General features: G+C 72.3%; 39 protein-coding genes. 20 read left to right on the plus strand and 19 right to left on the minus strand.

Annotated elements, in window-relative coordinates; translation table 11 throughout:
- Positions 1-258 precede the first annotated feature (258 nt).
- Positions 259-3,717: a ThuA domain-containing protein gene (locus C1J01_RS15385; RefSeq protein WP_111179647.1), complete on the plus strand. Its 3,459-nt coding sequence runs from the start codon at positions 259-261 to the stop codon at positions 3,715-3,717.
- A gap of 98 nt (positions 3,718-3,815) precedes the next feature.
- On the plus strand, positions 3,816-4,724 hold the full coding sequence (locus C1J01_RS15390; protein WP_111179648.1) for a sugar phosphate isomerase/epimerase family protein: 909 nt from the start codon (positions 3,816-3,818) through the stop codon (positions 4,722-4,724).
- Between the two features lie 67 nt (positions 4,725-4,791).
- Here the strand turns inward: C1J01_RS15390 and C1J01_RS15395 are convergent, their stop codons facing one another.
- A complete protein-coding gene (locus tag C1J01_RS15395) occupies positions 4,792-5,952 on the minus strand; it encodes a mandelate racemase/muconate lactonizing enzyme family protein (protein ID WP_111179649.1) in 1,161 nt (386 codons plus the stop codon).
- A 23-nt stretch (positions 5,953-5,975) separates the two neighbouring features.
- Positions 5,976-6,986 carry a LacI family DNA-binding transcriptional regulator gene (locus tag C1J01_RS15400; protein WP_111179650.1) on the minus strand — a complete coding sequence of 337 codons (1,011 nt, stop codon included), beginning with the start codon at positions 6,984-6,986 and terminating at the stop codon, positions 5,976-5,978.
- A 187-nt stretch (positions 6,987-7,173) separates the two neighbouring features.
- Here C1J01_RS15400 and C1J01_RS15405 point away from each other — a divergent pair, with 187 nt between their 5' ends.
- The 4 genes from C1J01_RS15405 to C1J01_RS15420 are packed head-to-tail and all read left to right on the plus strand — an operon-like array spanning position 7,174 to position 11,183.
- On the plus strand, positions 7,174-8,061 hold the full coding sequence (locus C1J01_RS15405) for an ABC transporter permease (protein ID WP_235854456.1): 888 nt from the start codon (positions 7,174-7,176) through the stop codon (positions 8,059-8,061).
- A 49-nt stretch (positions 8,062-8,110) separates the two neighbouring features.
- Positions 8,111-9,130: an ABC transporter substrate-binding protein gene (locus tag C1J01_RS15410; protein ID WP_111179652.1), complete on the plus strand. Its 1,020-nt coding sequence runs from the start codon at positions 8,111-8,113 to the stop codon at positions 9,128-9,130.
- A 2-nt stretch (positions 9,131-9,132) separates the two neighbouring features.
- Positions 9,133-9,954 (plus strand): ABC transporter ATP-binding protein, encoded by an 822-nt coding sequence (locus C1J01_RS15415; protein WP_111179653.1) that lies wholly within the window; start codon positions 9,133-9,135, stop codon positions 9,952-9,954.
- 23 nt (positions 9,955-9,977) lie between these two features.
- Positions 9,978-11,183 carry an SLC5/6 family protein gene (locus C1J01_RS15420; protein WP_111179654.1) on the plus strand — a complete coding sequence of 402 codons (1,206 nt, stop codon included), beginning with the start codon at positions 9,978-9,980 and terminating at the stop codon, positions 11,181-11,183.
- A gap of 375 nt (positions 11,184-11,558) precedes the next feature.
- Here the strand turns inward: C1J01_RS15420 and C1J01_RS15425 are convergent, their stop codons facing one another.
- A complete protein-coding gene (locus tag C1J01_RS15425) occupies positions 11,559-12,125 on the minus strand; it encodes a TetR/AcrR family transcriptional regulator (protein WP_111179655.1) in 567 nt (188 codons plus the stop codon).
- A 77-nt stretch (positions 12,126-12,202) separates the two neighbouring features.
- On the opposite strand from C1J01_RS15425, the gene C1J01_RS15430 reads away from it, so the two are divergent.
- Both C1J01_RS15430 and C1J01_RS15435 read left to right on the plus strand, forming a co-directional pair.
- Entirely contained in the window at positions 12,203-13,057 is an 855-nt protein-coding gene (locus C1J01_RS15430) for a haloalkane dehalogenase (RefSeq protein ID WP_111179656.1), read from the plus strand.
- Positions 13,058-13,185: 128 nt separating this feature from the next.
- Positions 13,186-15,231 (plus strand): SpoIIE family protein phosphatase, encoded by a 2,046-nt coding sequence (locus tag C1J01_RS15435; RefSeq protein ID WP_111179657.1) that lies wholly within the window; start codon positions 13,186-13,188, stop codon positions 15,229-15,231.
- Positions 15,232-15,241: 10 nt separating this feature from the next.
- On the opposite strand, the gene C1J01_RS15440 is transcribed toward C1J01_RS15435, so the two are convergent.
- From C1J01_RS15440 to C1J01_RS15455, 4 genes are all read right to left on the minus strand, one after another.
- Entirely contained in the window at positions 15,242-15,562 is a 321-nt protein-coding gene (locus C1J01_RS15440; protein ID WP_220039924.1) for a MarR family transcriptional regulator, read from the minus strand.
- Between the two features lie 67 nt (positions 15,563-15,629).
- Positions 15,630-16,448, minus strand: coding sequence for a cytochrome c oxidase assembly protein (locus C1J01_RS15445; protein ID WP_111179659.1), 819 nt, complete (start codon positions 16,446-16,448; stop codon positions 15,630-15,632).
- The gene (locus C1J01_RS15450; protein ID WP_111179660.1) at positions 16,445-16,963 is read right to left on the minus strand and encodes a DUF2243 domain-containing protein; all 519 of its coding nucleotides are present in this window, start codon (positions 16,961-16,963) and stop codon (positions 16,445-16,447) included. The genes C1J01_RS15445 and C1J01_RS15450 overlap by 4 nt, the downstream gene beginning before the upstream one ends.
- Before the next feature lies 1 nt (position 16,964).
- A complete protein-coding gene (locus C1J01_RS15455; protein WP_235854457.1) occupies positions 16,965-17,549 on the minus strand; it encodes a hemerythrin domain-containing protein in 585 nt (194 codons plus the stop codon).
- A 189-nt stretch (positions 17,550-17,738) separates the two neighbouring features.
- On the opposite strand from C1J01_RS15455, the gene C1J01_RS15460 reads away from it, so the two are divergent.
- Positions 17,739-18,941, plus strand: a complete 1,203-nt coding sequence (locus C1J01_RS15460; protein WP_111179661.1) for a hypothetical protein — start codon at positions 17,739-17,741, stop codon at positions 18,939-18,941.
- 57 nt (positions 18,942-18,998) lie between these two features.
- Here the strand turns inward: C1J01_RS15460 and C1J01_RS15465 are convergent, their stop codons facing one another.
- Entirely contained in the window at positions 18,999-19,271 is a 273-nt protein-coding gene (locus tag C1J01_RS15465; protein WP_111179662.1) for a hypothetical protein, read from the minus strand.
- A 109-nt stretch (positions 19,272-19,380) separates the two neighbouring features.
- On the opposite strand from C1J01_RS15465, the gene C1J01_RS15470 reads away from it, so the two are divergent.
- Genes C1J01_RS15470 through C1J01_RS15490 form a run of 5 tightly spaced genes read left to right on the plus strand, consistent with a single transcriptional unit; the run spans position 19,381 to position 24,741 of the window.
- Positions 19,381-20,073, plus strand: a complete 693-nt coding sequence (locus C1J01_RS15470; RefSeq protein WP_111179663.1) for a class I SAM-dependent methyltransferase — start codon at positions 19,381-19,383, stop codon at positions 20,071-20,073.
- Positions 20,074-20,131: 58 nt separating this feature from the next.
- Positions 20,132-20,902: a hypothetical protein gene (locus tag C1J01_RS15475; protein WP_111179664.1), complete on the plus strand. Its 771-nt coding sequence runs from the start codon at positions 20,132-20,134 to the stop codon at positions 20,900-20,902.
- The gene (locus C1J01_RS15480) at positions 20,899-22,029 is read left to right on the plus strand and encodes a hypothetical protein (protein WP_111179665.1); all 1,131 of its coding nucleotides are present in this window, start codon (positions 20,899-20,901) and stop codon (positions 22,027-22,029) included. Before C1J01_RS15475 ends, C1J01_RS15480 begins: the two co-directional genes overlap by 4 nt.
- 10 nt (positions 22,030-22,039) lie before the next feature.
- The gene (locus C1J01_RS15485; protein WP_111179666.1) at positions 22,040-23,467 is read left to right on the plus strand and encodes a hypothetical protein; all 1,428 of its coding nucleotides are present in this window, start codon (positions 22,040-22,042) and stop codon (positions 23,465-23,467) included.
- Entirely contained in the window at positions 23,464-24,741 is a 1,278-nt protein-coding gene (locus C1J01_RS15490; protein WP_111179683.1) for an AAA family ATPase, read from the plus strand. The genes C1J01_RS15485 and C1J01_RS15490 overlap by 4 nt, the downstream gene beginning before the upstream one ends.
- A gap of 79 nt (positions 24,742-24,820) precedes the next feature.
- Here the strand turns inward: C1J01_RS15490 and C1J01_RS15495 are convergent, their stop codons facing one another.
- Positions 24,821-25,750, minus strand: coding sequence for a GNAT family N-acetyltransferase (locus C1J01_RS15495; protein ID WP_111179667.1), 930 nt, complete (start codon positions 25,748-25,750; stop codon positions 24,821-24,823).
- Between the two features lie 135 nt (positions 25,751-25,885).
- Here C1J01_RS15495 and C1J01_RS15500 point away from each other — a divergent pair, with 135 nt between their 5' ends.
- Complete coding sequence (locus tag C1J01_RS15500; RefSeq protein ID WP_111179668.1) at positions 25,886-26,431, plus strand: TetR/AcrR family transcriptional regulator; 546 nt, start codon at positions 25,886-25,888, stop codon at positions 26,429-26,431.
- Between the two features lie 139 nt (positions 26,432-26,570).
- A complete protein-coding gene (locus C1J01_RS15505) occupies positions 26,571-27,002 on the plus strand; it encodes an ATP-binding protein (RefSeq protein WP_111179669.1) in 432 nt (143 codons plus the stop codon).
- A 30-nt stretch (positions 27,003-27,032) separates the two neighbouring features.
- On the opposite strand, the gene C1J01_RS15510 is transcribed toward C1J01_RS15505, so the two are convergent.
- Entirely contained in the window at positions 27,033-28,010 is a 978-nt protein-coding gene (locus C1J01_RS15510; RefSeq protein WP_111179670.1) for a GlxA family transcriptional regulator, read from the minus strand.
- A 229-nt stretch (positions 28,011-28,239) separates the two neighbouring features.
- Between C1J01_RS15510 and C1J01_RS15515 the strand changes: the two genes are divergently transcribed.
- Both C1J01_RS15515 and C1J01_RS15520 read left to right on the plus strand, forming a co-directional pair.
- Complete coding sequence (locus C1J01_RS15515) at positions 28,240-28,659, plus strand: HD domain-containing protein (protein ID WP_220039926.1); 420 nt, start codon at positions 28,240-28,242, stop codon at positions 28,657-28,659.
- 156 nt (positions 28,660-28,815) lie between these two features.
- Complete coding sequence (locus C1J01_RS15520; RefSeq protein WP_111179671.1) at positions 28,816-29,754, plus strand: NADP-dependent oxidoreductase; 939 nt, start codon at positions 28,816-28,818, stop codon at positions 29,752-29,754.
- Positions 29,755-29,764: 10 nt separating this feature from the next.
- On the opposite strand, the gene C1J01_RS15525 is transcribed toward C1J01_RS15520, so the two are convergent.
- From C1J01_RS15525 to C1J01_RS15535, 3 genes are all read right to left on the minus strand, one after another.
- Positions 29,765-30,112: a hypothetical protein gene (locus C1J01_RS15525; protein ID WP_146615601.1), complete on the minus strand. Its 348-nt coding sequence runs from the start codon at positions 30,110-30,112 to the stop codon at positions 29,765-29,767.
- A gap of 76 nt (positions 30,113-30,188) precedes the next feature.
- Positions 30,189-31,148 carry a Ppx/GppA family phosphatase gene (locus C1J01_RS15530; protein ID WP_111179673.1) on the minus strand — a complete coding sequence of 320 codons (960 nt, stop codon included), beginning with the start codon at positions 31,146-31,148 and terminating at the stop codon, positions 30,189-30,191.
- Positions 31,139-32,404, minus strand: coding sequence for a cytochrome P450 (locus tag C1J01_RS15535; protein ID WP_111179674.1), 1,266 nt, complete (start codon positions 32,402-32,404; stop codon positions 31,139-31,141). The genes C1J01_RS15530 and C1J01_RS15535 overlap by 10 nt, the downstream gene beginning before the upstream one ends.
- 141 nt (positions 32,405-32,545) lie before the next feature.
- Between C1J01_RS15535 and C1J01_RS15540 the strand changes: the two genes are divergently transcribed.
- Both C1J01_RS15540 and C1J01_RS15545 read left to right on the plus strand, forming a co-directional pair.
- Positions 32,546-33,361, plus strand: a complete 816-nt coding sequence (locus tag C1J01_RS15540; protein WP_111179684.1) for a formylglycine-generating enzyme family protein — start codon at positions 32,546-32,548, stop codon at positions 33,359-33,361.
- A gap of 4 nt (positions 33,362-33,365) precedes the next feature.
- Positions 33,366-34,511: a UDP-N-acetylglucosamine--N-acetylmuramyl-(pentapeptide) pyrophosphoryl-undecaprenol N-acetylglucosamine transferase gene (locus C1J01_RS15545; RefSeq protein ID WP_111179675.1), complete on the plus strand. Its 1,146-nt coding sequence runs from the start codon at positions 33,366-33,368 to the stop codon at positions 34,509-34,511.
- On the opposite strand, the gene C1J01_RS15550 is transcribed toward C1J01_RS15545, so the two are convergent.
- From C1J01_RS15550 to C1J01_RS52120, 6 genes are all read right to left on the minus strand, one after another.
- Complete coding sequence (locus C1J01_RS15550; RefSeq protein ID WP_111179676.1) at positions 34,487-35,377, minus strand: hypothetical protein; 891 nt, start codon at positions 35,375-35,377, stop codon at positions 34,487-34,489. The two genes, C1J01_RS15545 and C1J01_RS15550, sit on opposite strands and share 25 nt — an antisense overlap.
- Positions 35,378-35,397: 20 nt before the next feature.
- Positions 35,398-36,306: a hypothetical protein gene (locus tag C1J01_RS15555; protein ID WP_111179677.1), complete on the minus strand. Its 909-nt coding sequence runs from the start codon at positions 36,304-36,306 to the stop codon at positions 35,398-35,400.
- A 5-nt stretch (positions 36,307-36,311) separates the two neighbouring features.
- Positions 36,312-37,205 (minus strand): hypothetical protein, encoded by an 894-nt coding sequence (locus C1J01_RS15560; RefSeq protein WP_235854458.1) that lies wholly within the window; start codon positions 37,203-37,205, stop codon positions 36,312-36,314.
- Positions 37,206-37,253: 48 nt separating this feature from the next.
- A complete protein-coding gene (locus C1J01_RS15565; protein ID WP_111179679.1) occupies positions 37,254-39,338 on the minus strand; it encodes an MMPL family transporter in 2,085 nt (694 codons plus the stop codon).
- A 117-nt stretch (positions 39,339-39,455) separates the two neighbouring features.
- Entirely contained in the window at positions 39,456-40,022 is a 567-nt protein-coding gene (locus tag C1J01_RS15570; RefSeq protein ID WP_235854459.1) for a response regulator, read from the minus strand.
- Positions 39,937-40,927: sensor histidine kinase (locus tag C1J01_RS52120; RefSeq protein ID WP_111179681.1), on the minus strand; the 991-nt coding region annotated here is incomplete at its 5' end. The genes C1J01_RS52120 and C1J01_RS15570, both read right to left, overlap by 86 nt.

Raw genomic sequence — 40,927 nt, forward strand, 5'->3', positions numbered from 1 at the left:
CGCCGTCTGATCAACCTCGGACTCGCCCACACCAACGGCATCTGGACTGTCATCCCGATCACTGCATAGCAAAAGGGTGAGCCGACTCATGCCGACTCACCCAGCAAGATCTTCAGGACACTCCTAGAGCGGCCGGTCCCGCACATCCGGACGGTAAGGCGCCATTGACCGGTTTGCCGGAAAAGTTTACTTTGATGGCCTGGAAAGCGCTTTCTGATCAGATTCTCCTCCGAGAGCCCCCCATCCATCGGGAGCGCCATGAGACGCCCTGTCCGGAAATCCCCCTCCGTGTTCACCGCCGTCCTGCTCGTCCTCGCTCTCGTGCTGGGGCAGGTGACGCCCGCCCAGGCCGCGGCCGCGCGGTTCCGCGTGCTGGTCTTCTCCAAGGTCACGAACTTCCACCACGACTCGATCCCCGCCGGCATCGCCGCGATCGAGAAGCTCGGGGCCGAGCACGACTTCGAGGTCGAAGCCACCGACGACGCGGGCGCCTTCACCGGTGACAACCTCGCTCGCTTCCAGGCCATCGTGTTCAACAACACCAACTCCACCCCGGAGTCGGGCGACCTGCTGAACGCCGACCAGCGCGCCGCGCTGCAGAAGTTCGTGCGCGATGGCGGCGGCTGGGTCGGGCTGCACGCCGCGTCGGCCAGTGAACGCGACTGGCCATGGTACGAGGGTCTGGTCGGCGCGATCTTCGACCAGCACCCGGCGATCCAGGTCGGCCGGGTCAAGGTGCTCGACCATGCCCACCCTTCGACCAAGGACCTGCCGGACCTCTGGGAACGCACCGAGGAGTGGTACAACTGGCGGGCCAACCCCACAGGAAAGGTCCACACGCTCACTCAGATCAAGGTCCGTGACGGGATCAACGGCCTGGACGAGGGCGTCGACCACCCGAGTTCGTGGTGCCAGAACTACGAAGGCGGCCGTTCGTGGTACACCGCCCTGGGCCACGCATCCGACGCGTACTCCGAGCCGGCGTTCCTGAAGCACCTGCTCGGCGGCATCGAGTGGGCCGCGGGGGCGGCCCCCGGCGACTGCTCGGCGACCGAGACGGGCAACTTCCAGCGGGTGCCGCTCGTGACCGAGGACCTCGCCGACCCGTTCGAGCTCGCGGTCGCGCCGGACCGGCGCGTCTTCTACGCCCAGCGCACCGGCGAGCTGAAGGTGATCGACCAGGATTCCCTGCGGGTCACCACCGCGCTGAACTTCGACTACTCCCCGGAGATGACCAGTCAGTCGGACGGCCTGCTCGGGCTGGCCCTGGACCCGAAGTTCGCGGAGAACAACCGGCTGTACGTCCTGCATTCCGACAAGGCGGCGAACCGGCTCAACCTTTCCCGGTTCACCGTGTCCGGGAACACGGTCGACCCCGCGACGCAGAAGGTGCTGCTGACCATTCCGACGTGGCGTGGCGAAGGACGGGCCAACGTCCACATGGCCGGTTCGCTCGCCTTCGACACCAAGGGGAACCTCTACGTGGCGACCGGTGACAACACCGACCCCTTCGCCTCCGACGGCTTCGCCCCGATCGACGAACGCGAAGGACGCCGCGCCTGGGACGCCCAGGGCACCGCCGGCAACACCAACGACCTGCGCGGCAAGATCCTCCGCATCACCCCGCAGGACGACGGCACCTACGGCATCCCCGAAGGCAACCTCTTCGCGCCCGGCACCGACAGGACCCGGCCCGAGATCTACGCGATGGGCATGCGCAATCCGTTCCGAATCACCACCGATCCGCTCAGCGGCGCGCTGCTCGTCGCCGACTACGGCCCGGACGCCCGCCAGGCCGATCCGAACCGAGGCCCCGAGGGCACGGTCGAGTTCAACCGCATCACCAAGGCCGGCAACTTCGGCTGGCCCTACTGCATCGGGAACAACACGCCGTTCAACGACTACGACTTCGCAACGGGGACCTCCGGCGCGACGTTCGACTGCGCGGCCCCGGTCAACGACTCGCCCAACAACACGGGCCTACGTGAGCTGCCGCCCGTACAGCCCGCGCTCGTGTGGTACGCCTACTCCGCCTCGGCGGAGTTCCCCGAGGTCGGCACCGGGGGCGGCGGCCCGATGAGCGGGCCGGTGTACGACTACGACGAGGCCAACCCGAGCAAGACCAAGTTCCCCGAGTACTTCGAGGGCAAGTGGTTCACCTACGAACTCACCCGCGGGTGGTTCAAGACCCTCTCCATCCAGCGCGAGGACCAGACCTTCACCGACCCGCGCTTCGCTCCGGCGCGCGCGGGCGATCTGCAGTCGATCAACACGGTCTTCCCCGACATGTCGTGGATCCAGCCGTTCGAAGCCGATTTCGGGCCGGACGGCTCGCTCTACGTCATCGACTTCGGCGAGGGCAGCGGCACCGGGCGCGGCGGCAGCAACGAAGGCGCGGGCATCTATCGGATCGACTACGTGGCGGGCGGCCGTCCGCCGGTCGCGAAGCTCTCCGCCACCCCGGACTCGGGTCCCGCCCCGCTGACGGTGACGTTCTCCAGCGAAGGCTCGGAGTCTCCCGAGGGCGTGCCCCTCACGTACGCGTGGGACTTCGACGGCGACGGCACCACCGACTCCACGGAGGCCGAACCGACTCACACCTACACCGCGAAGGGCCGCTTCACCGCCCGGCTGACCGTCGAAGGGCCGGAGGGCCTCACCGGCGTCGCCGTGCACGACATCACGGTCGGCAACAGCCGGCCAGAGGTGCGGATCCAGGCGCCGCCGGACGGCGGCATGTTCGACTTCGGCGACACCATCACGTTCACCGTCAAGGTCAAGGACGCCGAGGACGGGCGCATCGACTGCGGCCGGGTGGTCGTGCAGTCGCAGCTCGGCCACGACAGCCACCTGCATCCGCTGGACAACTACACCGGCTGCGAGGGCGAGATCGTGACCGACCCGGGCGAGAGCCACGGCCCGGGACAGAACCTCTATTACGCGATAAGCGCGCAGTATGAGGACGAGGGCGCCGCGGAGGCGCCGAGCCTCATCGGGTCGGCGTCGCTGACGCTGCGGCCGAAGTTCCGGGAGGCCGAGCACTTCACCACGACTGGCGGCGCGAGCGACGGCGTCCAGGTCGCGGACCGTGCGGACGCCTCGGCGGGTAAGCGGCTCACTGAGATCGAGCACGGCGACTGGATCACCTTCGACCCCGTCCACCTCAAAGGGATCGACTCGGTGACCCTCGGCGTGGCGTCGGGCGGGATCGGCGGAGACGTCGAACTCCGGGCCGACGCCCCCGACGGGCCGCTGCTCGGCAAGGCGACGGTGCCGAACACCGGCGGCTGGGGCAACGTGATCTCGCCGACGATCGACCTCGCCGACACGGATCTTGCCGCAGGGGGGACCGTACGGCTCTACGCGGTGTTCACCAACCCCGGCTGGTCGGCGGACCAGCCCGACCTGCTCGCCCTCGACTGGCTGCACTTCAACGGCAAGGGCGTCGAGAAGCGCCCTGGCGGGGAGGTGGCCGTGACGGCCGCTCCGGACGACGGCCCGGCTCCGCTGGCCGTGTCCCTCCAGGGTCAGGCGAAGTTGCCGAGCGGAAGGACCGCCATGAGCTGGCACTGGAACTTCGGCGACAACACCGCGGCGGACGGGGCCGCCACCGCCTCCCACACCTATGCCAGGAAGGGGACCTACACCGCGCATCTGACCGTCACCGACGACAAGGGTGACACGACGACCGGCTCGGTCGAGATCACGGTCGGCTGAAACGCCCGGCGAGGACGGTGGCCGGGAGCGACGACGACCCGGCCACCCCGCCCTCACCCGCTCACGACTTCTCACACGCTCACACAGGAGTTGAAGCCATGAACGACCCGACTCGAACCGGCCGGCCCGGGAGCGGCATCAGCCGGCGTTCGTTTCTCGGCGGCGCGCTGGGCACCACAGCGGCGGTCGCCGTGGTCGGCGGCGCGGCGGCGCCGGCTCGTGCTGACGACCTCGCCGGTGGGGAACACGCCAAGCGGCGTATCCCGCCGAGCGGTATCGGCATGCACCTGTACACCATGCGAGGACCGCTCGCGCAGGATTTCGAGGGCACGCTCGAGCAACTGGCCGCCATCGGTTACGCCACCGTCGGGGTCAGCGGACGCCACGGATACGACGCCACCCAGATCCGCGGCATGCTCGACAGGACCGGCCTCAAGGCGGTGCTCGAGCACGTCGGCTACGACGCCATCACGAGCGGGCGCTGGGAGCAGGCCATCGACGACGTACGCACGCTCGGGGGCAAGTGGATCGTCATCCCGAGCCTGCCGTCATCGATGCACAACCCGGCCGGATACCGGGAGGCCGCACGGCGGTTCAACGAGGCAGGGCTGACCGCCCGCAGCGCCGGGCTCAAGCTGCTCTTCCACAACCACGAACCCGACCACAGGGTCGTGGAGGGAGAGTTGCTCTACGACATCCTGGTGGACGAGACCGATCCGGCGCTCGTCGGCTTCGAGTTCGACCTCTACTGGGCGGCCAAGGGCGGCGGTGACCCGGCGAGCTACTTCCGGGAGCACCCGCGCCGCTTCCCCGCTCTGCATGTCAAAGACATGGCGCCCAACGGCGACTTCGCCGACGTGGGCTCCGGCGTCCTCGACTTCGCGGGGATGTTCCGATACGCGCGCAGGGGCGGCGTCAAGCAGTGGCTGGTCGAGCACGACGCACCGGCCGACCCGTTCCTGACCGCCCGCAACAGCTACGCCCATCTGGCCGCCCTGCGGTACTGACGCCCAGGTCGTGGCGTGCCGGAAGCCTGGCACGCCACGAACCGGTCACGAGCCGATCACGAGCCGATCATTGGGGGCGGGCCTCCAGGACGTCGACGGCGAGTTCGCGCACGACCGTCTCGTCGACCTCGACGCCGAGCCCCGGGCCGTCGGGCACGTGGGCGATGCCGTCCTCGATCCGGACGGTAGGGCCGGCGTACGGGGACTCGATGAACTGCCGGCCGTTGAGGTCGACCGGCGTGTCGATCCCGAAGGCGGCGAACAGGTGGAGCGACGCGGCCAGCCCCAGGTCCGAGTCGGTGAGGCCGGAGCCCATGAGCTGCACCCCGGTGTCCTCGGCGAGCGCGCACAGTCGCCGCGACAGGGTCAGACCGCCGCTCCGCTGCACCTTGGCGATCGCGATGTCCACGGCCTCGAGGCGGACGAACGTGGCCAGGTCACTCGGGTGACGCAGGCTCTCGTCGAGCGCCACGGGAACGGGGGATGAGTCGCGCAGCCGGCGCAACCCGGCCACGTCGTTGGCGGGCAGCGGTTGCTCCAGCGCGGTGACGCCGAGCGGCTCCAGCCGGCGGGCCACCCGCAGCGCGGCCGGCGCCGTATAGCCCTGGTTGGCGTCGACCCAGAGCGGCGCGCCGGGCGCGTGCTCGCGTACCGCGGCGGCGACGGCGACGTCGGTGTCCTCGTCGTGCAGCCCGATCTTCACCTTGAACGCACGGTAGCCGTGCTCGCGGCCCTCGGCGACGCAGTCGCCCACCTCGGCCGGCGACTGGCCGGAGACGATCCAGCCCAGTTCGACCGTCTCGGTGCGGCGCCCGCCCCACAGCGCGCCGAGCGGCACGCCCGCGGCCCGGCCCAGCAGGTCGTGCAGCGCCGTGTCGACCGCGCTCTTCGCCAGGGGCGCGCCGATCGTGAAGCCCCGGTTGATCGCACGGTCGAAGGCGGCGTCGACGCCGTCGAGATCCCACACGGGCATGCCCAGCACCGCGGGGGCGAGATAACGGTCGATGGTGGTGACGATCGACTCGGCCGTCTCGTACGTCCACGCGGGGATCGGCGTCGCCTCGCCCCAACCGTGCACGCCGTCTGCGCTGACCTTCACCAGCACGCGGACGCTGGGCCGGCCCGCCACCGTGACCGCGCCGCCCGAGACGCCGAACGAACGGCGGGTGGGCAGCGCGACGGCGAAGGTCTCGACCCGGTCGATGGTCAGCTCGGTCAGCCGGAACATACGGTGCTCCAAACTCTCGGGAATCAGAGTGGGGCGGTGCTGGCGCGCAGCACCACCGCGCCGTCGAAACGCGCGACGCGCGAGCGCCGGCGCGGCGGTTCCCGCAGCGCGAGGGCCATGACCGCCTCCCCCATCTCGGCGAGGGGCAGCGCCACGGTCGTGAGCGGGGGGCTGAGGTCGCGCACGACAGGGATGTCGTCGAAGCCGGCGAGCGACACGTCCTCGGGGACGCGCAGCCCGTGGTCGCGCAGGGCCGCGAGGGCGCCGATCGCCATCACGTCGGTGATGGCGAAGACACAGGTCGCCCGGAGCCCGCGCTGGAGCAGGCCGGAGCACGCGTCATACCCGCCGTCCCGGGTGAAGGCCCCCTCGACGATCTGGTCGGGGGCGAGGTCGACGCCCGCCCGCGCCAGGGCGTCGCGGAAGCCGCGGAGCCGGTCGGACACGGTGGTGAGCGCCCGCGGCCCGGTCAGCACGGCGAAGTCGCGGTGCCCGAGGTCGAGCAGGGCGCGGGCGAGCGCCGCCCCGCCCGCGCGGTTCTCCGGCAGCACCGTGTCGACCCGCAGGGTGCGATGCCGGCTCACGACCGCCACCCGCCCGCCGCCGCGCAGGTACGGGTCCAGTTCGGCGCTCATCGCGCGCTCCCACGCCCGGTCCTGGAAACCGGAGCTGATCAGCAGGATGGCGCGGGCCCGCTGGGCCCGGAGCGTGGAGACGTAGGCGATCTCGCGGGCGGGGTCACGGAAGGTGCTGGCCAGCATCATCAGCAGTCCCCGCTCGGAGGCGGCCCGCATGACGCCGCTGGCGATCGCCGCGAAGTAGGGGTCGCTGACGTCGTGGCAGATGACCCCGACGACCCGGCTCGAGGCGCTGGCGAGCGCCTGCGCGTGGGCGTTCGGGATATAGCCCAGCAGGTCCGCGGCGGCCAGTACCCGCTCCCTCAGCTCGTCGCGGACCCTGGTGGTCCGATTGAGCACGCGCGAGGCCGTCGCGGGAGAGACGCCGGCGTGGCGGGCGACGACCTCGAGAGTCACGTGGGCCGGTGCTGCGCGCTCGCTCACGATGTACCCCCGATCAAGGCAGTGGCACGCTTCGAGACAACGGTGCGGCTATTGACCTCATTCGATGTGATCTTTACGTTATCAGAAAGCGCTTTCAGAAAACGCTTTCCAGCCGCCCCGGTGGCGAAGGGACGGTTTTCCGACGGCAGAGGAGGTCATCGTGGAGCACGGCAGGACACCTACGGTGCCGGCGGCCTCCGCGGCGGGCGCCGGCAACGGGGTCGCCGGCGTGGCCGAACGAGCCCGGCCGGGCATCGCCGACCGCGCCCTCGAGACGCTCGCGCGGTCGTGGCGGCCGCTCGCGCTGCTCGTGGCCTGTTTCGCCGTCTGGTGGGCGGTCTCGGCGGCTCGCCTGGTGGAGCCGTATCTCGTGCCGTCACCGGGCTCGACCTTGCAGGTGATGCGGGACAAGGCCGGTTACATCTGGCACCACGGCTGGGTGACCACCTACGAGACGCTCCTGGGATTCGCGATCGCCGTCGCCGTCGGCGTCCTCGCCGCGGTGATCATGGTGTACTCGTCCACCGTCGAGAAGACCCTCTACCCGGTGCTGCTGTTCGCTCAGGTGATCCCCAAGATCGCGATCGCTCCGCTGTTCATCGTCTGGCTGGGCTTCGGCATCGCGCCGAAGATCGTGGTGGCCGTGCTGATCGCCTTCTTCCCCGTGGTCATCTCGATGGTCACCGGCCTGAAGTCGGTCGACCCCGAAATGGTGCAACTCTCGGCGACCATGGGCGCCGGGCCGCTGCAGACCTTCGTGAAGATCCGCTTCCCGGCGTCTCTGCCGCACCTGTTCTCCGGCCTGAAGGTGGCGGTCACGCTGGCCGTCACCGGAGCCGTCGTCGGCGAGTTCGTCGGCGCGAACGAGGGTCTCGGATTCGTGATCCTGCAAGCGAACGGGAACCTCGACACCCCGATGCTGTTCGCCGGGCTGATCGTCATGTCGCTCATCGGCGTGGTCCTCTTCCTGCTCGTGGAGATCGCCGAAAAGCTCCTGCTCCCGTGGCACGCCAGCCGCCGGGGAGACGCCGTCACCACCACCTACTGACCCCACCTACTGATCATCGCCTCCTACCCCGACCGAGGAGCGCCCCACCATGAAACTCCGCACCCTCGCCGCCGGCCTCGTTCCCCTGCTCGTGCTCACCGCGGCATGCGGCGGAGGAGGCTCCGAGAAGACCACGAGCGCGTCGGGCAAGGAGCTCGACCGCGTCACGCTGACGCTCAACTGGTACCCGTACGGAGAACACGCGCCCTTCTACTACGGGAAGAAACAGGGCATCTACGAAAAGCACGGCATCGACCTGCAGATCCAGGCGGGTCAGGGCTCGCAGAAGACCGTGCAGGCCACCGGTGCGGGCCAGACCGACTTCGGCTGGGCCGACACCCCGGCCCTGCTCGCCGGCGTGGGCCAGGGCATCCCCGTCAAGAGCCTCGGGGTCTTCCTGCAGATCACACCGGCGTCCTTGCAGTTCTTCACGGAGAAGAACATCAAGACCCCGGCGGACCTCAAGGGCAAGCTGATCGCCGGCACCGCGGGCGACGCGCTCTCGAAGACCTTCCCGGCCTTCCTGCAGAAGAACGGGATGAAGGAGAGCGACGTCCGGATCCAGAACACCGACCCCGCCGGCAAGATCGCCGCGGTGATGTCCGGCCAGGCCGACGCGCTGCTCGGGTACGCCAGCGACCAGGGTCCGACCATGCAGGACAAATCCGGCAAGCCGGTGTCGTACCTGCGCTTCTCCGAGCTCGGCCTGAACTTCTACTCCAACGGTCTCATCGCCGGCGAGCGCATGTTGCAGAGCGACCCCGACCTGGCCAAGCGGATGGTGACGGCGACCAGTGAGGCATGGGCGGCGGCGGAGCGGAGCCCACAGCAGGCGGTCGACAGCATGCAGGGCGCCTCGGAGCAGTTGCCGCCGGCGAAGGTGCTCACCGACCAGTTCAGCACCACGCTGACGCTCCTGCGCACCGATGCCACCCAGGGCAAGGCGCCCGGCGTCAACACCGAGGCCGACTGGAAGGAGACCATCGACGTCTTCGCCCAGGCAGGCGTGATCCCCGACCCCAAGCCGCCCGCGGACTACTGGGACGCCGGCGCGGCGATGAAGGGCTGACGATGAACGAGGAGGTCGAGCAGACCGTCGCCCTTGCCGAAGGCGGCGGGGACGCGGCCGCCGTGGACGTCGACGACGTGGCCGTCCGCTTCCGTACCAGGAAGAAGGACGTCCTGGCGCTGCGGCAGGTCTCGCTGAGCGTCGCGACGGGCGAGTTCGTGGCGATCGTCGGGCCCTCCGGCTGTGGAAAGTCGACCCTGCTCAAGCTCGTGGCCGGGCTGCTCAAGCCCTCGTCCGGCGCCGTACGGCTGCACGGCGACGCGGTCACCGGCCCGCGCCGCGACATCGGCTATGTCTTCCAGCGCGCCGCGCTGCTGGAATGGCGCAGCGCCCGGCGCAATATCCTGCTCCAGGCGGAGATGCGGCATATGCCGAGCGCGGCGGCGCGCAAGCGCGCGGACGAGCTCATCGACATGACCGGCCTGCGCGGCTTCGAGGACGCCTACCCCCACGAGCTGTCGGGTGGCATGCAGCAGCGCGTGGCGCTGTGCCGCGCGCTGCTGCACCGGCCTCCCGTCCTGCTCATGGACGAGCCCTTCGGAGCGCTCGACGCGCTGACCCGCGAGCAGATGAACATCGAGCTGAACCGGATCTGGCGCGAGACCGGCACGACCGTGCTGCTGGTCACCCACTCGATCGCCGAGGCCGTCTACCTGGCGAACCGGGTGGTCGTGATGAGCGCCCGGCCCGGCACCGTCACCGAGATCATCGACGTCGCGCTGCCGGCCGAACGGGACTACGCCGAGACCATGGGACTGGAGGAGTTCTCCAGCGCCACGACGCGGATCCGCCGCCTGCTCGGCGCCGCGTCAGGCGCCGAGTGACCAGACCCGGGACGACCCCGGCCATGGGCACACCACCGCGGACATGGCGCGACTGGGCCGGCGCCTGGCTCGGCCTCGGCGCTGCCCCCGGCGCGCTCGTGCTCGGGGCGCAGATCGGTGGACGGCACGACGGGCACCTGCCGGTGCAGGTGCTCGCGGCCGGCGGGATGGTGATGGCCCTGCTGCTCGCCGTGCAGGGACGGCTGGGGCTGCGCGCGCCGCTCGGCGAGAACGCGACGCTGTCGGAGCTCACCCCGCGCTACCTGCCGCGCACGGCCGACCACGGCGTCACCGCGCTGCTCGCGATGGCGATGATCGGCTGGTTCGGCTTCAACGTCGGGCTCGGCGGCGGAGCGGTGGCCGCCTTGCTCGGGCTGCCCGACCCGCTGGGTGTCCTGCTGCTGGGCGTACCGGTCGCGAGCATCCTGCTTGCCGGCGCCGGCCGGTGGAACCCGGTGGCGGTGGCGGCCACGATCAGCGCGATCGCGCTGATCGCCATCGTGGCCGTCCGGCTGCCGCCGCCGGAGCCCGTGCTCACGACCGCTTACCAGGGTGGCGGCCGGTTCGCGGCGGACGTGGCCGTCTACCTCGGGTACGTGGCGGTGTTCGCCGTACGGGCGCCGGACTTCACCGTCGGCCTCGGCCGGCGGCGCGACCTCGCATGGTGCGTGGTCCTGCTGGTCGGTGCGGCGCTCGCCGCGAGTGCGGTGGGCGCCGGGCTCGCGGCGGCCAGCGGTTCCACCGACGTCGTCGCCGTGCTCGCCGGCCCGGGCGGGCTGCCCGCCGCCAACCTGTTCGTGGCGGCCTCCGTGGTGGCGCCCACGCTGACGACGCTGCACTCAGGTGCGCTCGCCGTGCGCCGGTTCGGCCGGGTGTCGCACCGGTGCGCGATCCTCGCGATCGCGCTGCCCGGCCTGGCGCTGGCGTTGCTGCGTGTGGACCGGCTGATGGTCGCCTGGCTCTCGCTGCTGGCCGCGGTGCTGCCCGCCCTCATCGTGCCGTTCGCGGCCGAGGCCGCCCGGCGGCGTCGTGGCCGCGCGCCGCGCCAGGTGCCCACGTGGACCTGGGCGCCCGCCTCGGCGCTCGCGCTCGGCCTGACCGTCGCCGCGAGCCCGGTGGCGGCGGTCGCCGGCGTGGGCGCGGCGGCCGCGGCGACCGCCGCCCACATGTTCTCGGTGTGGCGGGCGGGCCCGCCCGGGAGGAGGCGGGATACCGACCTCGGATCTTGATCAGTTCCGGGGAGACCTGCGCGAACATGCTCTTCCATGCCATCTTCTGGGCTCTCCATATCGCCTCCGGACTCGCGACAGCCGTTCTGCTGCTGTTGCCCTTCGGCTGGGCGAGCCGTGGTCGCCGATTCTGCTCTTGGCTGGGGATCCGGAGCCGGTAGGTGCAGCCATACTTGCTGTGGCGCAGGTCACGTCGGTGTGGTGTCACAAGGATCGGCCGGCCGGCAGCTCATTTACGACCGCTGACCACAGCAGGGAGTGCACGATGGAAGACGGCCCCCGGGGACCCGGCGATGCCGGTGCGCCGTTGTCCTGGGCCTTCGTGATCTCGCGTCAGCCCCGCGCCGTGTCCCGGCTCCACCGGTTTCCCGGGGCTCAGGCCAGGGTGTCGATCCAGCGTTCGAGGCGGCGTCCTTCCGTCTCCATGAGGGCGGGGTCGCGGAAGGTGTTGGTCAGCAGTGCCGCGCCCTGGTACGCGGCCAGCAGCGCGACCGCGAGCTCGCGGGCGTCGTCGCGCCCCATGGCCGCGAACTGGCCCGCCACCCAGTCGAGCAGCCGCGCCATGACCCCGGCGACGGCCCGGTCGAGGCCGTCGCCGCGTTTGTCGAGCTCGGAGGCGAGGCTGCCGGTGGGGCAGCCGTGCCGGGCGGTGAGATCGCGCTGCTCCACCCAGCCGCGCAGCAGCGCCTTGAGCCGCTCCTGCGGGGCCGGGAGGCGTTCCAGGGTGGCGACGAGCGACTCCAGCTCACGGGCGTGGGCGTCGATGGCGGCCTCGACGAGCTGGTCCTTGGTCTTGAAGTAGTAGTAGACGTTGCCCACGGGGACGTCGGCCGCGCGCGCGATGTCGGCGAGCGTCGTCTTCTCGACCCCCTGCTCGTGGAGCACCCGTACGGCGGCGCCGGCCAGCCGTTCCCGCTTCCCCGCCCGCTTTGAGTCAGTCACCTGACTAACTATAGACACGCCCTTCGCCCGCCCGCTATGGTCACCGTACTGAGTCAGCCGACTAACTAAGGACGTTCATGCACATCCAGCACGTGCTCGGCTCCACCATGGCCCACCGGGAGCTCGGCTCCGGCGCCCCCGTCGTCTTCCTGCACGGCAACCCCACCTCCTCCCACCTGTGGCGGAAGGTCATGCCCGCCGTCGCATACGGCCGCCGTCTGGCCCCCGACCTGATCGGCATGGGCGCGTCCGGCAAACCGGCGATCGAGTACACGTTCGCCGACCACGCGCGCTACCTGGACGCGTGGTTCGACGCCCTCGGCCTGGAGGACGTGGTGCTCGTCGGGCACGACTGGGGCGGCGCCCTGGCCTTCGACTGGGCCGCCCGCCACCCGGGCCGGGTGCGCGGGATCGCCTTCACCGAGGCCGTCGTCAAGCCGATGAGCTGGGCGGAGCTCCCCGAGGGCGGCCGGGAGACGTTCCGGGCGATCAAGACGGAGGGGGTGGGCGAGGCGATGATCCTCGACGGCGAGGACTACTTCCGGCGGGGGCTGCCCGCCACCATGGCGACGCCGCTCGCCGAGGAGGACGTCGCGGCCTACCTGCGGCCGTACCCGACGCGGGAGAGCCGGGCGCCGCTGCTGCGCTGGGCCCGGTCGCTGCCGCTGGGCGGGGAGCCCGCCGACGTCGTGGCCAGGATGGAGGCGTTCGGCCGGTGGGCGGCCGGCCCGGAGGTGCCCAAGCTGCTGATCGGCTTCCGTCCCGGGCCGGGGGCGATGTGGACGCAGGAGACGATCGCCTGGTGCGCGCGGACCATGGCGTCCCTGGAGATCGCGGAGCACGACGCCGTCGCCGGCCACCACACCCCCGAGGATCAGCCCCTCGCCATCGCCGCCGCCGTCTCGGACTGGATCGCGAAGCACGCCGGATGACCACCCGGATGACCACTCGGATGACCACGCTGACAACCCCGCTGTGACCTGCGGCGACTCTGCGTGCGAGACTCGTTGCACAGGGATTTCTCGTCCCGGCGAAAGGGTGCAATTCGGGGGAAGCCGCCATGCGCGACGTGCACGACGAGGGCATCAGCGGGCTGGCGTTCGAGGTGCTCGACCCGGCGCCGGTGGCCATCGCGGTGACCAAGGGCCCCGACCACCGGCTGGTGTACACGAACATGGCGTACCGGACGTTGTTCGGCCACTGCGTCATCGGATCGCCGCTCAAGCAGGCCTTCCCGGGGCTCGCCGAGCACGAGCACCACCTCCTGTTCGACGCCGTGTACAGCACGGGCTCGCCGGTGGTCCGCACGGGCGCGCCCGCCCCCGACACGCTGACCGGCCCCGCCGGCGGCGAGCGGTACTTCACCTTCAGCCTGTCGCGGATCACCTTCGGCGGCGGCGCGCAGGGCGTGCTGGCCGTGTTCATGGAGGTGACCGAGCAGGTCGAGGTGGCGCGCCGGCTGCAGGAGGTCGCCGACGAGCGGCGCCGCATCCTGCGCCGCTACCACAGCCTGATGCGCGTCAGCGCGGACGTGATCTGGGTGACCGACCCCGACGGCAAGGTGATCATGCCGAGCCCCGGCTGGGAACGGGTGACCGGCCAGACATGGGAGGAGTACCGCGGCAAGGGCTGGCTGGACGCCCTCCACCCCGACGACCGCCCGCTGACCATCAAGTCCTGGGCACGCGCGGTCCACGACCCCGGCTCGCCGTGGGAACGCGTCTACCGCCTGCGCACGGAGGACGGCGGCTACCGCCACTTCCTGGCGCACGGCGTCCCCGTGCGGGAGGACGGCCGGCTGGTGGAGTGGGTCGGCACGATCAGCGACATCGAGGACCAGTGGCAGGGGCAGCGCCGCAGGCGGCTGCTCGACGCCGCCGCCGCGGCGACGTCCGACCTGACGAGCGTGGAGGAGATGCTGAACGCGCTCGCGAACGTCATCGTGCCCGAGCTCGCCGACGGCTGCGGCTTCCACTGGGTGATCGACCTGTCCGAGGACCTCTCGCGCGGCGGCGACTTCCTGCTGGAGCGCGTGGCCACCGCCGTGGGCGACGGCCTGCCGCGGCTGCCGCCGTTCAGCGAGGAGCGCCACGCGCCGGACGGCAGGCTGGCCCGCGCGATCCGCCGCCGGCGGCCGTTCCGTAAGACGTTCCCTCCGGGAGAGCCGCCGGCGGACCTCGTGCCCAAGGGGACGCGGGTGTGGCTGGAGACCACCCGGGGCCACTGCGTCGCGGTCGTCCCGGTCGTGGTCGACGGGGCGGTCGCCGCCGTGGTGACCGCCTCCATATGCGGCGACCGGCCGCCGATCAGCCAGGGCGACCTGGCCCTGCTGCGCGAGATGATCGACCAGATGCACGACCGGCTGAACAGCGCGATGCGCTTCCAGCGCACCCACCGCATCGCGCTGGCGCTGCAGCACAGCCTGCTGGCCCAGCCGCCGCGCGTGCCGGGCCTGCAGATCACCGCCCGCTACCGGGCCAGCCCGACGGCCGCCGAGGTGGGCGGCGACTGGTACGACTCGTTCGTGCTGCCCGACGGCGCCACCGTGCTGGCGATCGGCGACGTGGCGGGCCACGACCTGCGGGCCGCCGTCGCGATGGGCCAGCTGCGCAACATGCTCAGGGCCCTGGTCGTGGACCGGCAGGAGCCGCCCGGCCACATCCTGGCCCGGCTGAACGCCGCGATGAAGACGCTCTACCCGGAGGAGACGGCCACGTGCGTGCTGGCCCGCGTCGAGCGCTGCGACGGCGGGCACCGGCTGAACTACGCCGTCAGCGGGCATCCGCCGCCGCTGCTGGTCACCGCCGGCGGCGAGACGCGTTTCCTGGAGGGCGCGGCCAACCCGCTGCTCGGCATCCCGTACGACAGGCCGTGCAGGTCGGCGCGGGAGCCGCTGCCCGCCGACAGCACGCTGCTGCTCTACACCGACGGCCTCGTCGAACGCCCGGGCGAGCACCTCGACCAGGGCTTCGACCGGCTGCGCGAGCGGGCCGCGGGGCTGTGCCGGGCGTCGCTGGACAGGTTCTGCGACGACCTGCTGAGCTTCCTGCCGCGCAAGGCCGACGACGACGTGGCCATGATCGCCCTGCGCCTGCCGACCGGCTGAGGCGGCGCGGTCACTCGCTCTGGCGGCGGCGCATGTCGTGCTGGGCGAAGATCTCGATCAGCACCCGGACCGGCAGCCCGGCCTCGGTCGGGTAGCGGAACGTGCGGTCGAGGTTGAGGCTGTAGCGGTTGCGCCGGCCGACCTTGTCGCGGTGCAGGTAGCCGGCCTCGTACAGGTCACGGACGATGCCCTGCACCGCGCGCTCGGTGATCCCGATGGTGGCGGCGATGTCGCGCAGGCGGATCTCCGGATCTCGGGCGATCTCCACCAGCACGCGGGCATGGTGGGTCAGGAAAGTCCACCGGGACGGACGGTCATCGGTCACACTCACGGCCTTCGCCTCCATCCCCGGTCGCGCGGCCCGTCGTTCGGGGCGCCGGGGAGCCTGCAAACTCTCGTTAACCGAAAATCCTATGACGAACCGGCTTTCCGGTAACCATCGCCCTGGCCGAACTGTGCGCGAGCCCCCTGCGGGGCCGCCATCCCACGACCAGAGCCACGGCGAGCAGCAGCTCAGCGAGGTCCCCACCGTAGTACATGATCTCGGCCGCGCCCCGGCGCTGCTCGTCCGGGACGGGCAGATCCACCAGGAGGCCGGCGTACATGAGTTGCGACAGACCGGCGTGCACGGCGACCGCCACGCCCAGCACCACCAGCCGCGCCGGCACCGATGGGCGGCGGGGGGCGGGGTCGGGGCCGGCGATCACCCACGCGAACAGACAGCCGGACAGCAGGAAGTGCGCGTGGACCGCCTCGTGCAGCCAGGGCTCGCCGGCCGTGTGCCGGTAGAGCGGCGTGCAGTACAGGACCACCATGCCGCCGACGCTCAGCACCAGGGCGGTGACGGGATGGGCGAGGACGTGCAGGGGGCGCCCGCGCAGCAGCGCGCCGAGGCGGCGGGCGCGGGCGGCGGGCAGCGAGCGCAGCAGCAGCGTCATCGGCGCGCCCAGCACCAGCAGCAGCGGCGCCAGCATGCCGACGAGCAGGTGCTGCAGCATGTGGGCGCGGAAGTCGTGCGCGGCGGCCCCGGCGACCGGCCCGGCCACGGCGGCGGCCACCAGCGCCGCGCCCGCCGCGAACGACGCCGTACGGCGGCCGCGCCACCCCCGCGGGTCCCGCCGCAGGCGGGCGGCCGACACGAGGTAGGCGGCCGCCGCCAGGAGCGTCACGAGCAGGACCGGTGACACGCCGGCGGCGGCGTGAACGTGGTGCGTCACGGCGCCGGTTCGCGGTCACGGCACAGGTCGACCGGCCCGGCCGAACGTTGCAGCGCCCAGCCGGCGGCCACCAGGACCGCGCCGAGCAGCAGGAACCCCAGGTCCCACCAGAGCTGGTGCGGCCCCGTGCGGACGTGGTGGATGCCCAGCAGGTGGTGGTCGATCACGCCCTCCACGAGGTTGAACAGCCCCCAGCCGACCAGCGCCCACCCCCACAGCGCGCGCGAGCGCCACACCCGGCCGCGCGAGCCGGTGACGCGGGAGTAGAGCAGGCCGAGCCCGGTGAGCACGGCCAGCCAGGTGACGGTGTGGAACAGGCCGTCCCACAACGTGTTCATCCGCAGGCCCGGCACGGTGTCGGGCGAGTAGAAGCGGATGCCGGCGTTGTCGGTGTCGGTGCTGCTCAGCATGTGGTGCCACTGCAGGACCTGATGGAGCAGGATGCCGTCGACGAAACCGCCGAGCCCGACGCCCAGGATCGTGCCGGGCAGCGCGATGCCGTTGCGGTCCGTCACGTCAGGGTTTCTTGCCCATGGTCTGGCGGATCACGTCGCGGACCCGGTCCATCATCGCGACCGGCGTGCCGACCAGCAGGTTCTTGGTGGCCGACTCGGTGCCGGGATGCGGGTGGGTGGGCGCCATCGCCTCGGCCGCCTTGACCCCGGCGGCCATCGAGCGCCGCTCGGCCTCGCTGGTGTGGGCGCGCAGCTGCAGGAACTCGTAACGCTCCTCGCTGCGGGCGTGCGCCTCCACGGCGGCGCGCAGCATCAGGAGGTTCTCCATGAAGTCGGGGGCTGCGGGACCGGCCTGGTCCATCCGGCTCAGCAGCTCCTTCGCCTCGTTCTCCTCGGCGAGACGGTCGTCGATCACCTCGTCGCCGCCGTCGATCTTGCGGCGGGCGTACGGGTGGACGATCTCCTCCTCGGCCGTCTCGTGCACGGCCAGCAGCCGGACGAGCCGGGTGAACGCGTCGGCGCGGTCCTTGGCGGACGCCTGCTCGACCTCGTCGAACAGGTCCCTGATCATGGCGTGCTGGGCCTGGAGCAGGTCGATGACGTCGGTCTCCCCCATCGTCTCCGGCGCCGTCCTCTGAGCGGTCATGTCAGCTCCCTCCATCGGGTACGGGCGGTGCCTACCCGAAAGAAGACGGCACACGCCCGCGCACCGGCGGGCCGCCAAGACCCTTACCAAGTCCGGACATTCGGGCGAGAGGGTCCAGAGATTGACCAGGGAAGCCTCGGGTAGGGCACGCCGTCGCAGTCATCTCAAGCAGCGCGAAGGAGCGCATTCATGACCTTCAACCCACTCCGCGAGCGGGGCATCCCGTTGGACAAGCAGCTGCGCAACTGGCGCGAGCTGAACGTCACGCCCACCGACCCGGACCACGCCGACCCGTACACCCGCTGCCGGATCATCACCATGAACGGCATCGAGGTCGAGGCGGTCATGTTCAGCCACCACCTCGCCCGGCACTGCCCCGACACCGAGCTGAAGCAGCAGCTCGCCCGGGTGCGCTACATCGAGGCCCAGCAGCAGAAGGCGGTCAACTGGCTGCTGCCCGGCCTGGCCTCGGTGCTGGAGACCACGATCGCCTACGAGCAGGTGGCCGTCGACCTGACCGCCTGGGTCGCCCGCATGGAGCCGGACCCGTACCTGCAGCAGGCCTACCAGTTCGGCGTGCTGGAGGACTTCGACCACCTCTACCGCTACGCCAACCTGTACGAGATGATCGAGCACCGCAAGGCGGAGAAGATCGTCGACCAGCTCACCGAGGTCATGCCGGGACGGCCGACGTACCTGCACCACCGCGACCCGGTCGACAACGTGCGCGAGCCGTACGACCGCAACAGCACCGCGCCGATCAGCAAGCTGCACGCGCTGACCATCATGTCCGCCGAGCAGCAGACCATGAACTTCTACATGAACGTCGGGCCCATGTACATGGAGCCCATCGCGCGCCAGCTCTACCAGGAGATCGGCCTGGTCGAGGAGGAGCACGTCACCCACTACGAGTCCCTCGTCGACCCGGGCGAGAGCTGGTGGGAGATGCTGCTCAACCACGAGTACAACGAGTGCTACCTGTACCACTCGTTCATGGAGACCGAGAGCGACCCCAAGGTGAAGAACATCTGGGAGCTCCACCTCAACATGGAGCTGGAGCACCTGCGCCTGGCCGCGGAGCTGTTCAAGAAGCACGACGGCCGCGACCCCGAGCAGGTGCTGGCTCCGGAACTGCCCGCGCCCGTGACGTTCGAGCCGAACAAGGGTTACATCCGCGAGCTCATCGCCACCCAGATCGACTACACGACGCTCGGCACCGGCTACGTGCAGGAGGCCCACGAGCGGTTCGAGAAGATGCAGGAAGCGATCATGGGCGGCGAGAAGGCGCCCTCGGAGCGGATCATCGACGAGAACCGCGAGCGGTCCGGCCGGGAGTACCGGCTGCAGACCGAGGGCGAGCACCCGGTGCACAGCCTGCAGATGCAGCGCTGACACCTTGCCCCGCCCCCAGCGTGGCGGCGCGCCCGAGCGCGCCGCCGACCCCCGGGTTCAGGTGGGGCGGCGGTGGATCCCGATCAGATGGCCGTTGTGCCGGACCTGCGCGGCGTCGTAGGGGCACATCGGGCGCGTCACGTACGACTCGGCGATGTCGTGGGCGTGCGCCCGGTCGACACCCCAGCCGATCGTGTGCCAGCGAGCCCGGCCGTCCTCGGCGGTTGTGTCCAGGACGGCGATCTCGAACAGTTCGGCGGCGGCAGGAGGCGTGCAGGGGACGCGGGCGGGCGCCCCGGCCCGGCCTGGCGCTGTCGCGTGCTCCTCCATGGGGATCTCCTTCCGATCTCGATCTCGACCCGCACATATGTGCCCGATCGTGCGCCGGCCACTCCTGTCCCGCCGGTCACCGGGTGATCCGGCGGGTTAGGTTCGAAGCATGCCTTCCTCTGGTACGGGCCCCGGGCCCATCACCCCCGACGGTTCCCCGGTCGACTTCTACAGCCTGCTGCGCGCCGGCGACGAGCCCGGCATCGTGGCGCAGGTGACCCCGCCGCGCGGCACGATCCTGGAGCTGGGCGCGGGTGTCGGCCGTGTCACCCACCCGCTCGTCGAGCTCGGCTTCGACGTGGTGGCCGTGGACGAGTCCCCCGAGATGCTCGCCCGCGTGCGCGGCGCCCGCACCGTCCTGAGCCGGGTGGAGGACCTGCGGCTGGAGCGCCGCTTCGACACCGTCATGCTGGCCTCCCAGCTAGTGAACACCGTGCACGATCCGACGCGCCGCGCCCTGCTGGCGACGTGCGCGCGGCACGTCAAGCCCGCCGGCTGCGTGCTCGTCCAGTGGATGCCGGCCGAGGCGCACGACCGGTGGCACGTGGGCATGGGCCGCACGGACGGCGGCGTCTCGATCGCGATGGCGGCCGTCGAGGAGGTCTCGCCGGGCGTCTTCCAGGCGACCATGCGCTACACGTACCAGGACGACAAGGGCGACGAGCGGGTCTGGACCCAGTCGTTCTCCTCCAGGCGGCTCACCGACGACGAGCTCGCCGCCGAACTGGAGGCCGCGGGCCTGCGGCTGGAGCGCTTCCTCACCGAGGACCGCACCTGGGTGGCCGCCTCCTTTACACCGTAGATCTGCGGTTTTTGCGAAAATACTGGAAAATACTGGGACTGTTGGTACGCTCGCCGCCATGGGTGACCGGCTGGACGAGCTGGAGCGGCGTATCGACGGGCTGCGAGCCGCCGTGCGCAGGGCGATGCGGGCGCGCGACGGCGCCACCGCCCGCGGCCTGCGCGCCGAGCTGCGCAGCGCCGAGCGCGCCTGGGACGCGCTCGTCAGCGGCGAGCAGCCGCCGGCGAAGCAGGAGCCGCCGCGCATGGTCACCGTGCGCGAGCAGGTGCACCAGGGGCTGCGGCTGCTCGGCGCGGCCGCCCAGCCGCGGCTGGTCGTGGCGGTCAGCGACGCGTTCTTCGGCGGCACGCTGCGCAGCGACCGGCTCACCAGCCTGCGCAGGGACGAGGAGCGCTCGTTCCGGTCCTCGCCGTTCGGGCGGCCGTACTACCTGTGCGCCGCCCTGACCGACCGGCTGTCGGCCGCGCGCGGCCTGCTCACGCTCAGCACCTGGCCGCTGGAGCGGCGCGTGGTCGGCCCGCTCAGTCCCCGCGTCGACTTCCTCACCTGCGCCATCGCGGTGGCCGGGCGACGGAGCGACGACGAGCGGGCGGTGCGGTTACTCATCCGGATGGCGCGGAACATCCCCGGCGCCACCGACGGCGGCCTGGGCCCGCCCGACCCCGAGCGAGTCATCGCCGCGGCCAGGGCCGAGCTGCGCGTGCACGCCGAGCGAGACACGCGCGACCGCGCCGAGCTGGCACGACGCGCCGCCGCGCAGCTCGATGACGCGGCCCGCCTGTTCGGCGCCGCTACGCTGAGCACGATCACGAAGGAGAAGGCGAAGTGACCGGCTTGATGCGCGAAGGCGACCCGGTGCGCCGGCTCGAGGTGCTGCGGGGCACGACGCCGCCGCGGCCGCACGACGCCCGCGCGATCGCGGCGCTGGCCGCCAACCCGGGCTGCGCCCGCCGGGCCCTCATGGACGGCGCCGGCATCGACAAGGACGCCGCCGCCCGCCACCTGGGCTTCCCCGCGCCGTTCGGGCAGTCGCCGTTCGCGATCACGCGCGGCAACGCGTTCGAGGCGCTGGTCAAGGCCGACGGGTGCGCGGAACTGCTGCGCATGCTGCGCGAGGTGCTCGGGCTGCCGATCGCGGAGGTGGCCTACCACGACGTCGAGAACGTCGGCGCCCACCTGCGCCACGCGCACACCAGGGCGCTGATCGACCGCGCCGCCCGCGACGGCCAGGACGCCGGCACGCTCTACGACCATCCGCTGCTCAGCCTGGGCATCGCCGGTCACACCGCCTACCTGGAGCCCGACGTGGTGGCCTTCCAGCTGGGCGGACGCTTCCACATCGTGGAGATCAAGTCGTTCGCGGTGATCGACGGGCAGGCCGACCCGTCGGCGGTGGCGGGGGCGGCGCGGCAGGCGGCGGTCTACGTGCTGGCGCTGCGCGCGATGCTGGAGGAGCTGGGGCACGACCCGCTGATGGTCTCGCACGACGTGGTGCTGGTCTGCCCGGAGAACTTCGCCAACCGCCCGGTCGCGACGCTGGTCGACGTCCGCAGGCAGCTGGCCGTGCTGCGCCGCCAGCTCGCCCGGATGACCACGCTCGACCGGCTGCTCGACGGGCTGCCCGACGACCTGACGTTCGACCTGCGGCCCGGCGAGGACGGCCGGCCCACCCGTCCGGTGGCCGAGCTGTCCGACGCGCTGCGCCGCACGACCGCCCGCTACGCGCCCGACTGCCTGTCGACGTGCGACCTGTGCTTCTTCTGCCGCGACGAGGCCCGCCAGGAGGGCGCCTCCGACCTGCTGGGCCGCCAGGTCCGCGACGAGCTGGGCGGGGTCGCCTCGGTGGACGAGGCGCTGGGCCTCGCCGACGGCACGCGCGACCCCGCGGAGGGGCAGGAGGAGATCGCCCGCCTGCTCCGCAACGCCGAGCGCCTGCGCAGGGAGTGCCTGACGTGAGGAGAACGGCATGAGCCTGCTCACCTCGCTGGCCCGGCTGCGCGCCCTCGACGAGAAGATCGCGCAGCCCGTCGCGACCGTGCGGCACTGCCATCTGGCGGAGCGGCCGATGGTGTTCATCCCGCTCAAGCTGTCCGGTGAGGCCGCCGCGCCGCTGGCCGCGATGCTCGGCACCGACCGCGGCGATCCGCGCCTGCTCGTGGTGCCCCAGCCACGCAACCGCGACCTGCGCTTCGCCTGGGCCGCCGAGCTGGCCGGGGTGCTGCTGCCGTACGTCGAGGGGTTCCTCGGCGCCACCGAGACGGTCGAGCGCAGGAACGCCGACCCCTACGAGCGCACGGTCGACGCGCCGCAGATCATCGTGCCGAACCAGGGCGGTGTGGCGTTCGCCCGGCTGCTGGGCCGTTCGACGCGGTTCCGGCGGCCGGACGGGCCCTATCCGGTGCCGGAGTCGGTGCCGCTGCTGGGGCGGTGGCTGACGTACTTCGCCGAGCGGGCGGCGTACCCGGGGTCGTCGCTGATGCTGGCGGCGACCGACGAGTTGGGCCGCCACTGGGCCAGCGGGCAGAGCTCGCTGGAGGACGCCAACCTGGCGGCGCTGATGTCCTGGATCACCACGGGGCCGAACGACGAGGCGGAGGACCCGCTCGTCTGGCCGCCCGCCGGGCCCGCGACCGATCCTGGGTTCGACGCGGAGGTGCTCGCGCCGGCGATCGACGCCGGGTCGCCCGAGCGCGTCGCCGAGGCGCTGCGCACCCAGCTGGAGCCCACCTGGCGGCTGATGTGGCAGGCGATCGACCTGCTGGCCGGGCTGCCGGAGGGGGCGAGCGTGGCGCAGCGGTGGGAGCAGGACCGCGGCTCGTTCAGCGGCATGGCGGCGCACATCGCCGAGGGCGCGCCGCCGCAGGCCCGCCGCGACGGCGCGGTGGCCGCCGCGGCCAAGCTGGCCCGCATGGAACGCGCCCAGGCCGCCTACGACGTGCAGCGCGCCTACGACGACCCGCTGGTGATGGCCGAGTACCGGCTGTCCGGGGAGGCGTTCGCGGGCGAGGTGATCGAGACGGTCCCTGACAACGTCGAGGGCGAGGGCCGCTCCCGCAAGCTCCGCCCGCTCGTGGTGATCAAAACCGACGATCCGGTACGCCTGGCGCCCGGCACCTCGCTCGGCACCCCGCAGCGCCGCGCGCAGGGCGCGGCGCTGGTGTCCGCGGACGACGGCCTGGTCACCGTCAAGATCACCAAGGGGATGGGCCGGGGCAGGACGGCCGCGCCCGGGGCCGTGCCGGAGATCGGCGAGCGGGTCTGCTACACCTCGCTGACCGACGACTTCCAGGGCTCCCCCGCCCTGCCCGAGGCCGAGGCCACCCCGTGGACGCACGGCGGGCCGCCGCAGGAGTACACCCCCGTCGACGAGGACGCGCAGGAGGAGTGGTCGTGACCGACAGTCCGGAGCAGGTCATCAGGAACGTCCTCGCGGACCTGCCCCGGCATCGCGGCGTGGTGGTCGACTCCCCGCCCGGCGCGGGCAAGTCCACCCTCGTCGTCCGCGCGGCCGCCCACATCGCGGCCACCGGCGAGCCCCTGATGATCGTGGCCCAGACGAACGAGCAGGTCGACGACCTGGTGGCGCGGATCTGCGACAAACACCCCCACCTGACCGTCGGCCGCCTGTCGGCCGGTGGGTACGTGCCGCCGCTGCGGATGCTGGAGCTGCCCGGCGTCCGCGTCGGCACGCGCATCCAGGACCTCGGCGATCCCGACATCGTCATCGCCACGGCGGACAAATGGGCGTGGATCGGCGAGCGGGTGTGGCCGTGGGCGATCGTGGACGAGGCGTACCAGATGCGCTCGGACAAGCTGTTGCGGATCGCGGGGCTGTTCGAGCGGGCGCTGTTCGTGGGCGATCCGGGGCAGCTGGATCCGTTCTCGATCGTCGACGGCGACCGGTGGTCGGGGCTGTCGTGGGACCCGTTGCAGAGTGCGGTGTCGGTGCTGCTGCGGCACAATCCCGATCTGCCGGTGCACCGGCTGCCGGTGTCGTGGCGGCTGCCGGCGTCGGCGGCGCCGGTGGTGTCGCAGGCGTTCTACCCGTTCACCGGGTTCCGGTCGGGCACCGGCCCCGGTGACCGGTGGCTGGAGCTGACGACCGGCGGCATGGGCACCGTGCACGACCGGGCCCTGGAGGAGGCGGCCAGGTCGGGGTGGGCGCTGCTGGAGCTGCCGAACCGGCACACCGTGCGCACCGACGGCGAGGCCGTGCAGGCGGTCGCGCTGCTCGCCGAGCGGCTGCTGCAACGCGGCGCGGTGGCGGGCTCCGAGCAGGGTGAGCGGCCGGTCACGGCCGAGCGCATCGCGGTCGGCGCGGCGCACCGCGACCAGGTGGCCGCCATCCGGGCCGCCGGTCTGCCGCCGGAGATCACCGTCGACACCGCCAACCGGCTGCAGGGCCGCGAGTACGACGTGACGATCGTGCTGCACCCGCTGTCCGGCCGCCGCGACGCCACCGCGTTCCACCTGGAGTCGGGACGGCTGTGCGTGCTGGCCTCGCGGCACCGGCACGCGTGCGTGGTGGTGGCCAGGGCGGGCATCGCCGAGCTGCTGGACGCCCACCCGTCGGCGGAGCCGGTGCAGCTCGGCGTGCCGGTGAAGTTCCCCGACGGGTGGGAGGCCAACCAGGCGGTCCTGGAGCACCTCGCCCGGCACCGCGTCTAACCTCCGCCGCCGCCAGGGGCCAGGAGCAGCGGTCTCAGAGGCGGCGGCGCTTCCGGGGGCGGAGCCTGGAGCGGCGGTCTCAGAGGCGGCGGCGCCAGATGTCGATGACCATCACCGGGCGCATCCCCGCCGACTCGTACAGGTCCAGCGCGGGCGTGGTGTTGCCCGCGTCGACGTGCAGGATCGTCCCCTTGCGCCCGCGCGAGGCGTCGGCGGCGAAGGCGTGCCGCAGCAGGAGGCGCCCGAGGCCCCTCCCCCGGAACTCCGGCAGCACGGCCAGCGTGGCCACGTACCCGCACCCCTCGTCGGAGAGGAACTGGTCGTTCCCGATGAGCAGCCCGGCGGGCCGCCCGTCGAGGCGGGCGAGGGTGAGCTGGCTCCAGTCGGTCGCGCTGGACGCCTGCCGGTGCTCGTACCACTGCTCGTAGCCGACCGGCACGAACCCGAAGTGCTCGGCGAACCCCTCCTGATGCACGCGGTGGGCCTCGCGCCGCACCTCCTCGCTCTCGCCCGAGTGCAGCGTGAGCCCGGCCGGCACGGCGGGCGGCTCGACGGGGCCGTGGTGGTCGATGCGCATGCGGTGGTAGCTGGTGGCGGGCTCGAAGCCGAGCTCCTTGACGCGCGCCTGCTTGGCCTCGTCGGCCCGGTAGACGCCGATGTCCAGGGTGACGGCGTCGTGGCCGCGTTCCTCGCCCAGCTCGGCCGCGCGGGCCAGCACGGCCCGCCACAGCTCCTCGGCCAGGCCGGGCACGCCGGGCCGGACGATGACCTCCACGTCCACCTGGTCGCTGTCGCCCTTGCGGAACGCCCACGCCCAGCCGTCCAGCCGGCCGCCGGGGCCGTGGGCGAGCCAGCCGTCCTTGTCGCGGTCGAACCCCGGCTCGGCGAGTTCGTCGGCGATGTCCTCCAGCGTGGAGTCGGGGGCGCCGATGACGGCGGTGTCGTACGTCGCGACGAGCTCGTGAATGGCCGCGGCGTCGTCGGGGCGCGGCCGGCTGATGCGATGCATGCTCGGATTGTCCAGAAAAGCCCGCGCCATTACCTCTGGTTTTCCGGGGCCGGGCCGCCACGCGGTCGTTTACCTGCCGACCGGTAAGCATAGAATGGCATGAGTCGCTAACCGGTCTAAACGAACAGGTGCACAGTGCGGGAAGACACGCGAACCCGGATCCAGCAGATCGCACTGAGGCTCTTCACCGAACAGGGATATGAGGCGACCTCGCTCCGGGAGATCGCCGAGGAGCTCGGCGTGACGAAGGCCGCGCTCTACTACCACTTCAGGACCAAGGACGACATCGTGGCCAGCCTGGTGGAGCTGCGCCTCGCCGAGGTGCAGGAGCTGCTCGACTGGGCGCGGGGCCGGCCGAAGACGCCCGAGATGCGCCGGGAGCTGCTCGACCGCTACGCCCGCGACCTCACCGAGTCGCGCCATCCGCAGGTGCTCGGCTTCCTGGAGCGCAACCAGACCGCGCTGCGCGACCACCCGACGGTCGCCCGGATGCGTGAGACCGTCCTCGCGCTCACCGCGGAGATGAACGAGCCGGGCGCCACGCCGACCGAGCGCATCAGCCGCTCGCTGGCGTTGTTCGCGCTGCACGCGGGCAAGTGGATGACCGCGATGGACGACCTCAGCGAGGACGAGATCGGCAAGGCGTCGATGGAGGTCGCCACCCGCCTGCTGGAGCCGTGACGGTCAGTGACGGCGGGCCTCGTCTCCACGGCGGAGCCTTTCTCACACTGGGCCTTTTGACACCGGGCCTTGACCCGACGATTGGGGCCCGCGATCGCGGGCAGAAGGCTGACACGCATCCGAGAAGCAAGGAGGCACAGTGGAGGCTACGATAGCGCTCCGCCTGCCCAGGGATGCGGCGAGCGTCCCGATGATCAGGCAGATGCTGGACGGCACGTTGCGGTCGCTCGGCGTCGAGCCGCAGATCCGCGACGACATCGAGCTCATGCTCACCGAGGCGTGCTCCAACGTGATCAAGCACGCCGCCCCCAGCGACGACTACACCGTCAGCGCGTCGGTGCACGACCACCTGTGCGTGATCAAGGTGGTCGACACGGGCAACGGCTTCGACCCCCGTAAGGTCCTCGAGGCCGAGGAGAACAACGAGCACGGGCGCGGCCTGCAGATCATGCGGGCTCTCGCCGACGACATCCGGTTCACCAACAGACGCGAGCACGGCGCCGTGGTCTGCTTGGAGAAGCACCTGCGCTACGCGCCGGGTGCGGCAGGCCGGCACCTCATGGCGACCTAGGCCCCGCCCCCAAGGGGCCCAGGTCGCCCCCTAACCTGCACCGGCGCGGCGGGCCGTGCCGAAGCGGCGTTGGTAGGCGGCGGGGCTGATCGACAACTTCCTCGCGAAGACCCGTCGCATGCTCTCGTAACTGGGGAAGCCTGCGAGGGTCGCGGCCTGCGTCGCGGTGTGACCTTGGTCGAGCAGTGCCCTGGCCAGGTCGAAGCGGAGGTTCTCCACGTAGCGGGCCGGTGTCGTGGACAGCTCGTCGCGGAAGATCCGGGTGAGCTGCCGGGTGCTGACGTTGAGGTGCTTCGCGAGTTCGCCGAGCGAGTGGTCCCCACCGGGGTCCGCCGTCACCAGGTCGATGATCTTACGCAGCGCCGGCGAGCGGGGCGGCGGCCCTTGCAGCGGCGCCGAGAACTGCGACTGGCCGCCCGCACGCTGCATGTACACCACCAACGCGCGGGCGACGTCGCGTGCCAGGTGGGGCCCGTGGTCCTCTTCGACGAGAGCGAGCGCCAGGTCGATGCCGGCCGTCACCCCCGCCGACGTGTACGTGCCGCCATCGCGAACGTAGATCGCGTCGGGCTCGACGCGGCACGTCGGGCACCGGGCGGCGAGCTCGTGCGCGACCTGCCAGTGCGTGGTCGCGCGCTTGCCGCCGAGCAGGCCCGCGGCGGCGAGGACGAAAGCCCCGGTGCAGATCGACGCCACCCGGCCGGCCGCGGCCGCCGGGATCCGCGCGGCCTCCGCCAGGTCGCCGGGGACACGGGAGCCCGGGAAGAGGTCGGACCCGGCGACCAGGAACGTGCCGGACGCCGGCTCCGCGGAGACGGCGCCGTCGGCCGCGATGCGGACCCCGAGGCTCGACGTGACGTCCGCGCCGGTCGGCGACAGCAGCACGATCCGGTAGTCGGCGCCGAACCGGTTCGCCTCCTTGAACACCTCCGCGGGACCGGCGACGTCCAGCAACGTCACGCCGTCGTAGACGAGGATCGCGACGCGATGCGGGGCGGCGTTCGCCACTCCCCCCGGAGCCGGACCCGGAGGCGGCCGTCGGGTCGCAGACGCGGGAGGCATGGACACCGTTCATTGGTAGCACACGGTCACCGGGGCCCCTCGGCGGCGGGTGGCGCACACGGCCGCCGTCCGGATTCAGGTGATTCCTGGCCGGACGTGGGCGGCGCCGCACGCCGGCCCGTCGGCAGCATGGACGTCGGACACAGCCGACTCGCCTCCCGGAGGGTCAGAGGTCATGCCAGAGGTCATCGCGGGGTTGGAGGTTCCCGAGACGCCGGCGGTCGCCGAAGCGACCACGCTCGTCCAGGAGACGACCAGCCCGCTCATCTACCACCACTTCCGGCGGGTCTTCTTCTTCGGCCTGATGCACGCTCGCAAGCTCGGCGTGGAACCGGACCCGGAGCTGCTCTACGTGGCGGCCATGTTCCACGACACCGGCCTCCTGACCCCCTTCTCCGACGTCGCGCAGCGCTTCGAGGTGGACGGCGCCGATCACGCGCGCGCGTTCCTCCTCGACCGGGGTTTCTCGACCTGGAGCCCGATCAGCTGGGCGAGATCCTCGCCGCCCACCCGCGCGGGGACTTTAAGAACGAGTTCCTGCGAGCGTACGTCGACGGGCTCAAGCACCGCCCCGAGACCACGAACGGCACCGTGAACTCCGACGTGCTCGAGCACCTCGTCCCCGGCTTCCAGCGCACGACGACGGTCGAGCGCATCGTCGGCTCGCCCTGGCCGAGCTGACCGGACAGTGCACGGGGCGCGCCCGGCAGGCCTCACCCATGTCGACGGACGTTCCTGAAAGGATTCGAGCATGCGAGCGATCACCGTACGAGACCGTGAGGCGGGAGTCGGCGGCCTCACCCTGACCGACATGCCCTACCCCCACGCCGCGGAGAACGACGTCATCGTGCGCGTGCACGCCGCGGGCTTCACACCCGGAGAGCTCGACTGGCCGGCCACGTGGGCCGATCGTGCCGGCCGCGACCGGACGCCCAGCATCCCGGGGCACGAGCTGTCCGGCGTCGTGGCCGAGCTCGGCTACGGAACCACCGGCCTCACCGTGGGCCAGCGGGTGTTCGGGCTGACCGACTGGGCCCGCGACGGCTCCCTGGCCGAGTACACCGCGGTGGAGGCGCGCAACCTCGCCCCCCTCGCGGCCGGCATCGACCACACCGTGGCCGCCGCGCTGCCCATCTCCGGGCTGACCGCGTGGCAGGGACTGTTCGACCACGGCCGGCTCACCACCGGCCAGACCGTCCTCGTCCACGGCGCCGCGGGCGGCGTCGGCTCGATCGCCGTCCAGCTCGCGCGCGAGGTGGGCGCCCGCGTGATCGGCACCGGCCGGGCCGGTGACCGTGATGTCGTGCTCGGCCTCGGCGCGCAGTCCTTCCTCGATCTGGACTCCGACGATCTGCGGCACGTCGGCGAGGTGGACGTGGTGTTGGACGTCATCGGCGGCGACGTCCTCGAACGATCGGCCGAGCTGGTACGCCCGGGCGGCACCCTGGTCACCATCGCCATGCCGCCCACGGTGCAGCCCAAGGGCGGGCGAGCCGTCTTCTTCGTCGTCGAACCCGACCGCGCCCGGCTGGCCGACCTCGCCGAGCGCGTGCGGGCCGGACGGCTCAACCCCATCGTCGGCGCCGTGCGACCGCTTTCCGAAGCACCCTCCGTGTTCGCCCGCCACCGCCGCACGCCCGGAAAGACGATCATCCAGGTCGCGGAGGAGCAAGGGGCGCAGCACTCCTGATCAACGCCTGCTAGGCGTGGGTGCGACGGTCCGCCGGCGAGTGCAGCCGGGAGGGGCGAGGACCGCTCCCGTCGCGCCCGTGGCCTCCCGGTCGTGCTCCCCCGAGCCGCAGCCGGCGGCGTACGGCGGGCACGCCTCCGCTCAGCTCCGCGCGCAGCCGGCCGGGCACCGTCTCCCCGCTCAGCTTCAGCGGCAGCCGCGGTTCGCGTCCGGCCCGCCCCTGGGGGAACCGCCGCCTCAGCCCGCGCCAGCGGACCATCGTGGCCGCCATCGCGAGCAGCGCCGTCATCGTGACGGCCGAGATGAGCAGCACGGCGAGCACCACGAGGAGGGCGACGACCATCAAGGAGGCGATCAAGCCGAGCACTGTCAACATTGGGCGGAAAATGCCCGAGGATCAGCGCTTCATGCCACTAAATGGGGATATATCGCCCTTACTTCGGCATGCCAGGTGACTGGTCGTACCGGCCCGGCAGCAGGTCGAGCCGGCGTAGTATCACGCCCTCGCGCAGCGCCCACGGGCACACGTCGAGCCGGTCGACCTCGAACAGGTCCATCACGGCGTCGGCGACCAGGGCGCCCGCCGCGAGCTGCATCGCCCGGCCCTCCGACACGCCGGGCAGCAGGGCGCGTTCGGCGGAGCCCATGGTGGTGAGCTTGACCGCCCAGTCGGCCATGTCCTGGCGGAAGAGCGAGCGCGAGACGTAGGGGCCCTCGCTGGACGGCGCCGCCCCGGCGATCCTGGCCAGTTGCTTGAACGTCTTGGAGGTGGCGACGGCCCGGTCGGGCTCGCCGAAGCGGACGATGTCGCCGACCGTGCGGGCGATCTCGGTGCGGACGTGCCGGCGCAGCTTGCGCACCTCGTCGGCCGACGGCGGGTCGCCGGTGAACCAGTCGCGGGTCAGCCGCCCGGCGCCGAGCGGCAGCGACACGGCCACGTCGGGCTCCTCGTCGACGCCCGCGGCGATCTCGAGGGAGCCGCCGCCGATGTCGAAGGCCAGCATCCGGCCCGAGGACCAGCCGAACCACCGCCGCACGGCCAGGAACGTCAGCCTGGCCTCGTCGTGGCCGGACAGCACCTGGATGTGCACGCCGCAGCGCGCGTCGATCTCGGCCAGCACGTCCTCGCCGTTCGCGGCCTCGCGCACGGCGGAGGTGGCGAAGGCCACGAGGTCTTCGACACCTTTGTCCTCGGCGAGCCCGACGGCCTCCTGGACGAAGTCGCCCAGGCGCTCGATGCCCTGCTTGCCGAGCCGATTGTCCTTGCCGAGGTGCTCGGTCAGACGCAGGTCGACCTTGTGCGAGTAGGCCGGGATCGGCCGGGCACCGCGGTGGGCGTCCACAACCAGTAAGTGAACGGTGTTCGAACCGATGTCCAGCACGCCTAGTCGCATGGGAAAACGCTACCGGTCTGCGGCTTCACCGCGAAACGCAGGTGGAAGTGGTCGAGGGTGCCGGGCAGCTCGCCCCGGAGCTCGGCGGACGTGCTGATCTCGCGCTCGCGCAGGATCGCCTCCAGCAACGTGGTCGCGGTGAACAGGACGAGCTCCTCCCCCGCGCAGCGGGCGAACCCGGCGCTGAACGGCACTCCCGCCCAGGCGCCGCCGCCCTCCAGCCAGAGCTCGGGCCGGTAGGAGGAGCCGGGCTCGGCGCGGTTCACGTACGGGCTGTAGATGACCACCAGTGTGCCTTCCGGCACGTCCCACGTGGTAGGTCCGGCGACCTCGCGCAGGATGGCGATCGTGGTGGGCCACAGCCGCAGCGACTCCAGCACGGCGGCCCGCAGCAGGTCGTGGCGGAGCGGCACCGGGTGTTCGGCCAGGAGGGCGAGCGCCCGGTAGACGGCCATGGCGACGGCGTCGAAGGCGAACAGCCAGTGCGGCACCTGCCCGTCGGCGTGCACGTCGGCCCCCACGTGGCCCGCGGCGCGGGCGGCGGCCAGCGCCCCCGCGAGGCTCCCGGGCTCGGCCCGCGCCAGGTGGCCGCCCAGCCGGCGCAGGAAGTCGGTGCGCACGTCGGTGCGCCGGCCGCGCAGGGACGACCAGTTGGCGTCGCGGCGCAGCCGGTGGAGCTGCCGGACGAGCGTGACGTCGTTGCGGGCGGCGTCGCCGAGCACGATGCGGCGCACGATCCGCCAGTGGGCGGCGTGGAAGACCCGCCAGGTCAGCATGCCCTCGCGGGGCAGCGTGGCGGCCTCCTCCTCGACGACGCGGGCGAAGGCGCCGGTGAAGGCGCTCAGGTCGGCGGACAGCACCTCGTCGTTCAGCGACCGCCGCCGCTCGCGCAGCCCGTGGTCGGGGGTGATGAGCACGCCGTCGGGCTGGAAGTGGGCGAGCGCGCCGCGTTTCTCCCGGGTGGCGGGGGTGAACGCGCGGTCCTCCAGCACGGCCAGCACGTCGTCGGAGGCCAGTGGCAGCACGGCCTGGCCGCGCCCGGGGACCGGCACCAGCAGGGGCGCGTCCCCGCGCTCGGCGCGCAGCCGGCGCAGCAATCGGACCGCGCGGCCGTCGGCGTCGGCGAGCGCCGCCAGGCGCACCATCCTGGGCCTGCGCACGACGACCCCCTGCGCCAGCGCTGGCAGCGCCAGCGCGGTGGCCACGGCCAGCGCCTGGGCGGGCGTGACCGGGGACGGCCGTGTGATCGTGGGCATGCCCCAGGCACTACCCTTCCATGGTGTCATGACACGTTTGGGGGATCTTTGAGCGCTTGCTGTGGCCCGAGCAGAGACGCCGCCCCGGGACAGGCCCCGGCGGTGGTGGAGACTCCCGTGCGGCGGACGGCGCCGCGCGGCATGGTACGCATCCCGGGCGGAACGTTCCTGATGGGCGGTGACGACCCCGACGGGCGTCCCGAGGACGGTGAGGGCCCGGTCCGCGAGGTCCGCCTGGATCCGTTCCTGATCGACCCGGTGTGCGTGACGAACGCGCAGTTCGCGACGTTCGTCAAGGAGACCGGGTACGTGACCGAGGCCGAGCGGTTCGGCTGGTCGTTCGTGTTCCGGCAGTTCGCCACGCGCGGCGTGATGGACGCCACCGTGCCGGACGCGCCCTGGTGGGTGGGCGTCGAGGGCGCCTCGTGGCGCTCGCCGGAGGGCCCCGGCTCCTCGATCGGCGACCGGCAGAACCACCCGGTCGTCCACGTGTCGTGGAACGACGCCGACGCGTACGCGCAGTGGGCCGGCAAGCGGCTCCCCACCGAGGCGGAGTGGGAGATGGCCGCCAGGGGCGGCCTGGAGCGCAAGCGTTACCCGTGGGGCGACGAGCTCGCGCCGAACGGCCGGCAGCGGTGCAACATCTGGCAGGGCCACTTCCCGACCGCGCCCAGCAAGGGCACGGTGCCGGTGAAGTCGTTCCAGCCGAACGGCTACGGGCTCTACAACGTCTCCGGCAACGTCTGGGAGTGGACCTCCGACTGGTGGGGCACGACGTGGGAGCCGTACGCCGAGAACCCGGCGGGGCCGGCGGAGGGGCCGGCGAAGGTGATCCGCGGCGGGTCGTACATGTGCCACGACTCGTACTGCAACCGCTACCGCGTCGCGGCGCGCACGATGAACACGCCGGACTCCTCGACCGGGCACACCGGCTTCCGTTGTGCGGCCATACTCTGATCGCATGTCACGAACCCTGCGACTGCTGATCACCGGCGGCGGCACCGGTGGTCACACCTATCCGGCCCTGACCACGCTGGCCGCCGTCCAGCGGCGTCAGGTGCCGCACGACGTGCTGTGGGTCGGCACGGCCGGCGGCCTGGAGGCGCGGATCACGGCCGAGCACGGCATCCCGTTCAAGGCGATCACCACGGGCAAGCTGCGCCGCCGCCCCAACCTCCGTGAGCTCGGCACCAACATCGCCGACGTCTTCCGCATCCCGGTCGGGGTGTTCCAGGCGATCGGGCACGCGGCCCGTTTCCTGCCCGACGTGGTCTTGTCGACCGGGGGGTACGTGGCCGTGCCGATCGGGGTGGCGGCCAAGCTGATCCGCCGCCCACTGGTGATGCACGAGCAGACGACGGTGGTCGGCCTCGCCAACCGGATCCTGTCGCGGCTGGCGACCCGGATCGCGCTGTCGCACGAGTCGTCGCTCGACCACCTGCCCGCCTCGGCGCGGGCCAGGGCGGTGGTGACGGGCAACCCGATCAGGCCGGAGCTGCTGCAGGGCAACCGGGCGGCGGCCTACGACCTGTTCGGGCTGACGTTCGAGGTGCCGCTGATCTACGTGACGGGCGGCGCTCAGGGCAGCAAGCAGATCAACACACTGATCGCGGAGATCCTGCCGCGGCTGCTGGAGCACGCGCAGGTCGTCCACCAGTGCGGGCCCGCGTGGATCGAGCAGATGCGGGCCGTGGCGCTGCCGCCGGAGCTGGCCGACCGCTACCACCCGGTGCCGTACGTCGGGAGCGAGCTGGCCGACCTGTTCGCCGCGGCCGACGTGGTGATCTCGCGCAGCGGCGCCGGCACGGTCTCGGAGCTGACCGCGATCGGCCGGCCGTCGGTGCTGATCCCGCTGATCCCGACCGGCGGCGACGAGCAGCGCAAGAACGCCCGCTACCTGGCCGAGGCCGGGGCCGCGCGGGCGCTGCTGGAGCCGCACCCGACGGGTGAGATGTTGCTGGCCGAGCTCATGCCGCTGCTGGCCGACCCGGAGCTGCGGCACACGATGGGGCAGGCGGCGGGCAAGCTGGGCCGGGTGGACGCGGCCGACGCGCTCTGCGACCTGCTGCTGGAGACCGCGGGCTACGGGGCCCCCGGGTCGAGGTAGCCGAACGCCTCGCGGGCGGAGCTCACGCTCCGCCGCAGCGCACGTTCCAGCCGGTCGGCGTCCTGCGCGAGGCGGTCCAGCTCGGGCACGGCGGAGGCGTCGGCGCCCGTCTCGGCGACCAGCTCCTCGTAGCGGTGCAGCCGGCCGCGCAGCTCCTGGATCTGGTGGTGGGCCGTGTACGCGCGCTCGGCCTCGGCGACGTTGGCGGCGTACCGCTCCAGGGCCTCGACCCTGGCCAGCACGGCCGCCTCGCTGCTGTCGAGCGCCCGGGCCAGGGGCTCGGCCACGGCCTCCACCTCGGGAGTGAGCCCGCGTGAGACGGTCTCCCGGTGCTGGGCCCGCAGGTCCGACAGCTTGGCCAGCAGCCGGGCGATCTCCCACTCCTGGGCGGGCAGCATGACCGCGTTGCGCACGTCGTCGAGCAGACCGTCGGCGTTGACGCGGGCGGCGGTCACGGTGGAGATGGCGCGCTGGGCGCGGGCGAGCAGCCGCCGGGAGGACTCGTCGAGGTCCTCCAGCAGGACGTAGCGGCCCTCGTACCAGCGCAGGTGCTCGTAGGCCCGGCGGTCGTGCTCGTCCTGCTCGTCCTCGGGGGCGTCGTTGTGCACGAACACCACGATCATCAGGGGCAGGCCGAGCAGCAGGAGCAGCATGCCGACGCCACGGGTCAGGCCGCCGAGCCCCAGCAGCAGGCCGAACAGGACGACCGCGCCGAAGGCGACGACCGCGCGGTAGCGGGTGCCCGACAGCACCCGCCTCGGCTGGGGCGCCCAGCCACGGCGCATCTTGAGGAGCACCAGCCGGCTCTCCCTGAGCAGCTGGGCGTCGTCCGGCGGTACTCCGGGGTCTACCACGACATCCGCCACGAACCGGATCCTAAGCGAAGTCAGTCATGTAGATGGCGAAAAGCTTCGTGCGCTGAACTGACACTGTCGCGTAACGCCTGCTCAAGACGGCCGGCGTCGTCGGACAATCTGCTCAGCTCCGGCACGGCCGCGCCGTCGGCGCCGGACTCGGCGAGCAGCTCCTCGTAGCGCGGCAGCTTCGCGCTGAGGCGGGCGATCTGCTTCCCGGCGCGGTAGGCGCGCTCGGCGTCGGCCACGTGGCCGGCGTAGCGCTCCAGGGCCTCGACGCGGGCGAGCACCGCCTCCTGGCTGCTGTCGAGGGCGTGCGCGAGCGGCTCGGCCACGGCGGCCACCTCGGGGGTGACGCCCTCGGAGACGACCTCCTGGTGCTCTGTGCGCAGCTCCGACAGCTTGGCCAGCAGCCGGGCGATCTCCCACTCCTGGGCGGGCAGCATGACGGCGTTGCGGGCGTCGTCCAGCAGGCCGTCGGCGTGCACGCCGGAGCTCATGACCTCCTCGACGGCCGCCTGCGCGCGCGACATCAGGACCCTGGCGGGCTCGTCGAGCTGCTCGCGCAGGACGTAGCGGCCCTCGTAGCGGCGGGCGGTGTCGTACACGTCGGCCTCCAGGGCGTGGCGCCGCTCGACCTCGGCGTCGGGCCGGGGCCGCAGCAGCACGCCGACGACGAGCAGCGCGGCGAGCGTCATGATCACCGCGAAGGGCGTGTAGCGCTCGGCGAGGAAGAGCGCCAGCCCGTACACCGCGGCCGCCACGGCCGCCACGGTGGCCGCCAGCCGCGCGGTCACGTCCGCCACGGAATTGGAGCGCTTGTACGCGGGCGCCCACCCCGCGTGGATGCGCACGAGCAGTTTGCGGTTGTCGCGCAGCAGGGCCGCGGCGTCGTCGGGCACCGCCGGATCGACTACGAGTTTCGCCTGGCGTCCGGGCACGTCGGTCAGCCTTCGAGATAGCGGAACGCTTCATGGGCCGAGCGGACACTGCGCCGTAAGGTGCGCTCCAGCGTGTCGGCGTCCTCGGCCAGGCGGTCGATCTCGGGGACGGCCTGGGCGTCCGCGCCGGACTCGGCGAGCAGTTCCTCGTAGCGGGGCAGCTTGGCGCGCAGCTCCTCGATCTGGGTGCGGGCGTGGTAGGCGCGCTCGGCCTCGGCGACGTGGCCGGCGTAGCGCTCCAGGGCCTCGACGCGGGCGACCACGGCGGCCTCGCTCTCGGCCAGGGCCCGTTCCAGCGGCTCGATGACGGCGGCGACCTCGGGCGCGATGCCCCGGATGAGCAGGTCGCGGTGTTCCATGCGCAGCGCCGACAGCTTGGCCAGCAGCCGGGCGATCTCCCACTCCTGGGCGGGCAGCATGACGGCGTTACGGGCGTCGTCGAGCAGGCCCTCGGCGTTGACGTGGGAGCGCAGCACCGAGCCGATCGCGCGCTGCGCCCGGGCCAGCACCTTCCCGGCCTCCTGGTCGAACTCCTCCGGCAGCAGGAAGCGGCCGTCGTACCAGCGGGCCTGCTCGTAGACGGTGCGCTCGTGCGGGCGGTCGTCCTCGGGGATCTCGCTCATGGAGGCGATCTTGACCAGGACGACGAAGACGTACCCGCCGAGCAGGAGGAACCCGGCGGGGGCCAGCGGGGGACTCGCGAGCAGCACGGCCATGAGCGCGATCATGACCGGGGTGGCGGCCAGTAACATCGCGCCGGAGGGGCCGCGGCGGCGCGGCTCGGGCGCGGTGGAGGCAGGGGGCACCCATCCGGCTCTGATCCTCGACAGCAGCGGGGCGTTGGCACGCAGCAGTCCGGCAACCTCCGGCGGCACCGCCGGATCGATGACCACACCCACGTTCTGTCCTGGCACCCTGGCGCCCCCAACGCTCGTGATGTTCGGATATTACGTAACATTCCTCCTGAGTGTCAGCCTCCGCAAGGCCAGTCGGGGGAACCACCAGTTGCGCGCGCCGAGCACCTCCATGACGGCGGGCACCAGGACCAGGCGCACCACTGTGGCGTCCACCAGCACCGCGACGGCCAGCCCGACCCCCATGACGCGCAGCGCGCGGTCGTCGAAGGCGCCGAAAGCGGCGAAGACACAGAACATGATCGTGGCGGCGGCGGTGATGACCCTGGCGGTCTTGGCGAGGCCGGCGGCGACCGCGCGGGCGTTGTCGCCGTCCCGGAGGTACTCCTCCCTGATCCGCGACAGCAGGAACACCTCGTAGTCCATCGACAGGCCGAACGTGATCGTGAACAACATCATCGGCACCCACGCGTCGATCGGGCCCGGCGTGCCGAGGCCGAGCACGTCGAGCTGGAAGACGGCCACGATGACGCCGTATGCGGCGCCGATGGACAGCAGGTTCACCGCGATGGCCTTGACCGGCAGGACGAGGCTTCTGAAGACGGGGGTGAGCAGGGCGAACGCGGCCAGCAGGACCGCGCCGACCACCCAGGGCAGGCGTTCGGCGGAGTGGCGGGCGTAGTCGAGGGCGGCGGCGGTGGAGCCGGTGACGAGCACCCGTTCGGGCAGTTCGGCGCGCAGCCGGCGAATGAGCTCCTCCGTCCGCTCGTCCTGCGGGCCGGTGCCGGGGATGACGATCGCGGCCCTGTCCCCCACGGGGAACGCCCGCGCGACGCCGGGCACGCCACCCGCCAGCGCCACCGCCCTGTCGCGATACGCCCCCACCTCGCCACCCGGCGCCGTCGTCGCACGGCTGTCCCGGGCCGGGGCGACGGCCAGGACGAGCGGGCCCGCCATGCCGGGGCCGAACCCCTGGGCGAGCAGGTCGTACGCGCGGCGGGTGGTGTCGGTGACGGGGCGATCGCCCGGGTCGGACCAGCCGACCCGGAGCTGCGTCGCGGGCAGGGCGAGCGCGGTCAGCGCCACCAGCGCCGCCAGCGCGGCCGTCCACGGCCGTCGCTGGACCACCCGGCTCCATCGGTACGACAGCGGCGTGCGTTCGGCGCGGCGGGGCAGCGAGAATCGGTCGATCCTCGTACCGATCATCGCGAGCAGGGCGGGCAGCAGGGTGAGGGCGGCGAGCATCACCATGAGGACGCCGCACCCCGCGGCCAGGGCGATGCCGCCGCCGAGCGACGGGCCGAGGAACAGGATGCCGGACCCGGTGACGATCACGATCAGCCCGGCGAACAACACCGACCTGCCCGCCGTCCGCATGGCCTCCACCACGGCGTCCACCACGGCGTCCACCACGGCGTCCACCACGGCGTCCTCCACGGCGTCCTCCACGGGCGTGGCGGAAGGCGACTCGGCCAGGGCGGTGCGGAAGCGGGTGACGATGAGCAGGGCGTAGTCGATGCCCACGCCGAGGCCCAGCATGATCGTGAGGTAGACGCCGAAGCCGGGCGTGGGGACGAGGTGCCCGAGCACCGACAGCAGCGCGACGCCGCAGGCCATCCCGATCACGCCCACGACCAGCGGAATCACCGCCCCGATCAGCGAACGGAACGCCACCAGCAGCACCACCGCGGCGGTCAGCAGCCCGATGCCCTCGGTGAGGCCGCCGGGGGTGGAGTCGGCGAAGTCGTCGCCGGACAGCTCGGCGGTCACGCCGGCCGCGCGGAAGCCGTCGCGCAGCTCGCCGAGCTCCCTGGCCGCGGCCTCGTCCGGGTAGTCGAGGGGAACGGACACGATCGTCCCGTCCGCGGAGACGCGGCGGTCGCCGGTGAGCACGCGTACGCCCGGGACGGCGTCCATGCGGGTGAGCAGGCCGGTGACGGGCCCGCGTACCGCGGCGGAGTCGACCCCGGACGGGGCGGAGACGACGAGCGCGCCCGGCGGCTCGACGGGGGCGGCCCCGCCGAGCAGCTCGGCCGCCTGCCGGCTCTCGGAGCCGGGCAGGGCGAAGTCGTCGTCCGTCGGGCCCGGCCACGCGGCGGCGGCCGCGATGAGCGCCGCGGACAACGCCAGCCACACCACGGCCACGAGCCGGCGGTGACGGATGCAGAAACGAATCATGCGGCGACCGTAGGAACGCCGAGCGCTCCCGGTCGTCCGCCCGTCGCGGGCGAACGCCTACGCCGCCTGCCGTACGCGCCCGGGAAGGTCAGGCCGGGCCGCCGGGGCGGACGAGGCCTAGGCGATCACGACGAGCTGGGCGCGGTCGTGCACCGACAGCTTGGCCATCATGCGGTTGACGTGGGTCTTCACCGTGAGGGGGCTCATGAAGAGCTCCTCGCCGATCTGGGCGTTGGTGTGGCGGCGTCCGACGCGGGACAGCACCTCGCGTTCACGGCCGGTCAGCGCCGCCAGGCGGCGGTCGTCGGGGGCGCCGGGGCGGGCGGTGAACTCCTCGATCAGCCGCCGGGTGACGCCCGGCGAGAGGAGGGCGTCCCTGCGCGCGGCGACGCGCACGGCGTGCCGGATCTCGGCCGGCTCGGCGTCCTTGACGAGGAAGCCGCTGGCGCCGGAGCGCAGCGCCTCGTAGACGTACTCGTCGAGGTCGAAGGTGGTGACCACGACGACGCGCAGGCCGGCGGCGGTCAGGGCGCGGGTGGCGGCGAGGCCGTCGAGCTCCGGCATGCGGACGTCCATGAGGACGACGTCGGGGCGGAGCTCACCGGCCAGGCGCACGGCCTCGGCGCCGTCGGCGGCCTCGCCGACCACGGTGAGGTCGGGCTCGGTGTCGAGCAGCGCCCGCAGTCCGGCCCGTACGAGCGGCTGGTCGTCGGCGAGCAGGACCGTGATCACGCGGGCAGCCGGGCGGTGACGCGGAACCCGCTGAGGGGGCGTTCCCGGTGGTCAGCAGGCCGCCGACGGCGGCGACGCGCTCGGCCATGCCGGTCAGGCCGTGCCCGCGCGGGGCCCGGCTGCCGCGCCCGTCGTCGTCCACCCGCACGGTCACCACTCCCTCCTCGTACGTCAGCGTGACCGCCGCCGTGGTGGCGCCGGCGTGGCGCATGGTGTTGGTCAGAGCCTCCTGCACGACACGGTAGACGGTCAGGTCGGCGGCGGGCGGCAGGTCACGGCGGTCCCCCTGGACATCCAGGGTCACCGGGAGCCCGGCCGTCCGCAGGAGCGCGGGCAACCGCGTGATCCCGGGCAACGGGTCGCGCGGCTCCACCGCCCCGGCTCCGCCCTCGTCGTGAGGCCGCGCCGTGTCGCCCTCGCTTCCCGTGGAGGGCAGGGCGCGGTCGAGGGGCGGGCGCAGGACGCCGAGGACGGCCTTCATCTCCGCCAGTGCCTGCCTGCTGGAGGAACGGATCACCTGGAGGGCGGCGGCGGCCTCCGGCGGGCCGCCGGAGCGTTCGAGCGCCTCGGCCGCGACGGCGGCGTGCAGGGCGATCACGGACACCGTGTGGGAGGTGACGTCGTGCAGCTCCCTGGCGACCCGCAGCCGTTCCTCCTGTGCCCGGCGCAGCGCCTCCTCCTCGCGGGTGCGTTCGGCCTCGGCGGCTCGCCGTTCGACCTCCGCCGTGTACGCGCGTCTGGCCCGCGACACCTCCGCCGGCTGGGCGACTAGGAGCACGAGCAGCGCCCAGATGACCACGGCGATGGTGACGTCGGTCTCGGCGCGGGCGAGCGCCGCCTCCGGCCGCCTGCGCCAC

This window comes from Nonomuraea aridisoli, from assembly GCF_003236395.1.
In the GTDB taxonomy this organism is placed as follows: domain Bacteria; phylum Actinomycetota; class Actinomycetes; order Streptosporangiales; family Streptosporangiaceae; genus Nonomuraea; species Nonomuraea aridisoli.

Coding starts and splice junctions, on each gene's coding strand:
- C1J01_RS15385 (WP_111179647.1), top strand. CDS start 259: ATGAGACGCCCTGTCCGGAAATCCCCCTCCGTGTTCACCGCCGTCCTG.
- C1J01_RS15390 (WP_111179648.1), top strand. CDS start 3,816: ATGAACGACCCGACTCGAACCGGCCGGCCCGGGAGCGGCATCAGCCGG.
- C1J01_RS15395 (WP_111179649.1), bottom strand. CDS start 5,952: ATGTTCCGGCTGACCGAGCTGACCATCGACCGGGTCGAGACCTTCGCC.
- C1J01_RS15410 (WP_111179652.1), top strand. CDS start 8,111: ATGAAACTCCGCACCCTCGCCGCCGGCCTCGTTCCCCTGCTCGTGCTC.
- C1J01_RS15415 (WP_111179653.1), top strand. CDS start 9,133: ATGAACGAGGAGGTCGAGCAGACCGTCGCCCTTGCCGAAGGCGGCGGG.
- C1J01_RS15420 (WP_111179654.1), top strand. CDS start 9,978: ATGGGCACACCACCGCGGACATGGCGCGACTGGGCCGGCGCCTGGCTC.
- C1J01_RS15430 (WP_111179656.1), top strand. CDS start 12,203: ATGCACATCCAGCACGTGCTCGGCTCCACCATGGCCCACCGGGAGCTC.
- C1J01_RS15435 (WP_111179657.1), top strand. CDS start 13,186: ATGCGCGACGTGCACGACGAGGGCATCAGCGGGCTGGCGTTCGAGGTG.
- C1J01_RS15455 (WP_235854457.1), bottom strand. CDS start 17,549: ATGACCGCTCAGAGGACGGCGCCGGAGACGATGGGGGAGACCGACGTC.
- C1J01_RS15460 (WP_111179661.1), top strand. CDS start 17,739: ATGACCTTCAACCCACTCCGCGAGCGGGGCATCCCGTTGGACAAGCAG.
- C1J01_RS15465 (WP_111179662.1), bottom strand. CDS start 19,271: ATGGAGGAGCACGCGACAGCGCCAGGCCGGGCCGGGGCGCCCGCCCGC.
- C1J01_RS15470 (WP_111179663.1), top strand. CDS start 19,381: ATGCCTTCCTCTGGTACGGGCCCCGGGCCCATCACCCCCGACGGTTCC.
- C1J01_RS15475 (WP_111179664.1), top strand. CDS start 20,132: ATGGGTGACCGGCTGGACGAGCTGGAGCGGCGTATCGACGGGCTGCGA.
- C1J01_RS15485 (WP_111179666.1), top strand. CDS start 22,040: ATGAGCCTGCTCACCTCGCTGGCCCGGCTGCGCGCCCTCGACGAGAAG.
- C1J01_RS15495 (WP_111179667.1), bottom strand. CDS start 25,750: ATGCATCGCATCAGCCGGCCGCGCCCCGACGACGCCGCGGCCATTCAC.
- C1J01_RS15515 (WP_220039926.1), top strand. CDS start 28,240: ATGCCAGAGGTCATCGCGGGGTTGGAGGTTCCCGAGACGCCGGCGGTC.
- C1J01_RS15520 (WP_111179671.1), top strand. CDS start 28,816: ATGCGAGCGATCACCGTACGAGACCGTGAGGCGGGAGTCGGCGGCCTC.
- C1J01_RS15530 (WP_111179673.1), bottom strand. CDS start 31,148: ATGCGACTAGGCGTGCTGGACATCGGTTCGAACACCGTTCACTTACTG.
- C1J01_RS15535 (WP_111179674.1), bottom strand. CDS start 32,404: ATGCCCACGATCACACGGCCGTCCCCGGTCACGCCCGCCCAGGCGCTG.
- C1J01_RS15540 (WP_111179684.1), top strand. CDS start 32,546: ATGGTACGCATCCCGGGCGGAACGTTCCTGATGGGCGGTGACGACCCC.
- C1J01_RS15545 (WP_111179675.1), top strand. CDS start 33,366: ATGTCACGAACCCTGCGACTGCTGATCACCGGCGGCGGCACCGGTGGT.
- C1J01_RS15565 (WP_111179679.1), bottom strand. CDS start 39,338: ATGATTCGTTTCTGCATCCGTCACCGCCGGCTCGTGGCCGTGGTGTGG.